Below are 57,671 nucleotides of genomic sequence, written 5' to 3'. Positions count from 1 at the left end.
GCGTCGGCGGCGTCCCGGTCGAGGTTGAAGTTGACGTTGACCTGGCTGCGCTCCTGGCGGCTGGTCGACGTCATGAAGTCGATGCCTTCGATGCCGGCGAGCGAGTCCTCGATCACCTTCGTGACCTTGGTCTCGACGATTTCCGCGCTGGCGCCGGGGTAGCGCGTATCGACGCTGACGACCGGCGGATCGATATTGGGGTACTCGCGCACCGAAAGCCGCTCGTAGGACACGAACCCGACGAGCACCACGACAAGGCTCAGCACCGTCGCGAAGACCGGGCGGCGGATGCAGATTTCCGAGAGCGACATGGCCGGCCCGGGTTCCGCTCAGGAGGCCGACGGGCCGGTGGAGGCCATCGGCGAGGGGCGCATCGTCGGCGCCACCTCGACGCCGTCGCGCAGCTTCATCTGGCCGGCCACGACGATGGAATCCCCGACCTCCAGTCCCTCCAGTATCTCCACCTTGCCGTACCGCCGCTGGCCGAGCTTGACCGGCGTGAGCACGGCCTTGTCGTCGACGATGCGGTACACGAAGCTGCCGCCCGCCTGGGCCACGATGGCATCCTCGGCGATGACGATGGCATCGTCGCGTTCCGCCGTCTGCAGGCTGACCCGGACAAACAGTCCCGGGCGGAGAACGTTGTCCGGATTGGGAACCTCGGCGCGCAGCGCGATCGAGCGGCCGGCCGGGTCGATCTGCGGATTGATCGCGAAGACCTTGCCGGTGAACGCCTGCCCGTTGAGCGCGTCCACGGTGATCTTCACTTCCGCTCCGTTCTTGACGTGCGGCAGGTAGCGTTCGGCGATCGAGAAGTCGACCTTGATCGGGTCGATCTTCTCCAGGTTGACGAGCTTGTCGCCGGGCTCGACGTATTCGCCCTTGCTGACCATGCGCAGCCCGACGATGCCGTCGAACGGCGCCACCATCTTGGTCTTCTGGAGGCGGACCTCGGCCATCGTCAGCAGCGCCTTGCCGACCTGCATCTCAGACAGCGCCTCGTCGCGGGCGCGCACGGTGCCGACCTTGTTCTGCAGCAGTCCGTCGGCGCGCTCGAAGTTGCGCTGTCTCAGCTCGTAGTTGGACTGCGCCTCGGCGAGCTGGGCCTCGTAGACGGAGGTGTCGAGCTGGAACAGCAGCTGCCCCTCGTCGACCGGCATGCCCTCGTCGAAGGCGATGGTGGCGATTCGGCCGGCGATCTCGGGGCTGATGTTCACCGACTCCGCCGACAGCAGCGTGCCCACCGAAGTCGCCTCCTCGACGACGCGCTCCGCCGACACCACTTCGGCCTCCACGGCGATCGGACCGCCCTGGGCCAGCGCCGCCGGCGCGAATGCCGGCAGGGCGAGCAGCGCCAGCGTCAACGCCGGGACGATCGCGCGGACCGCTGGAGGAGCCGCCCGTCCGGGCCGCAGGATCTGCCTCGCCAAGTGGTGGTCCTTCCCGATTGTGCCCGGCACCGCAGGGCTGCGCCCCCCGGACGCGAAGATCAGAATGTCTGATTGCGCGATAAGGATGGCAGCAAGACGGCCGGGGTCAAGAGAAATGGCGATCAACATCCCGCGCGTTCGCGGCGATCGCAGCCGCCGGCTCACCGCGGGGCAGGCGTCCGCCCGCGGCGGGCGCCGAAGCGGGAGGTGGCTGGGGGACCTGGATTCGAACCAGGACTAGCGGAGTCAGAGTCCGCGGTTCTACCGTTAAACTATCCCCCACCCGGGGCTTGGGCCCTATATCATCGCCGCGAGTTCGATTACAATCCCCCGCAGCAATGTTTGCGAACTCGTACAGGCGTTTCGATGAGTTCCGGATGCCGACGGCGTCCAATCGGCAATGCAGTCGCCGCGGCCGCGGGCCCGTCGTTGCTGCGGGCCGATTGCGCTGCTCCTCCCGACCGCCGGCCCGTGCCATGCACCACATAGCGCGGCCGGGGGCGAACTTGCAAACTGACGCAACGTCGGGTAGTGAGGCGGCGGTTTGAACGATCTGCGCCGAGGATCGAGTTTGGGGGGAAACAAGCGCCAATCCGCCGGTGGGCCGCCCGACGGCGGGCGCCGGTGGTACGTGGTCCACTGCCTGCCTCATCGCGAGGCCGGGGCACAGGCGCAATTGCAGCGGCAGGGCTTCCATACCTTCCATCCCGTGCACGTGAAAACGGTGCGCCACGCCCGGCGCTTCCGTAGGGTCAAGGCATCGCTGTTCCCCCGCTACCTGTTCGTCGAGCTGGCCCTCGACCGCGACCGCTGGCGCAGCGTCAACGGCACCTTCGGAGTGACCTCCATGCTGATGGCCGGCGACTATCCGATGCCGGTGCCGCACGGCGTCGTCGAGGACCTCCAGGCGATGCTCGACGAGGAGGGCGCCCTGTCGATGGAACCGCGGCTGGTGCCGGGCGAATCGGTTAGGCTCCTGTCGGGGCCGTTCGCCGGATGCATCGGGCGGCTGATCAAGCTGGATCCGTCCGGCCGGGTGCGGATCCTGATGGAGATCATGGGGGGGCATGTCCCCCTCTTTGCAACACGCGAGACAGTCGTCCCTGCCGCCTGAAGGCTCGGATCTGGCGCGCGATCTCGCAGTCTGCGGCTTTGGGGGCGAGTCACCCGAAGTGCGGTAGCGCGGGAAAATTCCGAATTCGGTTGAACCGAACGCTGACCTGCACCCTTTGAACTACACCCTCCCCAACATACCTCGTCCGGTTCCCGCGATGCCAAGGCATCTGGGCTGGCGCGGCGCCTATCGGCTGCTGGCGCGCAATCGCTATCAGCTCGCCGGCGCCATCCTCGTCGCGGTGGTTCTGCCCGCCCTGATCGTTTCCGGGTTCGACGTTCCGCCCTGGCTGGGCAGCAACGGCAACACGACCGTCGGCACCTTCGCCGCCATCCTGTTCGGGGCCTACATCCTCAGGCGGATGACGACCTACCCGGGCGTGCCCGGGGTGACCTACGTGCTTCCGGTCTTCGCGGTGGTGTTTGCCGCGGTCATCATCGTCTTCTTCTTCCTCCGGTTCGATTATTCCCGGATGCAGATGATTGTCAGCTTCGGCCTGGCGCTGCTCTGGTTCTCCTTCGTCCAGATCGCCGAGCGCCGGCTGCGGCGGCCGCACCTGCTGCTGCTGCCGTTTGGCCGCACGGGCAAGCTGCTGGAGACCCCGCAGGCCGACTGGATGGTCGCGCGCGAGCCGGACCTGCCACCCGAATACATCAACGGCGTCGTCGCCGACCTGGGCGCCGACCTGCCGCGCGACTGGGAGCGTTTCCTCGCCAGCTGCGCCCTCGGCGGCCTTCCGGTCTACCATTCCAAGCAGGTGTCCGAGATGCTGAGCGGCACGGTGCAGATCGAGCACCTGTCGGAGAACACGCTCGGCTCGCTCCTGCCGTCCTCGATCTACCTGCGGTTCAAGCGGGCCCTGGATCTGCTGGCCGTTGCCGCCGTCGCCCCCCTCGCGCTGGCGATGGCCGGGGCCTGCGCCCTTGCCATCGTGCTCGAGGACGGCCGGCCGGTGCTGTTTCGGCAGCAGAGGATGGGCTTCCGCGGAGCGGTCTTCACGATCTTCAAGTTCCGCACCATGCGATGCGGCATTCCGGGCAAGGAGTACACCGAGGCCGACGACGAGCGGATCACCGGTGTCGGCCGTTTCCTGCGCCGCTACCGCTTCGACGAACTGCCGCAGATCGTCAACATCTTCAAGGGCGAGATGAGCTGGATCGGGCCGCGTCCGGAGGCGCTGGCGCTGTCGGAATGGTATGAGAGCCAGATTCCGTTCTACAGCTACCGCCACATCGTCCGGCCCGGCATCACAGGCTGGGCGCAAGTCCACCAGGGCAATGTCGCCGAGGTGATGGCGGCGACCGGCAAGCTTCACTACGACTTCTACTACATCAAGTATTTCTCGCCCTGGCTCGACCTGCTGATCGCCGCCAAGACGGTGCGCACCGTGCTGACGGGCTTCGGGGCGCGTTAGAGGCCGAACCCGTGACGCCGGAACCTGTTCGATGACCAGTCCGTCCAGCGCCAATGGTGGCCGCCGGCTCTACGACAGCCGCAAGCGCATCCTGGTGACTGGCGGGGCAGGGTTCCTCGGCTCGCACCTGGTCGACCGGCTGATCGACCAGGGCCACGAGATCGTCTGCGTCGACAACCTGTTCACCGGAACCAAGCGCAACATCGATCACCTGCGGACCCATCCGCGCTTCGAGTTCGTCCGGCATGACGTCACCTTCCCGCTCTACCTGGAGGTCGACGAGATCTACAATCTCGCCTGTCCCGCCTCCCCGGTGCACTATCAGCACGATCCGGTGCAGACGACGAAGACGTCGGTCCATGGCGCCATCAACATGCTCGGTCTGGCAAAGCGGCTGCGGTGCAGGATCCTCCAGGCCTCCACGAGCGAGGTCTATGGCGACCCCGAGGTGCACCCGCAGCAGGAGGGCTACTGGGGACGGGTCAATCCGATCGGTCCTCGCTCCTGCTACGATGAGGGCAAGCGTTGCGCCGAGACGCTGTTCTTCGACTACCACCGCCAGCATGGCCTCCCGATCAAGGTGGCCCGCATCTTCAACACCTACGGCCCGCGCATGCACCCGCGCGACGGGCGCGTGGTCTCGAACTTCATCATGCAGGCGCTGAACGCCGAGCAGATCACGATCTACGGCGACGGTCGTCAGACACGGTCGTTCTGTTATGTCGACGATCTGATCGATGGCCTGATCAGGTTGATGGAGAGCCCCGATACGTTCACCGGGCCCGTGAACCTGGGAAATCCGGCGGAGTTCACGATTCGCGAGCTGGCCGAAAAGGTGATGCGGCTCACCGGCAGCCGCGAAGATTGCCGGTACGCGCCTCTGCCGCAGGACGATCCCCGGCAGCGTTGCCCGGACATTGCCCTTGCCAGCGAGAGCCTTGGGTGGCAGCCGCGGGTGGCCCTGGACGAGGGGCTCAGGCCGACGATCGACTATTTTCGCGAACTCGTGCACGGGCAGGCAGAACGGCCGTCGGGCCAGGAGGATGCAGAGACGCGCCTGCCGGATGTCGAAGCGTCTCCCAAGAGCGTTCTCCCGATGAAAGGGCCGCTGGTCTGAGCACGCCCGTCCTGGTGGTCGGCGGCGCCGGCTACATCGGAGCCCACGCCTGCAAGGCGCTGGCGCGCGCCGGCTTCCAGCCGGTCGTTTATGACGACCTTTCGACCGGCCACGCGGATTTCGTCAAATGGGGTCCCCTGGTAACCGGCGACGTTCGCGACCGTGAGGGCGTGGAAAAGGCCTTGCGCCAATGGCGCCCTGCCGCCGTGATGCACTTCGCCGCTCTCGCTCTGGTCGGGGAGTCCATGCGCGATCCCGGCCGGTACTACGACGTGAACGTCGTCGGCACACTGCGGCTGCTGCAGGCGATGGTGGCATGCGGCGTTCGGGACCTCGTATTTTCCTCCTCCTGCGCGGTCTATGGCGATCCCGGCGTGGACCGCATCTCGGAGAACCTCGCGGAGCGGCCGGTGAACCCCTACGGCGCGACCAAGCTCGCCTGCGAGCGTATGATGGGGGACTTCGAGACGGCTCAACGGGTGCGTTCCGTGCGGCTGCGCTACTTCAACGCCGCGGGCGCCGATCCCGGCGGTGACATCGGCGAGAGGCACGATCCGGAGACCCATCTGGTCCCCATCGTCATAGCAGCGGCGCTGGATCGCAGCGCCGTCCCAGTCGAGATCTTCGGATCCGACTATCCGACCCCCGACGGCACCGCCATCCGCGACTACGTTCACGTTTGCGATCTCGCCGACGCCCATGTCGCGGCGGTCCGATATTTGCAGGAAGGGGGGGCTTCTCGGACCGTCAATCTGGGCACCGGAGCCGGTGCATCGGTATCCGAAGTCATTGCGGCCGTGGAGTCCGTGACCGGAGTGGACGTGCCCACCCGTCGGTCGCATCGGCGCGCCGGCGACCCGCCCCGTCTCGTTGCCGACCCGACCCGCGCGGAAACGCTGCTGGGCTGGCGCGCCCGGTCGACGCAGTTGCGCACGATGGTCGAGGACGCCTGCCGATGGCACCGGCGCGCCGGCCCCGCCATGGCAGTGACCGGGCCCGGCCCTCGCAGCGCTGCCGATGCGGACGGCCAAGGGGCCGGCCGCTCTGCGGTGGTCCGCGGTTAGGCCGCTGTGACCGCGAAGGTCGCCCTGATCACCGGGATTACCGGGCAGGATGGTGCCTATCTGGCCGAGCTTCTCCTGTCGAAGGGCTACATCGTCCATGGCGTGAAGCGCCGCTCGTCCTCCTTCAACACGGGCCGGATCGAACACCTCTACCAGGACCCGCACGAGCCGGACCCGCGGCTATTGCTGCACTTCGGCGACATGACCGATGCCACCAACCTGATCCGTATCGTGCAGGAGACCCAGCCCGACGAGATCTACAACCTCGCGGCGCAAAGCCATGTGCAGGTGAGCTTCGAAACCGCGGAATACACCGCCAACGCCGACGGTCTCGGCACGTTGCGGCTGCTCGAGGCTATCTGCCTTCTGGGGCTCGACAAGCGCACGAGGTTCTACCAGGCCTCCACCTCGGAACTCTACGGGAAGGCCCGGGAGGTGCCCCAGTCGGAGACGACGCCGTTCTACCCCCGCAGCCCCTACGGTGCGGCGAAGCTCTATGCGTACTGGATCACCGTGAACTACCGCGAGGCCTACGGCCTGCATGCCTCCAACGGCATCCTATTCAACCACGAGAGCCCGATCCGTGGCGAGACCTTCGTCAGCCGCAAGATCACCCGTGCGGTCGCCGCGATCCATTCGGGCCTGCAGGACAAGCTTTTTCTCGGCAACCTCGATGCCCGGCGCGACTGGGGGCACGCCCGAGACTATGTCGAGGGCATGTGGCGGATCATGCAGCAGGACGAGCCGGACGACTACGTCCTCGCCACCGGCGAAGCGCACACGGTACGGCATTTCACCGAGCGGGCGTTTGCCGAGGTCGGAATGCCTGTGGTCTGGGAGGGCACCGGGGAGGCCGAGGTCGGCCGGGACGGCCGCACGGGTCGTGTCCTGGTGGAGGTCGATCCCCGCTATTTCCGGCCGGCCGAGGTCGATGTGCTCGTTGGCGACCCTTCCAAGGCCCGGACACTGCTCGGCTGGCATCACACCGTCGGCCTGGATGATCTCATTGCCGAAATGGTGCGCGAGGACCTGGCGGCCGTATCGCTCCAGGCCCGGAATGCCGCGTCCGAGTCGAGTGTCGGGCGCCAGCGTGCCTGAGATGTCGTACGACCTTGCCGGCAAGCGGGTCTGGGTCGCCGGCCATCGCGGGATGGTCGGCTCCGCCCTCATGCGCCGGCTTGCCGACGAGGATTGCGAACTGCTGACGGTCGGCCGCGAAGAGGTCGACCTGCGGCGGCAGGCCGAGACCGAGGATTGGCTCGCCGAGGCGCGGCCGGAACTGGTCTTTCTCGCTGCTGCCAGGGTCGGCGGCATCCTTGCCAACCGCGATCATCCCGCGTCGTTTCTCTACGACAACCTGATGATCGAAGCCAACGTGATGGAGGCGGCTCGCCGCTGCGGGACGGAAAAGCTCGTCCTGCTCGGCTCCAGTTGCATCTATCCCAAATACGCGCCGCAGCCGATCCGGGAGGAGGCGCTGCTGACCGGCCCCCTCGAGCCGACCAACGAGGCCTATGCCATCGCGAAGATCGCCGGCATCAAGCTTGCGGAAAGCTACCGCGCGCAGCACGGGTGCCGCTTCATCTCGGCCCAGCCGAGCAATCTTTACGGTCCGGGCGACAATTTCGATCCCGCATCGAGCCACGTTCTGGCCGCGCTGCTGCGCAGGGCCCACGAGGCGAAGACGCGAGAAGAACCGGAGATGATCGTCTGGGGCACGGGCGCGCCGCTCAGGGAGTTCCTGCATGTCGACGACCTGGCCGACGCGCTGGTGTTTCTGGCCTGCCACTACGAGGAAAGCGTCCCGATCAATGTCGGCACCGGCGAGGAGATCACCATCCGCGGGCTGGCCGAGCTCATCGCCGAAGTGGTCGGCTATGGCGGGGCGCTGCGCTTCGATACCTCGAAGCCGGACGGGACGCCGCGGAAGGTGGTGGATGCCTCGCGCCTTGCCGGCCTCGGATGGCGGGCCTCGACGCCGCTGGCCGAAGGCATCCGGGGGACATATGCCTGGTTTGCCGCCCGTCAGGGCACGGCGCGCGGCATGGCCGCGATGATGGAGACCTGACCGGCGTGCGGCTTTCGGTGGTCACCGTGTGCCTGAATGCGGCGGGAAGCATTGCCCATACGCTCGACTCGTTCTTCGCCCAGCGCCACCCCGACAAGGAAATCGTCGTCGTCGACGGAGGCTCGAGCGACGGGACGCTGCAGATACTCGACCGCTATGCCTGCCCGGATCTCACCGTGGTCACCGGGCCGGACCGCGGCCTCTACGACGCGATGAACAAGGGCCTCGCTCGCTTCGACGGCGATGCCGTCGGCTTTCTCAACGCGGATGACCGGTTTCACGACGCGGAGGCGCTTGGCGTCCTCGCCGAGGGCCTGGCGAAGGCCGACATCGTGTTCGGCAATGTCGACTTCGTCGCCGGCCATGAGTCCGGGCGGGTCGTGCGGCAATGGCGGGGGTCGTCGTTCCGGCACGGTCACTTCGGTCGCGGCTGGATGCCGGCCCATCCGACCTTTCATGTCCGTCGCGCCGTGGCGGACGCTGTCGGCAGTTTCGATCTCGGCTACCCGATTGCCGCCGACTACGACTGGATGCTGCGGGCCTGCGAACTGCACGAGTTTTCCACTGCCTATCTCGACCGGGTGCTGGTCGACATGAGTATGGGAGGGCGCAGCACGCGCGATATCCGATCCTACGCGCAGCACAATCTCGAGGCGCTTCGCGCCCGCCGAGCCTGGCTCGGCTCCGGCGTCGTCGACGCCGCGCTGCTCGCCAAGCCATTGCGCAAGCTGTCGCAATTCATGGTCCGCTGACCCTCCATGTGCGGTCTGAACGGCATATTCGCCTATCATGACGCCGCGCCGCGGCCTTGCGAGACGGAGTTGCTTGCGACCCGCGAGCACATGCGCGCCCGCGGTCCGGACGGGGAAGGCCTGTGGTGGAATGCCGACCGGCGCGTCGGCCTCGGCCATCGCAGGCTCGCCATTCTCGACCTGTCCGATCGCGCTCTGCAGCCGATGGCGAGCGAGGACGGCCGCTTCGTCGTCGTATTCAACGGCGAGATCTACAACTACCCGGAGTTGCGCGCCGAACTGGAGGCGGACGGCGTCGCGTTCCGCACGACTTCGGATACCGAGGCCCTGCTGCACCTCTACGCGCGGCACGGAACCGCGATGGTGCGGCGGCTGCGCGGCATGTTTGCCTTCGCGGTATGGGATCAGGTCCGATCCGGCCTCTTCCTCGCCCGCGATCCGTATGGGATCAAGCCGCTCTACTTCGCAGACGACGGTCGCAGCTTCCGCTTCGCATCGCAGGTCAAGGCGCTGCTGGCCGGTGGGCAAGTGTCGCGCGATCCGGAGCCGGCCGGCCTGGTCGGCTTCTGCATGTTCGGCTATGTGCCGGAGCCGTTCACGCTCTACCGCGACATCCGCGCGCTTCCGGCCGGACATACGCTATGGGTCGACCGCGAGGGCGCGCAAGCGCCCCGGGCCTACGCGAACCTCGCCAAGGTGATGGCCGAGGAAGCCGGCGATCCGGTTCCCGCCGCCGACCTGCCGGAGCGCACGCGCGCCGGCGTCCTGGAGAGCGTGCGAGCGCACCTGCTGTCGGACGTCGAGGTCGGCGTGTTCCTGTCTGCCGGCGTCGACTCCGGCGCCCTGCTGGGCCTGATGCGCGATGCCGGTCAGGAGGATATACGGGCGATCACCCTGGCCTTCGAGGAGTTCTCCGGAACCGACGAGGACGAGGCGCCGCTGGCCGCGCGCGTCGCCCAACAGTACGGGGCGAGGCACTCCGTGCGTCGGGTCGGCGAAGGCGAGTTCCGGTCCGATCTTCCGGCGATCCTCGAGGCGATGGACCAGCCCTCCATCGACGGGGTCAATACCTGGTTCGTCGCCAAGGCGACCCGCGAGGCGGGCATCAAGGTGGCGATGTCGGGGCTCGGCGGCGACGAACTGCTCGCCGGCTACCCGAGCTTCGTCGATGTGCCGCGATGGCACAGGTATGGCACGGTGACGGCATCGCCATGGCTGGGTCGTGCCACACGCTCTGCCATCAGTGTCATGGCCCCCGGTCTCGCCGCTGCGCGGCCGAAGGCCTTGGGATTCCTCGAGTATTCCGGCAGCTGGGCGGGTACCTACCTGTTGCGCCGCGGCGTCTTCCTGCCACACGAACTCACCCGATTCCTGGACGAGAAGCTGGTTCGGGAGGGCTTGCGAAGACTGGACCCGTTGCGCCGGATCGAGGCGAGTCTGGCGCCGGATCCACGGTCCGACACGGCCCGCGTTTGTCTTCTGGAATCAACGCAGTACATGCGCGACCAACTGCTCCGGGATGCCGACTGGGCCGGCATGGCCCACGGCCTCGAGATCCGCGTTCCGCTGGTCGATGTCGGGCTTTTCCGGAGAATGGCCCCCGTAATCCGGAACCTTCGGGTCGGCGCCGGAAAGGCAGCGCTCGCGGGCGCTCCATCGGTGCCGCTGCCGGCCGATATCGTCGATCGCGGCAAGACGGGCTTCTTCGTCCCGACCGGTGCCTGGATGAATTCGGCGGCCCAAACCCCTGCGGGCGTTCGGGAAATCAAGCCACGCCGGAAGGGGCTGGCGTCGCGGCAGTGGTCCAGTCTGGTGCTCGAGGCAGCCGGAGCCTGGTGAGTGCGGCGCACGCTGAACAGTTGCGACGTATACGGGTGCTGCAGTCGGAGTCCGGACGACGAGCGGGCTGGAATATCGAATTCAATCAAAGCCGTAGATGACAAAGACGGTTCATGTCGCTGCACAGTTCCTGTCGCCCGGGTCCGGAGGGATCGCCCGGTGCGCGCGGCTCACGCTGCTGGCGCTGCGGAAGGATACCAGCGTTGCCGGCGCTTTTGCCGTGCAGGACACGGAAGCCACGACGATCGCCGGAGTGGAGACGAGGCCCTTCTCCGGAAGGCGTTTGCCGTTCCTCGCCGCCCATACGGCCCATGCCATGGGTTCCGATCTCGTTTTCTACGACTTCCCGGGAACCGCGCGTGCCCACCGGCTCCTGGCACTGGCGAAGAAACCCTACGCCCTGTGGGTACACGGCTGGGAAGTCTGGCGCGAAAATTTGAGACCTGACTATGCCGACGCCATCCGGCGAGCCGACGCCGTGTTCGTGAACAGCAATCACACGCTGTCCAGACTGAACGAAAGCATTCCCGGCTTGCATAATCTGCAGGTGTGCTGGCTGGGGACGGAACGCGACATCGATGGCGCCGGCCGCATGCCTCCGACTTCGGGAAACGAGAAGATCGTCCTCTTCGTCGGCCGCAATGACGAGTTGTTCGACAAGGGCCAGGACGTCCTGATCGATGTGTGGCCGAAGGTCGTCGGCCGGGTCCCCGAGGCCAAGCTCTGCTTTGTCGGGGGTGGGAGCGAGCTGGAAAGGCTCCGGTCGCTCGTCTCTGCCTCACCGGTCAGGGACACGATCCGGGTATTGGGTTATCTGCCAGACGGGGCGGTGAGCGAACTCTACATGCGGGCGCGGCTGTTCGCCATGATCAGCCGGGTCGAGGGCTTCGGGCTGGTCTTTGCCGAGGCCATGAGCTACGGCGTACCTGTTCTGACTTCGCTTGAAGATGCTTCGCAGGAAGTCAACAGAGACGGCGTGACCGGTTATTCCGTGAGCCGTTCGGATCCGGATCTCCTGGTCGAACAGATCGTTGACATTCTTGCAGACGACGGACTCCATGATCGGCTGTCACGCGGGGCGTTCCAGCACTGGGCGGACAATTTCTCATTCACCGCGTTTGCCGATCGATTTCGTCAGGCGGCCGGCCGTGCGCGCCTGCTCTGACAACCTTCGGCGGCGGTGTTTGGCGATGGAGCGGGCGCAATCGTGAAGGCGGCTGAGCGAGGGACCGGGAAGGCGCGAGCGGAGATGCTCGTCGGTGCGCCGGCTCAGGCCCAGCAGGGCAACAAGACATGGTGGACCGAGAACACCATGTCCTACGATTGGACCGACAAGGTGGAAAAGGAGCAGTTTTCCCCCGAGTGGTTCGCCGAGATCGATCAGCGCTTCATTGCCTCGGCACGGCATTTCGCACATGACAAGCAGCCCTTCGACAGGATCATTCCGTTCGAGGAGTTGTCGGGCAAGAAAGTCCTGGAAGTAGGCTGCGGAATGGGGCTCCACACCGAGCTGATGGCCCGGGCCGGTGCTGATGTGACCGCTCTCGACATTTCGCCGAAGTCGGTCGAGGCAACCCGCACCAGACTCCGCCAGAAGGGGCTGGACGCCGAGGTCAGCGAACTGGACGCTGAACATCTGCAGGCGATCGACGAATTTGACTTCATCTGGTCGTGGGGCGTCATACATCATTCGGCCCGCACCGGCGTCGTGCTGCGAAACCTGATCGGCGCGCTGAAGCCGGGCGGGGAGCTCCGGTTCATGGTCTACAATCTGGAGGGGATGCAGGCGTATACGGTGATCGCGACCCGGTACCTGGCGGGATTCTGGTTCGGGAAATCCCTGGACGAGCAGTTGTGGAGGAGTACCGACGGCTTTCTGGCGAGATATTTCACCAGGGATTCGATCTCGAACCTCTGTCGTACGTTCACCGACGATGTCGAGGTTTCGCTATGCGGGCTGGAAGCCGACGCGGTTCCGTTGCCGAGGCGATTGAGAGCGCTGGTCCTGCCGCTGCTGAGCGACAGCTACATAGCCCGCAAGGTCCACGAGCGCGGCACCTTCCTGTTTGTGAAGGTCAGGAAGCCCCGTGTTTAGTGCGTTGATCGCAGAGCCTTCGAGCCTCCGCCGGGAAACTGGGGGCTTGCGGACGGCAGGCGGACCCGTCACACCGGCTGAATGACGATCGACAAACACATCAGGTCGTATGCCGACCGGCTTGCGAAGGCGCTGCAGTTCGATGCGATGGACCAGATATCTCCCTTGGCGGAAGCCCTGAGAGATACGTGGACGTCGCAGCGCTGCGTGTACCTGTGCGGAAACGGCGGCAGCGCTGCCAACGCGATCCATCTCGCCAATGACCTGATCTACGGCGCCGGTATCGCCAACGGCAAGGGTCTCAGGGTCGAAGCGCTCAGCGCCAATTCCGCGGTACTCACATGCCTGGGTAACGACACCGGCTACGAGAACGTCTTCTCGGAACAGATCCGGGTGAAGGGCGATCCCGGCGATATTCTGATCGTCCTGTCGGGGAGCGGGAACTCGCCGAACGTCGTGAAGGCGCTGCAGACGGCGAATTCGATGGGGCTGAAGACCTTCGCCGTGCTCGGCTTTTCCGGAGGCCGCTGCAAGGCGCTGGCGCAGCACGCGATCCACTTTCCGGTAGACGACATGCAAATCGTTGAGGATCTGCAACTCGTGGTCGGCCACATCTGCATGCAATGGCTGCACGCGAATCCGGTCGGCGCCGCCGACAAGACCGACGCCGCCTGATCGGACGGGTTGGGTAGGGTGCATCATTTCATTAGCGGCATGGCCGGCTTCATCGGCAGTCACCTCGCGGACAGCCTTCTGCGTGCGGGCCACAAGGTCAGCGGGGCCGACGATCTGTCGCTGGGACGACTAGAGCATCTCGAGAATGCGCACCGGAATCCCGGATTTCGCTTCTTTGAGGCCGATTGCAGTCAGCGCGAGGCCGCGATCCAGACGCTCCGGGCCGCAGCAGAGTGGGGCGGTCGCCCCCACATGATCTGGCACATGGCCGCCAACAGCGATATTGCCGCCGGAGTGAGCGATCCGACGGTCGACTTCAGCCGGACCCTGATGACCACGTTCAGTGTGCTGGAGGCCGCCCGTGACCTTGGCGTCCGGTGCGTGGCCTTCGCATCGACGTCAGCCGTCTACGGCGAAAGAGCCGGGCAATTGGAGGAAGATTCCGGCCCATTGCTGCCGATCTCCAACTACGGAGCCGCGAAACTTGCTGGCGAAGCACTGCTCAGCGCCGCCGCAGAAGCGTGGCTGGACCGGATATGGATCTGTCGTTTCCCCAACGTCGTTGGACATCGGGCAACGCACGGCGCAATTTTCGACTTCATATCGCGTCTGAAGATGTCTCCGGTGGAGCTCAGGGTCCTGGGCGACGGGACGCAGACGAAGCCCTATCTCCATGTATCGGATCTGATATCCGCGATGGAATTCGTGGTGGCCAACGCGCAGGGACGTCGGAATGTCTTCAACATCGCCCCGGAGGGGGAGGGGACGAGCGTAGCCTTCATTGCAAAACAGACAGTCGCGCGCGTCGCGCCCGGCGCAGCCATTCGATATGAAGGCGGCGATCGCGGTTGGATCGGCGACGTTCCGAAATTCCGGTTCTCCACTGCGCGTCTGGCCGGGCTTGGTTGGCGGCCTTCGCTCAGTTCGGACGCCGCAGTGCTGCGGGCAATCGACGAACTGTCTGCCGCCGCTCTCGGACAGCAGCGCTCCGATGTCCTTGTCTGAAGCGCCTCTAAGCGCCCCTGTCCGTCATCTCGCCATCGTGGCCGGCGGCAGGGGCACGCGGATGGCCGGGGTCGCTGACGATCTGCCCAAGGCCCTCGTGGCCGTTGGAGGAAAGCCCGTCCTGCAGCATCAACTGGAATGTGCAGCGGCATCGGGAATTGAAGCGGTGACGATCTTTGCCGGCCATCTGGCACACCGGATCGCAGCGTTTGTCGGTGATGGCTCCCGTTTCGGTCTCCGCGTGAAGGTCGAGGTCGAGACAACTCCCCTCGGCACTGCCGGCGCGGTGCTGCAGGCTCTCGACACACTGCCGGAGCATTTCTTCATCGTCTATGGGGACGTGATGCTCGCGGTGGACCTGGCCGCGATGGGGCGGCGGCACGTGGAACGGACAGCCGATTTCACGACGTTTGTCCATCCCAACGATCATCCCCACGATTCCGATCTGCTGGAAATCGACGAGCAGGGATGGGTGGTGGCCGTCTACCGCTACCCACATCCGGAAGGGGTGTTTCTTCCCAACCTGGTCAACGCTGCACTTTACGTCGCCCGGCGCGACGCGTTGCGGTCGATTGGGCGGGGCGGAAATCGCGACTTCATGCAGCACGTGCTCGCCCCGTTGGGGGTTTCGGGACGGAGGGTTCTGGCCTACCGGTCGCGGGAATACGTCAAGGACATGGGAACGCCGGACCGGCTGGAACAGGTGACGCGGGACTTGAGGGACGGCAAGCTGGACCGCGGCGCGGCGCACCTGCCGGCGCCCACCGTCTTCCTAGATCGGGACGGGACAATCAACGAGGAGCGAGGATTCCTCGCCTCCCACGACGAACTGGAACTGGTGCCGGGGGCCGGACGGGCTCTTCGCAGGCTGAGGGACGGCGGCTTTCGCCTTCTGATGGTCACCAATCAGCCGGTAATCGCCAGAGGCGACGCCTGCGAGGAAGAGGTGGACACCATCCATCGAAGGCTCGCGTGGGAGCTCGGCAAGCACGGTGCCTACCTCGACGACATCTATCTGTGCCCGCACCATCCGGACAGTGGCTTTCCCGGCGAGCGGCCGGAACTGAAGGGCCCATGCGATTGCCGCAAGCCGGGAACGGGGATGTTCGAGCGGGCGCGGCGCGATCATCCGCTCGATGTCGGCCGCTCGTGGATGGTCGGGGACCGGACGGCCGACATCGAATTTGCGCGGCGGACAGGACTGAGATCCATCCTGGTGAGAACCGGAGCTGCCGGAAAAGACGGAAAGTACGCTGCGGTCCCGAACCATGTGGCCGCAGACCTCGGCGAGGCCGCCGAGATAGTCCTGGCAAGCACACCCCCGTGATCATTTCGCGCACGCCCCTAAGGGTGAGCTTCCTCGGCGGCGGATCCGATCTGCCGCCCTACTACCGCCGGCACGGCGGCGCGGTGCTGTCCACAACCATCGACCACGCGGTCTACGTTACGGTCAGCCGCAAGTTCGACGACGCCGTTCGGGTCAGCTACTCGCGCACGGAGGAAGTCCCTAGCGCTGCCGAAGTGGCGCATCCCCTTGTGCGCGAGGCGCTCAAGCATGCCGGGATCGAAGGCGGGATAGAAATCACCTCGGTTGCCGACATTCCGGCCAAGGGGACCGGGCTCGGCTCGTCCAGTTCGTTCACGGTCGGACTGCTGAACGCATTGCACGCCTATCTCGGACGGCACGCCAGCGCCGAGAGCCTTGCAAGGGAGAGCTGCGTCATCGAGATCGATCGGTGCGGAGAGCCGATCGGCAAGCAGGACCAGTATGCCGCGGCCTTCGGCGGATTCAACTTCATCCGATTCAATGCCGACGATACGGTGGACGTCCAGAAAGTGATCTGCGCGACGGACCTGTTGTCCGCTCTGCAGGATCGGCTTCTGTTCTTCTACACCGGGCAGACGCGCTCGGCCTCGCCGCTCCTGAAGGAGCAGTCAGACGAGGTCTCGCGGCCGGGCGCTCGAACCAACGCGACCGGTCAACTCGTGCATCTGGCCGAGGCCGCTTACGACGAGATCTGCAGAGGCGAAATCGACAATCTCGGCCCGTTCCTGCACGAGGCCTGGCACATCAAGCGGACGATCAATAGCGGCGTGACCAACAAGATCATCGACGAGGCCTATGATGCAGCGATCGCCGCCGGCGCACAGGGCGGAAAGGTTCTCGGTGCGGGCGGCGGCGGTTTTCTGATGTTTCTGGTTCCGAAGGCGCACCAGGAGGCGGTTCGGCGGGTCTTGGGCCGCCTTCGCGAAACGCCGTTCCGCTTTGCCTCTCAGGGCAGCAAGATCATTTTCGTTCACTAGGTACGGCGTGTGAAAGAAGTCGTTATCGAAGCCGGCCGTACCGAGCGGAACTACTGGCGCGATCTGTGGCGATATCGGGAGCTGTTTCAGGTCCTCGCCTGGCGCGACTTTGCGGTACGCTACCGCCAGACCGCTGTCGGCGTGGCTTGGGCGGTTCTGCGTCCGGTCCTGACGGTGTCCATCCTGACCGTGATCTTCCACCGGGTGGCCGGGCTTGCCAGCGTGGGAGACGCGCCGTATGCGCTGATGGTGCTGGCCGGAATGTTGCCGTGGATGTTCTTCTCCACGGCGATGTCCGATGCGGCAAGCAGCCTGGTCAGCAATACGTCGCTTGTCAGCAAGATCTACTTCCCGCGGATGATCGTGCCGACGGCCACGGTGATCGTCTCGATCGTCGACCTGCTGATCGGCCTGGTCATCCTGGCGGTACTGATGGTCGCCTACCGTTACGCGCCGGACTGGCGCATCCTCACCTTGCCGGCGCTCGTCCTCATGGCCTTCCTGGCCGCGCTCGGGCCCGGGCTATGGATCACGGCAGTGAATGTGCGCTACCGTGACTTCCGCTACGTGACCCCGTTCATCGTCCAGTTCGGGCTCTATATCTCCCCCGTCGGGTTCGCCTTCGACAACATCCCCGAATCCTGGCGGCTGCTCTATTCGATCAATCCCATGGTGGGAGTCATCAACGGCTTCCGCTGGGCCGTCCTGGGAGGCGAAGCGCCGCTCTATCCGCAGAGCCTGATCATCAGCGCGGTGATGATCGCCGCGTTATTGTGGGTTGGGGTCTGGCAGTTCCGCAAGCTGGAACGCTCGTTCGCCGATGTGATCTGAACCATACCGGACGACATCTCCATAAGCGTCGAGAATCTCTCCAAGCGCTATCTGATCGGTCATCAGGCAAGCGCTGCGGAGACCTTCCGCGAGATGCTGGGTCGCAAGGCCCGGCGCGCGGCGCGCCACGTGATCGACATGAGCCGGGGGCGCCAGCTCGTGAGCGGCGACCAGATCGAGGAGTTCTGGGCGCTGCGCGACGTCGCGTTCGACGTCCGGCGAGGCGAGGTGGTGGGCGTGATCGGCCGCAACGGCGCAGGCAAGAGCACCTTGCTGAAGATCCTGTCGCGCATCACCGAGCCGACCACCGGCCGGGCGGTCATTCGGGGCCGTGTGGCCAGCCTTCTGGAGGTGGGCACCGGCTTCCACCCGGAATTGACCGGCCGCGAAAACATCTTCCTCAACGGCGCGATCCTGGGTCTGAGCCGGGCGGAAATCAGGGGCCGGTTCGACGAGATTGTCGATTTCGCGGAGATAGAGCGCTTTCTCGACACACCGGTGAAGCGCTATTCATCAGGCATGTACGTACGCTTGGCCTTTGCCGTCGCCGCCCATCTGAATCCCGAAATCCTGATCATCGACGAGGTCCTCGCGGTCGGCGACGTGGCCTTCCAGAAGAAGTGCCTTGGCAAGATGCAGGACGTGGCCGACGAGGGCCGGACGGTGCTGTTTGTAAGCCACAACTTGCCTTCCGTGGTTGCCCTGACCAGCCGCGCCATACTCCTCGTCGAGGGCCGACTGAACGCGGAAGGGCTGAGTCGCGATATCGTCGGGCAGTTCCTGAAGATGACGCACCAGCCGGCAACGGCCGGCGGTGATCCCGCCGCCTACCGCCGTCCGCATCGCAACGAAGGACATGCCGACATTGCCGGCGTACGGGTTTGCGGCGCGCCATTCGGGGCGGGGACGGCAGCCTTCGGCGAAGACATCGTCATCGAGGTGGACCTCGATCTGAAGCGGCGGGTCGAGGAAGGCATCGTCAACATCAACGTTTTCAACGAGCAGCTCGAAGCGATCACCACACTGGCCTCGGGTGACTCCGGCTTCGCCTTCACCGGCGGGCCGGGCCGGCGCACAGTGCGCTGCAACGCCGGTCCCCTGCCGCTAATCCCGGGAGAATACCGCCTGACGGTCGGCGCAGCCCAGAAGGGGGGCGGACTGGCGTGGGACGTGCTGGAGACTATGCCGGGCTTCCGGATCGATGGTCACGAAAACGCCGCCTGGATGAATTGGCCAAGGCGGCCGGGATTGGTGTTGTTCGATCAATGCAGATGGAGCGAGAGTTGAGGCGTCCGAGGTGAATCCGATCAAGGCAGCGAAAGCCGGCATATTCAAAGGTGCGTGGGCCTTGGGCTACGAGGTGCGCCGGAGGCAGGACCCGCCGCCGCACCGGTTGGAAGTCGATCCTTCATATGCAGCCACGATCGCCTCGGTGCGCAATTACACGATGACACCCGTCGAGAAGATCGCAGCCTTGGTCGATGCGACGCGCTACATCGCCCGAGAGAAGGTACCCGGCGCATTCGTAGAGTGCGGTGTGTGGCGAGGCGGCTCGATGATGGCGGCTGCGCGGACCTTGCTGGAGATGGGCGAAATCCGCGACCTCTACCTCTTCGACACCTATGCCGGCATGACCGAGCCGGAAGAGGTCGACGTAGACCTGCGAGGGCGAACGGCAAAGGACCGTTACCTGGCCTCAGCTGCGAACGGCTATAATGAATGGTGCTACGCGAGCCTGGAGGATGTACGCCAGAACCTGCTGTCCACCGGCTATCCCAAGGAGCGCTGCCATTTCATACAAGGAGACGTGGTGCAGACCCTGCCTCACAAGGGGATCGGGGAGATCGCCATGCTGCGGCTCGACACCGACTGGTACGAATCGACCCTGCATGAGTTGAACACGCTCTATCCCGACATCTCGGTCGGGGGCGTCCTGATCATCGATGATTACGGGTACTGGGAGGGCTGCAAGAAGGCGGTGGATGAGTATTTCGCGGAGGGTGGCCCCTTGCTGGTGGCGATCGATGCGATCGCCAAGATCGCCGTGAAGACCGAGAGCCACAAGCGGTGACCGGCGGCCGAGCCGACTGCGGATCCTGCGGCCGACAGCCTGTGAACGCCACCCCGCGGCGATCTTCAACGACTGCGAAAGCCGTATCTGCTTAATATGATAGGGGTAGCCAAATACAAATGTTTGACAGATTGCTAGTATATATACCGTCGTGATCGACTATACGTTACCAAAATGCAGGCCTTCGACGTTAGATTCTTATACGAATGTCAGACTGATATTGTCTGCTGTCGAGCGGGCGGTGCCTATATTACATGGGCACGTGCTGGACGTGGGTTGCGGGCGCATGCCCTACAAGGAATACGTGATGGAGCGATCGGGCCGCGTAGCGCAGTGGACCGGCTTGGACCTGGAAGAGCGAAAGCACAGCGAAGCGCCGCCGGACATGACATGGGACGGCGAGACAATAGATTTGCCAGACGCCAGTGTGGATTGTGCAATGCTGACCGAGGTTCTCGAGCATTGCCCCAAACCGGACCATGTCGTTCGGGAGGTATTCCGGGTTCTTCGCCCCGGCGGTTTCATCTTTCTCACGGTGCCGTTTATCTGGCCGATCCATACCGTCCCATACGATGAATTCCGCTATACGCCTTTCTCCCTGAAGCGGATCCTCCTCCAGGCTGGATTTTCCGATCTGTCGATCGAGGCGACGGGCGGACGCCACGCGATGCTGGCGGTTGCGCTCGGGCTCTGGGTACGTCGCAGGCCCCTGACGTCGCGCGTCCACGTCGTGACCAAGGCCGTGGGGTCGGTGCTGCTTTGGCCGGTCATACGCCTCCTCACCGCAATGGACGAACGCCCTGAGGAACTCGGGGAAAGTACCTTGCTGGTGGGACTGGCGGCGATGGCGCGGAAACGGATTGCGGTATGCTCATAGGTAGGCCTGCAACTGGGCGAACTCCCGGGCGTGGCTGACAAATGGCCCTTCCGGGCAGTGAGTGAGACGCTCGCGGTGTTCACGACTGAGCTCGGTGCTCCATTCATTGATCGGCATGTATTGGATCTTAGACCTCACAATACTGTCGCTATTGCCCGTTCCGGTCGCCACCCATTGCAAATGGATGCTTCGGTTGCGGTGCCCGTGTTTCGACTCGACCGGTGGGAATTGCGTCTTTCAGTCCGGCTTGCCAGGCGTTCGGGCGGAGCGGTAGATCGGATGCGTGAAAGGGCGATCGCGAAGTTCTTGAGACACCACCGCGTCGGCGTAGTGCTCGGAGAATACCTGGACAACTTTATCGATTTCATCCCTCTGCTGGACCACCTGGATATTCCTTACATTGCCCAGGCTCACGGCATGGATGTGAGCAGGGAATTGCGGCAACCCGGCATGGCGCAGCGCTATTTGTCCTATCGTTCGGCCAGGGCGGTGCTGACGCGAAACGAATTCCATCGGCAACGGCTCATCCGCATCGGACTTCCCGCCGAAAAGGTCCACGTCAATCCCGGTGGCGTGGATATTCCCACGGAACTGCCCGAGAAATCGGCCGATTCCTGCAGACGCCTGTTGGCCGTGGGCCTGATGGTTCCCAAGAAGGCGCCAATATTTCTGCTGGAGGCGTTCCGGCGTGCAGCGGCGGAAAACCCGGAGCTCAGCCTCGACTATGTCGGAGGCGGTGCGCTCTTCCCCGCGGCGCAGCAGTTTGTTCAGGCGTGCGGTTTGAACGACCGGGTGCGCTTGCACGGCTTTGCCTCAGAGGAGACCAAATTGCGGCTTCTGGGGGAGTGCGGGGTCTTCGTGCAGCACAGCATGACCACGCCCGACGGCGACGAGGAGGGGCTGCCGGCGGCAATTCAGGAGGCGATGGCCCATGGGCTGGCGGTGGTAAGCACGCGACACTCCGGAATTTCGGAAGCGGTCATCGAAGGTGAGACGGGGATTCTGGTCGACGAGGGTGACGTTGAAGGAATGGCGGCCGCTCTGGTGGTCATCGGACCGTCCGCCCGCTCACTCGGTGAGGCCGGTTATCGTCGGGCGGCTGCGCTCTATGCATGGGACCACGAACGAAGCCGGTTGGACGGCTGGCTGTCGGCAGCCTGACGGATCGCGGGGTATGAACCGGCTGGTCGAATTGAGGCGGCGCGCCTCGCGAACCTATCGGCGCTATCGGAATCCGCTAAGACCGGACGAGTTTCGGCGAGCGCTGGATGAGCTCGGACTGCGCCAGAGCGATATCCTGTTCGTACATTCGTCGCTGTCCGCCATGGGTCGGTTTACCGCCGGGTTGGAGGACATTGTGGATGCCTTGGGAGACGTCTGTGGGACATTGGGTCTGCCGACCCACACCTACAGCTATCCGGAGGCGTCCGGCGCCCCGGCGGCAGTGTTCGATCCCGCGACGACACCGTCCCGCAACGGACTCTTTACGGAATATTTCCGCCGACGGCCGGAAGCGGTCCGCAGTGTTCACTCGACCCATTCACTGGCCATGCAGGGGCCGGAAGCCGGCGAGATGACGATGGACCACTATCAATCCGACACGCCTTGCGGCGCCGGCACGCCATACGCTCGGATGATCGAAGCCCGGGCGAGTGCTCTGCTGCTCGGCGTGAGTTTTCACTCCTATACGTTCTTCCACACCGCCGAAGATGCCGCGGACAGCCCCTTTGCATACGAAGACGGCATTCTCGACATACTGCGCGTGCTGGATGAGGCGGGGGAGGTCAGGCAGTGCGTGTCTCGCCGCCAGACACGCAACGCGCGCCGCTTTGCCTCGTGCGGCGATCTCATCGAGCGGGCGGGGCTCGCCCGGCGGGGGGCGTTGGGGGCAGGGACCATCACCTTCGTTCCCGACTGTGCCAAGGTCCACGATTTTCTCGTGGAACGGCTGCGCGTGACGCCTGATTTCCTCTACGCCGAATGCGCTGCTCCACTGAACTGAATCCCATTAAAACCTGACATGCTGAAGATTGGCATCATCGGTACGGGCGTGATTGCGCACGAACATGCAGCCGCGATTGGCATGATTCCTGGTCTGGAGCTGGTCGGCGCGTCGGATATCTCGGCGGGCCGCCTCACGGCCTTCGCCGACGCCTTCGGCCTGTCCCGACGCTACGAGGGCGCCGATGAACTGATCGCCGACAGCGATCTCCAACTGGTCGTTGTGGCGACGCCGCCATCGACGCACGAGGCACTGACGGTTGCCGCTCTTGAGGCCGGCAAATCCGTCCTCTGCGAGAAGCCGCTGGCGCACAATCTCGAAAGCGCGTCCCGCATCGCAGCCGCTGCTGCGCGCCATCCCGGACGGCTGTCGATCGGCTACCAGTTGCGGTACGCGCCGCAATACCGGCGGATGCTCTGGCTGATCCGCAATGGCTGGATCGGCGAGGTGACGGAGGCCGTGGTGGAGCGCCACGGCTACATCCCGCACGCGCTGGCCGAAGCAAGCTGGTGGGGCAGATGGGACATCGCCGGCGGGGGGGTCCTCATGACCCAGATGATCCACGAGATCGACCTGATGATCGAGGCGATGGGCGCGCCCCGGTCGGTCGATGCGAAGTTCGACACCCGCTATACGAAGATCGAGTCCGAGGATTGGTTCGAGGTCGAGGTCGCGTTCTCCGGAGACCGCCGCGCCCGGTGTGCCGGATCGGTCAACTCCGGCCGAATGGGCGGTCGGTTCGTCATCAAGGGTGACAAGGGCTGGATCTCGCCATCGGAGATTTCGCTGCACGATCCGTCCATGAACCGGCAGGCGCAAAGGGCGGTCGATGCCGCTCTGTCGGACACGAGGGTCCAAACCCGTTCGATGCCCGCGCGGGCGTATCGGAAGGCACGGCGGACCCTGGGTCTATCGGAGCCTGCGGCGGTTACGCCGCATGCGCTGCTATACAGTGATATTGCTGCGGCAATCGCGGCAGACAAGCCGCTTCCGATCCCACCGTCCGAGGCCCTCGGAAGCCTGGAATTCTGCGCCGCCACGTACGAATCCGGGCTGCGCGGCGAGCCGGTTCGCCTGCCGCTCGCGCCGGACGCGGGAGGCTATCCTGAAGTCACCAGGACCACATATGCGGCGAAGCGCACACGGTTTCCCGAGGCACCGCCGGCAAGACCGGTGCCGAAACGGAATGGAGCCGTGCGCATCGGCCTGATCGGCCTCGACACCACCCATGCCGTCACCTTCACGGACCTTCTGCACAATCCGTACAATCCCGATCATATTCCAGGCGCACGCGTCGTCGCGGCATTCCCCGGGGGGTCTCCCGACATGGAGGTCAGCGCATCACGCGTCGATGGGTTCACATCCGAGTTGCGAGACCGGTACGACATCGCCATCGTCGAGACGCCCGAAGACGTCGTCGACGAGGCGGAAATCGTCTTTATCCTGTCCTGCGACGGGCGTACCCACGCGGGATTGTTCCGTGCGGTTGCCGGGCGTGGGCGGCCGGTCTTCATAGACAAGCCGTTGGCTACCTCGCTCGCCGATGCCGAAAAGATTCAGTTCCTGGCGCGGGAGACCGGCACTCGGGTCTTCGGGGCATCTGCCTTCCGCTATGCCGACAGGCTCGTGGCGGCCCTCAATGACATCAGAGCGTCCGGCGAAGCGATCGAGACGTGCACGATCCGCTACTGGGGTCAGATCCAGCCTACCCAGGGCCGATACTTCTGGTACGGCGTCCATGGCGCCGAAATGCTGAATGCGGTGATGGGTACCGGCCTGTCTTCAGTACAGGCCAGAATGGACGGCCAGTGCGATGTCATCGAAGTCGAACACAGCGACGGGCGCCGATCGACATTGCTCGGATCACATGTCGACGGCACGTTCCACGTCCAGATCAGGACCGACCATCGTGTCCTGGAAATTCCCATCGGGGGTCCCGTCTCCGCGCGGATGCTGGCGGTGGTTCTGGATCTCCTGACACCGCGCGGCTATCCGCAACTGTGGCGCGCCTCCACGGCCGGGTCGGTCTGCGCGCGCCCATCCCGGTCCATCGACCCCGGCGAAGCCGATACGCTCGATGTGATCCGGCTGCTGGATGGCGCGCAAAAGAGCTACGCCTCGGGAAAGCGGGTCACGTTTTAGGACATGAACACGACGATGCTGCGTTCGCTGCTGGGGCCGGTGAAGCCGATTGCCCGGAAATCACTGGAAGCGGTCAACATTGACCCGCGGGTCGCGAAGGCCGTTCTCGTGCCGCCAAAGCATATGCACGGCGGCCCGCCGACGCGCCGCATGCCGTGGCCGCGCCGTCGTCACTTCGGACGAGATGAGCGGCAGGCCGTGCTTCGTCTGATGGATCGGGAAATCAAGCACGGCGGTGCAATCGTCTACAACGGGCCCGAGAAGCTCGCATATTGCAGCCAGTTTTCCGATTTCATGGGAGGCGGTTATACGGAGGCGGTCAGCTCGGGCACGGTGTCCGTCTATGTTGCCCTGCGGGCCCTGGATCTCGAGCCGGGCAGCGAGGTGATCGTGCCGCCGATCACCGATGCGGGCGGGACCATGCCTGTGGTCATGTGTGGCTGCGTTCCCGTGCCGGCCGACAGCCTGCCGGGAACTTTCAACACCGGAGTCGACCAGATTCGCGCCGTGCTTAGCGATCGCACGAGGGCGATCGTGATCGCACACATTGCCGGCCACGCTGTCGACATGGATCCGATTCTCGAACTCGCCCGCGAGCGCGACATTCCGATCCTGGAGGACTGCGCGCAGGCACACGGGGCATCTTACAAGGGCCGCAAGGTCGGGACGTTCGGCTCTGTCGCCGCTTTTTCCACGATGTTCGGCAAGCACCATTCCACCGGCGCCCAGGGAGGAACTGTCTACACCCGAGATACGATGATCTTCGCACGCGCACGACAAGTCACGGATCGGGGAAAGCCGTACGGCGCGGTGATGCCGGACGGCAATGTCGTCGCCTCGCTTAACTTCAACCAGGACGAAATCAGCCTAGCGATCGGCCGCGTCCAGCTCGGCAAGCTGCCCGGCTTCCTCGATCGCCGCAGGAATTTCGCCCAAGTCGTGCGCGTCGGCTTGGCGGACTGCGAGAGCGTCGAGTTCGTCGCCGCGCCAGCGGAGACCGAGAGTGCTTACTGGTTCCTCATGCTGCGTGTGAGGCCAGAAAGATTGTCCTGCACCGTCGCGGAGTTTGCTGCCGCCCTGGCACTCGAAGGTATCGGCGGCGTGAATGCCGGCTATCCGTTCTATCCCACGGATTCGCCATGGCATCGCGATGCAAATGTGTTCGGAGAGAGCGGTTTCCCCTGGTCGCTGCATCAGGAAAAGCCTCGGCACTACCAGCTGCCAAATGCCCATGCCGCAAACGCCCGCATCCTGCGCGTGGAGGTTCACGAAGACCTCGGCGCGAAGGAGGCAGGGCAACTCGTGGCGGCCGTGAAGAAGCTCGTCAGATACTTTGCAAAAACCTAGAGATGCCTTTGTGCCTGTTTGTCGCCTCTATCAGTGACCGTTTCCGTTCGTCATTTCGACGGTTCCATCGGTGAGCTTCAGGTGAGGCAATTCCCCGTCAATCGAGTTTGTCCGCTCGCAGAGCAACCCGCAGTGCAGACCCTGGGTTGGGCATCCGCAGCCAGCATTGCGGCGCAGAATCCCACCTATCGCGACGACTACGCACAGATCCTGGGAATATCTCCTGATGACGAATTCCCGTTCGTGGTGGGCCCAACCGGGTTCGTTTATGCGGGATGGCTGCCTCCAGATGACTTTCTAGCCCGGGTCTATGAAGATGTGATTGACCATTCAAGAACAATAACGACAACTATGGCGTACCGTCAGGCTTTGCTCGAACTGGCGTCTTCATTTTTTCGGCTCGTGGCTGAGCGCAGAACCGGCAGCACTCAGCTCCGCCTGCTGGACTTCGGATGCGGCTACGGGGCGCTACTAGACATAATGGCTAGCAAAGAAATCATCTCAACTGGCTATGAACCGAGTCTTCAGCGTAGCATTCGTGCAGTAAAGGATGGAAGCTTTTCTGTATTAGCGAGCCTGGATGAAGTGAGGTTGGCGGCGCCATTCGATCTGATCGTCTGCACAGAGGTTCTCGAGCATGTGCCGGATCCGAGAGAGATTCTAAAGTTGTTGAAGGATATTGCTGAGCCCTCCGCACTTCTTGCTCTCACGGTTCCGCAAGTCGAGGAACGTGAGGTGTTAGATATGATGGTGAAACTCGGTTCCGGTAAAGAGCTTCCCAAGGTTTTTAACCCTTGGGAGCATCTGAACTACTTTTCTGCGGAGAAGCTGAGAAACCTTTTGGAGGATTGTGGTTTCAAAGTGGTGCGCGACTACGGAAGCGGGTTGCCAACTGCGGCAGAAGCCTCATTTATCGGCAAAGAATCAGGTTTCAGACAACAAATTAAAACTTCGGCACGTCTGTTTAAGCGGTCACTATTCAGAAAGCCATCTACTCAACTTTTCTGCCAGTGCTGATTCCTTAGATCCGACCCAAACTGTTGCCACCGATACGTTGATGTTACCGCGCGTTACCATCGTCACCCCGACGAAGAACCGGCGGGCACTTCTTAGCGAGACGATCGGGTCAGTGCGTGCGCAGACCTTCCACCGCTGGGAACACGTCATCGTTGACGACGGCTCGGACGACGGTACCGACGAGATGGCAGAGGAACTCGCCCGAATCGATCCCCGCATCCGGTTCCTGCGTCGGGAGGGGGAGCGCGGCGGAGCGAACGTTTGCCGCAACATCGGCATCCGGGCAGGCAGGGGCGACTACGTTCTGTTTCTGGATTCCGATGATCTCCTCGAACCTGGCTGCCTCGAGCGCCGGGTTGCGATCTTGGATCGAAATCCGGATCTGGATTTCATAACGTTTCAGACGGCGTTCTTCATCCGGGAGATCGGCGACCAAGGCTACGACCGCTGTCCCGATCTCTTCGGCGACGACCTGACGCGATTTCTGAGTTTCGAAACGCCTTGGATCATTTCGGCGCCCCTCTGGCGGCGGACCACGCTCGAGCGCGTCGGACCATTCGACGAAACCCTTCTGAGCTGGCAGGACCTCGAACTTCATGTGCGCGCGCTCACGATGGGCGTCCACTATCTGCGGTTTCCCGAAATCGACCATCATGTGCGCTGGCTGAACGAGGTCGGCCGTATCAGTGCCGACCAGCGCAAGTCTCCGGCGCACCTGAATGGCGCGCTCGCGATACTGGAGAAGTTCGAGCACATGGTGCGGGATGGCCCGGGAATGAACTGGGTTCGGCAGCGGGCATTGTGCAGCCTGTACTTCTTCGTCGCCGAGCGTTGGGCCGAGGCCGGCAACGCCGGAGAGGCGCTGGACGTCTGGCGTCGCATCCGCGTGCGCTCTCTTGGAACACGATCTCTGTACGGATCGGGCGCCGTATTGTTGGTGGCGCAGGCCCGCAATATTCCGTGCAGTCGTCTGACCAACAAATGGAAGGGTTGGATGCGTCTGCGGACCAACGCGGAGCTGGTGCCGTCGGGTCGGGCTGGCGCTACACCTCGACCCACGGGCCGATCGCCGGGCGATGCCCGGCCGGTCCGGCCAGCAGGTAGCGCGGCGGTTCGTAGTGATTGATCGCGGTGCAGGGCCTGCAGAAGTGGTCGCCGAGGAGATCGTCGCGAACAAAGAAAGCGTTCACCCCGGCCGGGCTGCAGCCGACCAGCGCATAGCCCTTTGTCTCCGCGAGAGCCGCGAGCGCCCCGAGCGACGCGCCGAAATAGTTGCCGCCGTCCCAGGTGTTTCTTGGGTCGTACGCCATCGTCTTGCGGACGTGCGGGGGAAGAGTGGCATTGTATTCTATCACCACCAGCCGTGGCCTGACCGACGTGATCGCCTTCCAGACCCAGTAGTCGTTGGAGTCGATGTCTATCGACAACAGGTCGGGTTCTGCCTCGTCGGCGAGGCGGCTGATCAGCTCGTCGGCATTTTCGGCAGTGACGAAGTCGTTGTGAATTTCCACGGGAAAGGAGGCGAAGGCCGTTCGAGCCTCCCTAGCACTTGCAGCCGAGCCCTCGATCCACGCGCCGCTCCAGCCCTGGACGAGAAGGAAGGTGGTATTGCATTCAAGCCCGCTCTGGACGCCGAATTCGATGAAACGCCGGCTGGTCGTCCCGATCCGGCGGAACACCTCGGCGATCATACCGTCCTCGTAACCTTCGGAGTACACCTTGTAGCCGCTGGACAGGAGACGCAGTGGGTCGTTGAAGCGCGGGGTGGCGGCAAGAGAGGAGAGAAGCTGGCTCTGGTGGATGCGCCGGAGCAGCTGCTCCGATCTCACCGACGCGTCGGCCCCCCGGCGCACGGCTCGCAAGTACTCACGAATTCGCCACAGCATGACACCCCCCGGCTTGTCGCGGCCAAGGGAGCACGGAGATGCCGGAGGAGGTCAAGCGAATTTCGCCGATGCCACCTTGCGGCGGCGGAGCCGCAATCGCGGCCTGCGGCCATGCGCGCGTCGGCATGACCGCTGCGGGAGCGCACGTCGCGCCGGCGGGCGAGTACCGCGACGCCGTCGACGTCATCTATCTGGCCGCCTGTGCGCGCGATGCTCGGCTGACGCGCATCTGCGTCGCCAGCATCCGCTACTTCTATCCGGATGTGCCGATAAGGATACTCGCCGGCGACATACTGCAGCCGGGGCTTGCGGAGGAGCTGAATCGATACTGGGACGTCGGGGTCGCAGACCTGCCGACAGGCGACTATGGCTGGGGCCTGGTGAAGCTGGAGCCGCTGTTCGGGCCCGCCGGCCAGCGTTTCATGGTCTGCGACGTCGATACCGTCTTCACCGGGCGGGTCCTGGACCGCCGTGCCGAAAGCCGCGCCCCGTTCTACGTGGACAACGAAGCGCTGTCCGACGCGGATTTCAAGCGACTTTACTACGATTGGGAGGCGCTGGCGGAGATTGATGCGGATGTCCAGTCAGCCCGCAAGGCCTTCAATGCGGGTGAGTGGTTCGGCACGGCCGGCCTCGTCGCGCGCGACGATTTCGACGACTGGGTGGAGTGGACCCTGCCGCGCCGGCTCTATTATCAGGAGCACTTCATGGGCGGCGATCAGGGCGTCATGAACTTCGTCGTCCTCAAGAAGGAAGCGTTCGACGGCTTGCGCATCGACCGCGTCGAACTGATGCGCTGGCCGGGCCACGGCCTGGAGGATCTGGAAGTCGAGCGCGTCAAGACGGGAACCGCGCCCGCGCTGGTGATCCATTGGGCGGGCATGAAGTCGATCTTCCTGCACGATATGGTCGGCGGCGACCTGCTGCAGTTCTTCGAGGACTACTACTACACGCGGTTACCGGCCGGACGCCTGCGGCGCCGGCTCGCCTTGTGCCGGCACATTTGGATCCACTGGTCGTACAGAGCGAGCGTCCCGATCAGGCTGCGGTGGCGGCGCATCCGGGATCGTATTGCGCCAAAGAAAGCCACGCCGGTGTTGGTCAAGCAGTCGATCGGTTCGTGAAGGAGGTTATCCGATCGGTGCTGTCGGCCTTGGGCTACAGAGTGGAGGGGATACGGTACACGCCTCGCCAGTTGCTGGATCCGAACCGGAGGCGGGAACTTCGATTCGATGATGTTATCTGCCGGCACATGTTTGAACACGGGCAGGAGTGCATTTTCATCCAGGTCGGAGCCTATGACGGCATCTCGACCGACCCGCTATACAAGTATGTCGGTCGCTGCGGCTGGAGAGGCGTGCTGCTCGAGCCACAGCCCCGGTCGGCCGCCAGCCTGCGACAACTCTACCAGGACAACGATAAAATTGCGGTTCTGGAGGCGGCGCTGGATCGCCAGCGTGGCAGGCGTATCCTCTATACCGTCGCGACAGACGACCTTCCCGACTGGGCGGGGGGCATGGCGTCCTTCTACCGCGAGCACCTCCTCAAGCACGAGTACCTCTTGCCCGGCGTGGGGGAAAGGGTACGCGAGGTGCCGGTGGATTGCGTCACTTTCGACGATGTCCTGGAGCGCCTGCCGGGAGATAAACTGGACCTTCTGCAGATCGACGCAGAAGGCGCCGACGGGGAGATAATCGCGCTTTTCCCGTTTGATCGGGTGATGCCTTCGATCGTTCACTGGGAAATCAAGAATCTCAGCCGGACCGAGCAGGAGTCGGTGCTGGAACTGCTCGGCGGCCACGGTTATCTGGTCGCCCGATCCGGTTGCGAGGATATGCTGGCAGTTCTCCCCCCGTCCGCCAACTGACGCCATCGGCGTAAGAGTGTTGGACATGGTCCCGACCGCAGCCGAGCTTGTTGAGCGTCTGCCGCGCCCGCTACGCCGCCACCGGCTGATGACGGCCTGGATGCGCCTGACCGGCGAACCGCCGATCCAGCTGGTACGCATCCGCGACGACAGCCACGGCTATGCGGACATGAGCGACGGATTTCTGCGCCTGATCCCGATCGAGGGTGGTTTCGAGGCCGATTTCTTCCACGTTGCCGACTCCTTCCTTCAAGACCAAGGCGGCGTCTTCATGGATGTGGGCGCAAATTTCGGGCTCCTGAGCTTCGGCCTTGCCGGCCGACACGGGGACCGGATCGATTTTCATCTCTTCGAGCCGAATCCGGCGCTGGTCGACACGATCCGGCGCACGCACGCACTGTTCCCCGAGATGCGGCTGAACCTGGTCGCAGCCGCTGTTTCCGATCGGGACGGAACGGTTCGGCTCGAGATCAACAAGGAGCAGACCGGGGCCTCCCACATCAGCAAGACGGGCGGGCTCGAAGTGCCCGCGATCACGCTGGATGGCTATATCGGGGAGCACGGGGTCGAACGCGTCGGCCTGCTGAAGCTGGATGTGGAGGGGTTCGAGCTTGCGGCCTTGCGCGGCGCCGAAGAAAGCCTTCGCAACCGGGTGATCCAGGCGGTCTATTTCGAATACTTCGAGAAAAACCTCATTCGGTTTGGCCCCCCCGGCGAGTTGATCAGCTTTCTGGATGAAGCCGGATTCACGACCTGCTTCTGCCGTCCCTGCGACTACGATCCGCGCGGCGGGGCGACCCGCACCCTCGCCGAAGGGCTGCCCGGGCACGGCCTGGATCTGCTTCCCGCGCAGGGCCACACGCTACCCGCCATGACGGATCTGCTGGCCGTGCCGCGGGAAGCATTGGTTCGGCTGCCTGCCCGGCGGGATGCATGAGCAACGTCCCCATCTCCGTGATCACCTGCACGCACAATCCGCGACCCGACTATATTGGCCGCACGCTGGCAGGTTTGAATGCACAGACGCTGCCGACGGGACAATGGGAATTGGTCGTCGTCGACAACTGCAGCGATCCCCCGTTGCGGGACAGGCTCGCGCTCGGCTGGCATCAAGCTGCGCGGACTGTGCGCGAGGAGACACTTGGCCTCACCCCCGCTCGGCTGCGCGGTATTCGCGAGGCGCGGGGCGAACTGCTGATCTTCGTCGACGACGACAACGTCCTGGACCCGGATTTCCTGGAGCAGGCGGTCCGCACGGCAAACGAGCGACCGTGGCTCGGCGCGTGGAGCGGTCAGTGCCGGCCCGAATTCGAGGTGGACCCGCCTGACTGGACCCGGCGCTATTGGGGCAACCTCGTGATCCGCGAGTTCGATCACGACGTCTGGTCGAACCTGCCGCGCCTGCCGGCAACGATGCCGTGCGGGGCGGGATTGTGCGTGCGTCGCGATGCAGCGCTAGAATATATGCGGCTGCACGACACGGGACGGCGCCCGATTCAGATGGACCGGACGGGGACCTCGCTAGTCTCCGGCGGCGACAACGATCTCGCCGCATGCGCCTGCGACATCGGCCTGGGGCAGGGCCTCATCGCCAGTCTGAAACTGACGCACCTGATCGCGAAAGGCCGCCTCACCGAGGCCTATCTGGAGCGGCTGTCGGAGGGGATCTACCTCTCCGGTGTCGTGCTGGCGCACATGCGGGCCAACTTCGACGAACTGGAGTCCTACAAAGTCCGCCTGCGGGACAGACTGCGGGTCCTGACCCTGCCTGAACCGCATCGGCGAATTGCCCGGGCCGCGCTCAGGGGGCGCGCACGGGGCCTGGAACTCATATCCCGACTGTCCTGCAGCGCCGGCAGTCAACACGAACACCCATGACGGATCCCGGCACCTCGGCGGCATCAGCCTGCTGATCGATCGCTCCAGACACCGGTTCGTCTTCGCCATGAAGAAGCTGCTCTACGGGCGGCGGGGCGAGCCCTACGAGATTGCCGGCACGACGTTGCGTTTCGTCCCGGGAACGAGGCCGATCAAGCAGAAGTACAGGACCTCGCCCAATTCGGTGGCGCGCTACGATGCACTGCAGATCGAATTCATGGCTGACGCGCTGAAGTCTGGCGACACGGCGCTCGATGTCGGTGCACATGTCGGTCAGTGTACTCTCGTGATGGCCGCGCGCTGCGGTCCGGCCGGTCATGTCGTCGCTTTCGAGCCAGACCCCAAATCGCGCCAACTGCTGTTGAGGAACATCGCCCTCAATCCCTCCGTATCGGCGATCCGGGTAGAGGAGTTGGCTTTGTATGACCGGGAAGGTTCGGCGGTACTGTTCAGCCGAGGCGGAGATGCGAATTCCTCGTTGTCCAAATCTGCCTTCCCGGGCAGTCCGGCCGGTGTGCTTCAGGAGGTGCAGGTCACCGTCACTACTCTGGACTCCTACCTCGATCGTACCGGGGAGCCGGTGCCGAAGGTCGTGAAGATCGATGCCGAAGGGGCCGAGATCAGGATACTGGGCGGGGCGGAAAAACTGCTCGCCGGGGACAGCCTGGTGCTGTGCGAACTTCACCCCTACGCGTGGCCCGGCTTCGACGTGAGCCTTCAGAACCTCAAGACCTGTGCAGCGCGCGCAGATCGTCGCATTCGATATCTCGATCAGGCCGGCGACCTGCGGGGAGAGGCAGTCTACGGAACGGTCCTGCTCGAGAAGCGCTAGATCTGGCGCCTTTGCGCGGATTCCGGGGGAGACCGTCGACCACGCCGCCGGAGTCCCGAGCGATGACGCGGTCGAGCCCCGGCGGACGCCGGTACTGCACCACGCGATGCGAACGCGACGCGCGCTGCCCGACACCGCCCATCAGTCGTGAACGCCATGCGCAGGCTGGTGCTGTTCCTGTTCTCCCACCGCTTCCTCGCACTGGCACGGTGGGATATCCATTTCCTGGCGGTCAGGCTGCGAAATGTCCTGACCGGACAGGACGGCCGAATCCGCCGGTTCCTGGACACCCGGCAGCGCCCGACATTCCTCAACCTGGGGTCCGGCCCGCGCGGTCTGGAAGAGGGCAACTGGGTCAATATCGACGGATACCGTGATCACAACGTCCATTTTTGCATCGATTTTTCCCGCCGCCTGCCTTTTGCTGACGCAACGTTCGATGGAATTTTCTGCGAGCATGTGGTGGAGCACTTCTCGCTAGAGCAGGGCCGGGAGTTGCTGCGCGAGATCCATCGCATTCTGCGGCCGGGCGGATGGGCGCGCATCATCGTTCCGGACGGGGCGGTGGTCATGCGCGCCTATTTCGACGATCCCGAGCGCCTGATCGCCCACCGCGGACAGCGAGACAGGACTGCCATGCAGGTCGTGAACGACTACTTCCGGCAGCGATACGAGCACCAGTTCCTCTACGACTGGGAAACGATGGAGCGGATGCTGTCCGAGGCCGGGTTTGACCGCGTCTGCCGATGCTCCTTCGGGGAGGGACGGGGCCCTGCCGCCCTGCGCATCGACGATCGGAAATACGCGTGGGAAAGTCTGTATGCGGAAGCCCGGACACCCCTGCAGCCTGCTGCTCCCGGACAGCCCGGGCATGAACCGGCTCCGCTTCACAAGCGGTAGACCTTGGGGAGCTTTGCGGGGATTTCCGCGCCGAAGGTCATCCATGTCGTCGGAGACCTGAACAACGGCGCCGTCGAGAATTGGCTCGTGCGGATGCTGCGCCATGCAAAGCGCGCGGGAGACCCGCTGGACTGGACGTTCTACTGCGCATTCGGGCACGAGGGTGCGCTCGATGCTGAGGCCCGGTCGCTAGGTGCGCATGTGGTTCTGTCGCCGGTGCCGCTCGACGCCCACTGGCAGTTCGCGCGCAGTCTGCGCGGCGAACTCGTCAGGGGCGGGTATGACGTCCTGCATTGCCACCATGATCTGGTCAGCGGCCTCTACCTGGCGTCCTCCGTGAATCTGCCGATCCGGCGGCGCATCGTGCACGTTCACAATGCCGACGAAGCCGTGCTTACGCCAAGACGCTGGAAGCAGCGCATATATCGTCCTTCGCTCCGACACCTGTGTCTCGGCATGGCCGACCGCATCGTCGGCATATCCAATCACACGCTGGATACTTTTCTGGCGGGACGGCCGCGCCGGCCCGGGCGCGATGTCGTGCATTACTATGGCGTGGATCCGGAGCCGTTCGAGGGCGAAGAACCGGATCGTGCCGCATTCCGCCATGAGATCGGCGTTGCGGCGAGCAGCGTGATCCTGTTGTTCGGCGGGCGCATCGTTCCGGAAAAGAACCCGGTCTTCGCGGTTGACGTCTTCGCCGAACTGACGCGTCGGGAACCGCGGGCGGTCGCCGTCTTCGCGGGGGCGGGATCGGAAGAGGGCGCGGTGCTGGCCCGGGCGAAAGCGCTGGGAGTGGCAGACAGGCTGCGCATGCTGGGCTGGCGCGGCGATCTCGCGCGGATCATGCGCTGCAGCGATCTCTTCATCCTGCCGCGGCCGGAGCACCCGATGGAGGGCTTCGGGCTGGCGGTCGTCGAGGCCCAGCTCGCCGGGCTGCGGATGCTGCTGTCGGCAGGGGTGCCGGACGATTGCCTTCTTGCAGCGTCTTGCTTCCGGCGGATGGCTCTCTGCGCCGGAGCGGGCGCCTGGGCGGGTGCAGCGGTGGACCTCATGCGCGGACCGATCCCCTCCACAGATGCGGCATTGCGCGATCTGAAAAACTCTCCGATGGACCTGGAATTTGCGCTGACGGATCTGATGAGGCTGCACGCATGAGTGACAGGCCGGATTCCGTTGTGCGAGAACTCGAGTCAGGGCGCTTCGAGTTCGCCCTCTCGCCGCTTCAGACGACCTATTATTCATTCGAGCGGGCTCTCGGACACATCCTCTGGCGCCCGCCACCGCCAAAATTGCCAGCGCCGATTTTCCTCAATCTCGGTTGCGGACCGCACATACATCCGGGCTGGGTGAACGCAGACGACTACGCCCCCAAGCGAAGGCTTCGCGAGAAGGCGTTCCGCCCGAACTGGAGTCTCGATATCACCCGGCCCTGGAACTGTTCCGAAGACACTTGGGACGGGGTCTTTACCGAACATGTCCTGGAACATGTAACCTATTCGCAAGCCATGCATGTCCTGAAGGAGTGTCTGCGGACCATGAAACCCGGCGCCTGGTTGAGAATTACCGTGCCGGATCTCGACAAATACGTCGCCTGCTACAGCAAAGGCGGTGCCGACGGCGCGCTCGGAAACTTTCCGCATCCGGCCGTCGCCATCTCGTTTCTCACCCAGATGCACCTGCACCGGTCCGCCTGGAACGGCGACCTGTTCGTCCGGGTGCTAACCGAACTCGGCTTTTCAGATGCTAGAGTTGTTGCATATCGCCAGGGAACGGATCCGCGGCTGATCAGGGACGACGCCGACAAGTCGCATGAGAGCCTGTATGTCGAGGCCCGCAAGCCGCCGCGGTGATATCGGTGAAGGTCCTGCAGATTGTCGACAACCTCGGTATGGGCGGCGCCGAAGTCTGGCTGGTCGCACTCCTGCGCCACTGGCAGGACCAAGATGACGGACCGCAAGTTCATTTTCTTGCGACGGGAGGCCAAGAGGGCGTTCTCGACGACGCGGCCCGCTCGCTTGGCGCGAAGATCCACTATCTGCGCTACAGCCAGGCAAGGCTTCCGGTGTTCGCGCGGGCGTTCCGGCGGCTACTCGAGGAAGGCCGTTACGATGCGATCCATGATCATCAGGACTATGCCTCCGGCTGGCATTTCGCGCTGGGAACGGGCCTTCTGCCGCCGGTTCGAATTACCCACGTTCATAATCCCGTTTATCAGGTGCAGGAGAACTACGGCAACGGCTTGCGCAAGCGCCTGACGGGTGCGGTCGGCAAGCGGTTCGTGGCACACTACGCCACATATATCGCCGGCACGTCGCGGCAGGCGATCTCGGAACACGGCTTTGACGCGCCCGCCTTCGATCGCGTTCCGAAGGGGCCGGTGTATTGCGGCTTCGATACAGGGCAGTTTTCCGGTCACCGGCCTGCAGCCAGAGCCTCGGTGCGACAGGAGTTCGGCTGGCAACAGCGCACCCGGATCGTCCTGTTCGCCGGGCGCATCGACGTGTCCCCGCGCCAGGACCATCCACGCGCGCACAAGAACTCCGGCTTTGCTGCCTCCATCGCAATCGAGGCATGTCGGCGCGATCCCGACCTTCACGTCCTGTTTGCCGGATCGCCCAGCGCAGGAACTCCGATCCTCGAGGGCCGGATTGCGGAAGCAAGCCTGTCGGGCCGGATACGGCTGCTCGGCGTCCGCGCCGATGTCCCCAGGCTCATGCTGGCGAGCGAGGTGCTCCTGTTTCCCTCGAGAGGTGAGGGGCTCGGCATGGTCGCCGTCGAGGCACAGGCGGCCGGAACGCCGGTGCTGGCCTCCACCGCGGTGCCGCGCGAATGCGTCGTGGTCCCCGAGTTGGTGACGTTTCTCGACCTGGACGCCGGTGTCGATCGCTGGGCGACCGACCTGCTGAGGCTCGCCCGTAGCGAAGCGTGCCGCGGCGGCGCCAACGCGGCAGTTTCGGAATCGGCCTTCGCGATCTCGAATTCCGCGCGGACGCTGGTCGCTCTATATGCCGGTCACCGATGATCAACTTCGTATCCCACCTGCCGCGCGATCTCGTGTCGGGCGGCTTTTCGGCGATGAACGTCGCTGCATTGACTGCGTTGGAGAAGGCTGAAGAGGTTCATTATGCGGGCCCTGTAGAACTGCGTTCGAACCCAGTCGAGAAGGCGGTCTCCAAGGTGCTGCGCACGATTGGCCGGCCTGGCGCATTTGCCCAATATTCCCGCAGCCGCATGGCCGCCGTCGCGCTCGAAGTGGCGAAAATGTCGGTGCCGGAGGCGCGTCTCGACTTTTTCCACGGATTCACCCCCTGGGTGTTGTCGCGGCCGTCGCGGCCGTACGTCGCCTGGAGCGACTGTACCTTTCCCGACTATATTGAAGTGTTTCACGATAGGCGGCAGTTCTCAGAAGGCGATCTCGATCGGATCGAGCGAGCGGAAGGCGCCTGGCTGCGCTCGGCCGCTAAGGTCCTGTTCACGAGCGAGTGGGCCGCTGACCGCGCTGCGAGCCGGTATGGACTCGACCGGTCGCGACTCGGTTCCGTCGGCATCTTTGGCGAGATTGACGCGCCGAGGGAGGACGTCTTCCACGGGGGCGCGGCGTTTCTGTTCATTTCCACCAACTTCAACGCCAAGGGAGGGCAAACGGTACTTGCCGCCTTCCGTGCATTGAAGCAGGAGTGTCCGGAAGCGACGCTGACCGTCGTCGGCGACTGTCCGGCTGGCCTGGCCCGGGAGCCGGGCATTGTCTTCGAAGGCTTTCTCCGCAAGGAAAATCCCGCCCAGAATGCACGGCTGCGGCAGACTCTGGCGAACGCTCGGGCCATCGTGCATCCGACCCTGAGCGACATCGCGCCGCTGTCCATCGTCGAAGCTGCCTATTTCGGCTGCCCCGCCATCGCCTCCCGGCGGTATGCCATTCCCGAACTCGTCGAACACGGACGGTCCGGGATTTTGCTTGATGACCCAACCGATGCCAGCGAACTGGTAACCGCCATGCGATGGATGCTCCAAGACGGGGAGGCCTATGCACTCCAGCGCCGGGGTGCCTGGTCGCGATCGCGTGAGCATTTCAGCAAGCGGCGCTTTGAAGAGCGCCTAACAGGATTTGTTCGGGCCGCAGCTTCGTGAAGATTCTCTTTCTTGGCGAGATTTCGCCCGGGCAGACGTCGCGCATGCGGATGCGGGCGCTGGGGAGGCTCGGCCACACGGTTCACGGCACGGATACCGGCGTTCCGTGGAGGCAGGCGTCGTGGCTGCGCCGGCAAATCGGTCGGCGGCTTCAGTCGGGGTCAATCGTCGAGGCGATCAACCATGCGGCGCTCGCCGCCGCCGCGGACTTCCAGCCGGATCTGGTGTGGGCGGAAAAGCAGGAGTACCTGCGCCGCGAGACGCTCGAAGAGATGCGGCGGCTCGGGGCGCGTCTCGTCCACTTCACGCCTGACCCGTATTTCAGCCTGCAGTGGAAGCGTACCCCATTGATGGACCAGGCAATGGGCGCCTTCGACGTACTGGTCTATTGCAAGACGTACGAACTTGCTGACTACTCGGTTCTCGGCAAGCCGCTGATCTACATGCCGCTCGGCTATTGCGACGAAGTACACCGGCCTCTGCCGTCAGGCGATTCAAGATGGGCCTGCGAGGTCGGTTTCCTGGGCGGCTGGGAGCCTCGGCGGGAGTCGGCACTGCATTCCGTCGCCAGGACGGGAGCCGACCTGAAGATCTGGGGCGGATACTGGGATTTCCTGGCCGACGGCCGGTGGACGCCTCGTCGTCGGATCATTCTCGGCCAGTTGGCCGGGAGCGCCCCCTTTCGAATTCGGAGGGACGACGTGCTGGCGCCGGTACTGCAGGGTGGTGAGGTGTATGGGGACGATTATGCACGCGCCCTGACAGGATCGCAAATTGGATTGGGTTTCCTGCGCTCCACCTGGCCAGACCAGCACACCACGCGCACCTTCGAGATCCCGGCGTGCGGAAGCATGCTGCTGGCGGACCGCTCGGACGAGCACCGGGACTTCTTCGAGGAAGGCAAGGAAGCCGAGTTCTTTTCAAGCACCGAGGAACTGGTCGACAAGGTCCGATACTACGTGCGGAACGAGACGGAGCGGCAGCGTATCGCACAAGCCGGTCTGAAACGATGCGCTGCAAGTGGCTATAGTTATCTCAGGAGGCTCGAAGTTGCATTGGGGACCCTGAAACGTGTCGGCATCTGACCCCTCCGCCATTCAATCGATGAGCCATGTCAGGGGTTTGGACAGCTTGCGCTTCGTGGCGGCGGCTATCGTCGCCTTGAGCCACGGCGCGACATTTCCAGCACGGCAATATTTCGATTCTGGATCAGGCATCGAAAGAGCGATTGGCGCTGCTAACGAACTCGCTTTCAACGGGTCTGCGGCAGTGCTCGTGTTCTTCGTAGTTTCGGGGTTTTGCATCCATTATCCCGTTACGCAGGGAATGGACTTGCGAGCCGGCCCGTTCTGGGTGCGCCGGACGATCAGAGTCGGTGTGCCTCTGATTGTGATGATAGCAATCGCGGAACTGATCGGTCCGACAGCTGCGGCAGCGCTTACGGTTATACTTTGGACCCTGTATTGCGAGCTTATCTACTACGCCCTCTACCCGGTGTTGAGGAAAATAATAGATCGGGTTGGGCTGTCGTTGGTTCTTGTTGTATCCACCGTGATATCGTTTTCGATTATCTTGTCAGATTGGGAAACATTGTTCTATTGGGAGTATTCGATCTGGCTGACTTGGTTGGTCGCTTTGCCGGTTTGGCTGCTCGGGTGTCTGGTGGCGGAGCGAATGGCAACTGTCAGGCGACCCGATCCGGGAGCTACCATTTGGCACTGGCGAGCCGCAGTGTGGATGTATTCGGTCGCGAGCCTGGCATTTTTTCACCATGGTGGGATTCAGATCGGCAACCCGGCGCTGCTGTTGCCGTTTGGATTTCTTGCAGCCGCATGGGTGGAACGGGAAATTGCTTGTTTTCAGTATCGACAGCCCTTTGCCATTCTCGAATGGGCGGGCCGTTGGAGCTTTTCGCTTTATCTCGTTCACAACGTGGTGATCGCTCTCCTTCCCCTCGGAGACACGCATTTAGTCGCAGACTGGCTGGTGCGAGTGGTGGCAATCGTGGTCGCATCCCTAGCGTTCTATTGGGTTGTCGAACGGCCATCCCACGAGTTTGCACGGTCCGCCTCCCGTCGCCTCGCTGGGCGTCAAGCGCTCGCGGCCGCCATGTCGAACCCTCCCTCAACGCGATAACCGGATGCGAAGCTCGTCCGCCCATATCCGATAACCAAACCTACTGAGGTGCACTCCATCAGTCGTGTACGCAGGAAGGAGCACGCGGTCATCGGATATGGCCGAGTTCAGATCGACGATCTCCGCCCCATGTTCAATTGCAACCTCGGTTATGGCGGCGTTGGCGTTGGAGATGCTTTCGCTGTATTTGGGATAGGACGTATAGGGGATTAGGGTGACCACCACATTCCACTCCCGTTCTGTCTGAGAGAGCAGGAAATCGTAGTCATTGCGGATTTCGTCAGTCGTGCGGCCGAAGAGGACTATGTCGTTTGTTCCCGCCAGTATCAGGATATTTCGGGGAGCATAGCTCTTGGCGGCGGCGACTTGCGTGGCTACCTGTGCGATCGTCAGACCACCCTCGGCTAGGTTGACGAGCGCAAGGGGATTCTTCACAAGGTCCTGGTGCCAAAATCCCTCTGCCGTCAAGCTGTCTCCAGCGAGAACGATGAGCGGCGGAACCATATACGCAATGTAGCGCTGCACCGTCTGCACGTAGTGTTGCCGGAGGGGTTTGCTGTAGACAACCGGAACGAGTGCAAGCAGGCATACAATAAGCGCGCCGGCAACGGAAACACGTGCAATTTTCATTTCGGTCGTCTCGGCACAGACCTTTGGGCCCTAATTGGGCCAACTGCTTCTCGAGGAAGTCTACAGGCCCATTTACCCACCGCAATCTCCGGACGCCGCATTCTTTGGACCTGTAGTCGCAAATGACCCTATCCGTCGCCACCTGTTTCGGTGCTCTCCTTTGGCTTCTGTGGCTGTTGCGGCGGGACCGGGTCTCGTTGGGACTGCCGGTCGCCTACATGATCCTGCTGCTGCTCATTCACGTACCGGGCGCCACCGCCCATATCGTCGGGGACGGATACCTCGGGGATCCTGAGCCGACGCGGATCGGGATCCGCTTTACCGCGATCGGTGCGATCAGCTTCGTCGTCGGCGTGATCGTTGCCCGCCTCGTGGTGCCTGGAACGACGATGGTGCGGCCCAGGGACAACCGGCCGTTCTTCATCTTCTGCATCGGTGGAGGATGGTTCTTCAACTACGGCCTCGGTTTCCTGGCGCGAATACCAAGTCTCGGCGCGGCGATCGTCTATGGCGGCGCCGTCTGGATGCTCGGCGTCATGCTGGGTCTGCGGGCCGCGATCTTCCGCGGCGACGCCAAGTGGCTGGCGATCTGGTTCGGCGCGCTTGCCGTCTATCCAGTGCTGAGCCTGCTGCTTGGCGGCTTCTTGAGCTACGGCACCGCCGCCACCGTGATCTCGTGCTGCATACTCACGATTTCGACCAGGAGCCCTTTCCGGGCTGTGATCGGGCTTGCGCTCGCGCTCGTCCTCGGATTCAACCTGTTCCTCAGCTACTTCCAGAACCGCACCGAGATTCGAGGCACCGTGTGGGGCGGCGCGGCTATCGAGCAACGCGTCGACGCCACCTTCGACATGTTCAGGGATTTCGAGTTCTTCGATCCGTCGAACCCGCTCCACCTGATCGCGATCGATCAACGGCTCAACCAGAACTACTTCGCGGGACTCGCGGCAATCCGCATCAGCGAGGGGTCCGTCGACTACCTGCACGGTCGATCGGTATGGGAAGGGTTGATGTCGCTTGTTCCGCGCGCGCTGTGGCCGAGCAAGCCGGTCTTCGGGGGCAGTCCGGAAATCGTCGCCGACATGACCGGCCTGGTGCTTTCGCCGACGAGTTCCTTCGGCGTCGGAAACGTGATGGAGTTCCAGATCAACTTCGGCGTGCCGGGCCTTGTGATCGGATTCGTGGCGCTCGGTCTGCTGATCGGATTGCTGGACCGGAAGGCCGCCGTGGCGGAGAATGAAGGCAATCTGCCCGCGACGTTCCTTTACTTCCTGCCTGCAGTGGCACTGATTCAGCCTGGGGGGTCGATGGTCGAGATGCTCGGCGGGGCCGCAGCCGCTCTTGTCGCCGCATTCGGCTGGAAGTGGCTTTGGGTCCACTGGGGCGCCCGGAAATTCGCCCAGCGACAGCCGCAGGCGAACTACGGGTCGAGGCGGTTCGGGCGCGGCTCCTACCGTCTCTAGCGACAAGTCACTGAAACTCCTCCTCACAGGAACCAGTTTCCTGCCGAGCTATGGCGGGCCGGCCCATTCGGTTTCGCGGCTCGCGGTGGCCCTGGCCGATGCGGGGATGGAGGTCGGGCTGTGGGCGCCGGACGGGTCGGCGGCCACATCCGGGCTGCTGCCGAGCGGCGCCCGGGTGCGACGGCTGGAGGGAGTGGAAGCGGCGGCGCTGGAGGCGTTCGCCGATGTCGATCTTCTGCACGACAACGGCATCTGGTTGCCGCACAATCACCGCCTCGCCCGACTGGCCCGCAATCGTGGTGTTCCACGCGTGGTCAGTCCGAGGGGCATGCTCGAGCCCTGGGCACTGAGACACAAACGATGGAAGAAGTCGCTGGCGTGGGTGCTCTATCAGCGGCGCGATCTGGCGTCGGCGGACTGCCTCCACGCGACGTCGGAGCGGGAGGCCGGAAACCTGATGCGGAGCCAGCCGCGGGCGCAGGTCCGCCTGGTTCCCAATGGCGTAGATGTCCCGCCGCCCATCGAGTTCGAGCGGCCCGGTATCGCCGGGACCAGGGACACGCAGCCAACGAGGACGGCGCTCTTCCTCGGCAGGATCCATCCCGTCAAGGGGCTTTCGATGCTCGTCGAGGCCTGGGCCCGGGTCGCTCCGCGAAACTGGGTGCTGAGGATCGCCGGGCCGGATGAAGCCGGGCACCGGGCCGAAGTCGAGAGCGCTGTTGCCGATGCCGGACTGTCCGAGGCCGTTTCGTTTGCAGGACCGCTCGATGCCAAGGCAAAGCGGCGGGCGTTCCTGCAAGCCGACCTCTTCGTGCTGCCGACGCACACGGAAAGCTTCGGAATGGCGATCGGGGAAGCGCTGGCGCACGGTCTGCCGGTGCTCACGACCACGGGGGCGCCATGGCCGCAACTGACCGAACGGCGATGCGGCTGGCGGGTCGACCCGACGGCCGAAGCGATCGCCGATGCCCTGCGGCAGGCGACGTCGTGCGACCTGGCCACGTTGCGCGGCATGGGGGAAAAGGGGCGGGCCCTGGTCGCAGCCGAGTTCGGTTGGGATCGGGTCGCCAGCCGGTTCATCGGGATCTATGCGGAACTGACGGGCAAATGAGCCCCCGTCCCTCTGATGTCGCGGGTGGACGATGATCATCCTCGGGCTGAACGTCTTCCATGCGGATGCCGCAGCCTGCCTGGTGCGCGACGGCGTGCTGGTGGCGGCCGCCGAAGAGGAGCGGTTCTGCCGCGTCAAGCACTGGAGCGGCTTCCCGGCACAGGCGATCGCCTGGTGCCTGGCCGAAGCCCGCGTCGACCTGGCCGACGTCGACGTCATCGCCCTCAACCAGGATTCCCGTGCCAACCTGGGCAGGAAGCTCCGCTACCTCCTGACCGGGCGGCCGGGCGTGCGGCTGGTCGCACAACGGCTGCGGACCCGAAGGGCCCGGGCGGGCCTTCCCGAATTGCTGGAGGAGGCGTTTCCTGACTCGACGTTCCGCGGCCGCATCGTGCCGGTGGAACATCACCTGGCGCATCTGTCTTCCGCCTTCCACGTTTCTCCGTTCGGCGACGCCGTCGCCGTCTCGGTGGACGGGTTCGGAGACTTTGCGAGCACTGCCTGGGGGACCGGCTCGGGGACGTCGCTGGAGGTCGAGGGACGCGTCTTCTTCCCGCACTCGCTCGGGGTGTTCTACCAGGCGGTGACGCAGTTCCTCGGCTTTCCGCACTACGGCGACGAGTACAAGGTGATGGGGCTGGCGCCGTACGGCGAACCGAAATACCTCGACGAGATGCGGCAGATCGTCGGGTTGAAGAACGACGGTGGCTTCTTCCTCGATGTCGCCTTCTTCCGCCATCACCGCGACGAGCTCCCGTTTCAGTGGGAGAGCGGCGCGCCGGAGTTCGCGGATCTGTTCTCCTCCGAGCTGATGGATCTCCTCGGGCCGCGACGACGCCCCGGCGAAGACCTGGGCCAGCGCCACAAGGATATCGCCGCGTCGGCGCAGGCGATGTACGAGGAGGCCTTCTTCCATCTCCTCGAGCGCCTCCGGGAGCGGAGCGGTCTGTCGGACGTCGCGCTTGCCGGCGGCTGCGCCAACAATTCCGCCGCCAATGGCAAGGTACGGCGCAGGACCGGATTTGAGCGTGTCTATGTCCATGCCGCTCCCGGCGATGCGGGCGGGGCGATCGGTGCAGCCTTCGCGCATTGGCACCGAAGCGGCGGCGACCGCCGCTTCGTGATGCGCCATGCGTTCTGGGGACCCGATTTCGGTGACGCCGAGATCGCTGCCCTGCTCGAAGACCGTTCCGAGGAACTTTCGGGGGCGGGATGCAGCGTCGAGCGTATCGGGGACGAGGCGGCGCTGTGCCGGCAGGCCGCCGAGCGCGTCGCCGCTGGCGATGTGGTCGGCTGGTTCCAGGGTCGCATGGAGTGGGGTCCCCGGGCGCTCGGCAACCGGTCGATCCTCGGGGACCCGCGTCGCGACGACATGAAGGCGATCCTCAATTCCAAGATCAAGCGTCGCGAATCCTTCCGTCCGTTCGCCCCCTCGGTTCTCGAGGAGTTCGAAACCGACTGGTTCGAGGAGGACGGCGACGTTCCCTTCATGGCCCAGGTCTTCCAGATACGCGAGCACAAGCGTCCCCTCGTTCCCGCCGTCGCGCATGTCGACGGCTCCGGCCGCCTGCAAACGGTGCACCAGGATGCCAATCCTCGATATCACCGGTTGATCTCGGAATTCCGGGAGCTCACCGGGGTACCGATGGTGCTGAACACCTCGTTCAACGAGAACGAACCGGTGGTGTGCCGTCCGCAGGAGGCATTGGACTGCTTCCTGCGCACAGAAATGGACATGCTGGTTCTAGGTGACCGGGTTGTCCGGCGATCCTAGCCGGAGAAGTCCCGCCCGCGCGTCGGCTTCGTCACCGAAGAGCGCCGCCCCTGAGGCGAGGATTCGACCCGTTTACGTGGCCCGGCCGGAGATCGCCGGCATTTTCCTCGGTCTCCTCCTGTCGGTCGCCCTACTGGAGATTGCTCGGGACACGATCCTCTTCCGGCTGGAGGACGCAGCGCTCGGCACGGAAACCGTCAGCATTTTCGGCACGGCGCCGGAAGGGCGGGTCCATTGCCAGGACGCGCGCGACGGGCATCTTTGTGAAGAGGCCTACTTGCGTGATCCCGGTCCGGGTGTCCTTTGGCTGGGAAATTCGCAGCTTCACGCCATAAACAGGTATCGTCCCGGAGATCGCCTGGCTACGGAGATCCTGCACGACTGGTTCAGATCCTGCGGTGCATATCTCGTCGCCTACAGCCAGCCGAATGCGAACCTGCTGGAGCACGCGATCGCCTTTCATGCCCTGGCGGACACCTATGACGTCCGGCTGCTCATTCTGCCCGTCGTTCTCGACGACTTCCGGGAACAGGGCGTCAGGCAGTCTGTAAGCGCGCTTCTTGGCGATGCCGCACTGCCACTCCGCGGGTCGTCATTCGGGCCGTTCCTGGACGAAAACCGCGACGCGACGACGGACCGCTCGGACAGTAAGGAGGAGACGCTGCAGGCGCTCACCGAGGCCTGGCTGGATAGGGAGGTCGCAACCTACTGGCCTGCGTGGGCTGCCCGAGACCAACTGCGAGGTGTCGCCTCATATGCGCTTTACCTGCTGCGAAACCGCATCTTCGGCATCAATGCCCAGACACAGCGAGTTGTTGCCGAAAACGCCTATCGCGAGAAACTGGCCGTCCTCGAGTCGCTCCTCAGGGATGCACGGGCCATGGGCGTCGACGTCTTTCTCTACATCCCGCCTTACCGCGCGGATATCGCCGGTCCCTACCATCCGGAGCAGTATGCGCGGCTGAAGGCCGATGCCGCCAGACTGGCGTCGGAATATGAGGCGCAGTTCGCGCAACTCGATACAGTGGTCGCGGGACCGGAATGGGGAATGGTGCGCGACAGCGTTTTCGGCTTCGAAGACTACGACTTCATGCATTTCACGGCGGAGGGTCAGCGGCGCCTTGCCGAAGCACTGGAGATGGCGTTGGCGAACAGTGACCATGGATGCTTTTCAACTCACTGACATTCATCCTGTTTCTGGCCATTGTCGTGGTCGTCTACTGGCTTCTCCCCATCCGGGCGCGGCTTTACATTATCCTCGCTTCCAGCCTGCTGTTCTACGGCTTCTGGCGCTTCGACTTCATTCCGCTGCTGCTCTTCAGCGCCATGGCGGACTACCTGCTTGCCCTGGCCCTGGATCGTCGATCCGGGTCGAGCAGGCGGGCTCTGCTGGTCGTCAGCATATGCATCAATCTCGGCGTACTCGCCGTATTCAAGTACCTGCTCTTCTTCGCGGACTCAGCGGGATCGATCGCGAGCCTGATCGGCTACGAATTCTCGTCTCTCGATCTCAACATCATCCTGCCGCTGGGGATCAGCTTCTATATCTTCCAGACGATGAGCTACACGATCGATGTTTATCGTGGGAGCTACCCCGTCGAACGCGATCTGCTCAGGTATCTGTGCTTCGTCACGTTCTTCCCGCAGCTTGTCGCCGGGCCGATTTTGCGGGCAGGCGACCTCATCCCTCAGTTCTCCGAGCCTCGTCGTTGCAACTTGCAGTTCCTCTCCGACGGCATCCGCCGCATACTGATGGGACTGTTCCTGAAGGTGGTCCTGGCGGATCAAATCGCCGGAATTGTCGACACCGGCTATTCCAGGGACCCCGGCGGTCTGACCGGCTTCGACGTCTGGACTCTAGCCTTCCTGTTCGGCTTCCAGATCTACTTCGATTTCGCGGGCTACTCCCACATCGCGATCGGCGCCGCCAGCCTGCTGGGAATCCGATTGCCCGAGAACTTCAACTATCCCTATACGGCGACCTCGCCGCGAGAATTCTGGCAGCGGTGGCACATCTCGCTTTCGACATGGATACGCGACTATGTCTATCTGCCCATTTTACGAGGCTCCCGGACATCGAGCGCCGGCGGCTGGGACGTCGCCGAAAACCAGAACGGGACGGGACGTTCCGCGCGGACTTTCTCGCTCTATGGCACGTGGGCGCTCATGGGCCTCTGGCACGGGGCGGCTTGGACATTCGTCGTCTGGGGGCTCTATCACGCCGTGCTCGTGCACGCATATCGCTTGATATCGGCAGTCCTGCCGAATTCCTCCGCACGCCTCGTGGGAGTTCTCGGTTGGGCGGTCACGACCGCTCTGGTGATGGCGGCATGGATACCATTCCGGGCCCAAGGTGGCGCCCATGCCATGGCGATGTGGGTCAAGCTGGTTGATCCGCGAGCATATGGGGGCCTCACCCTGGCGCCAGACAGCTATCTCGTGGCTGCGCTCATGCTTGGTGCGGTGTTGCTTGCGCGCCCAATCCGCTACGGACTCGTTACCCGGCTCGGTCACCACCCCGTCGTCGCGACAGTCGTTTACACGGGCTTCTACACTGTGGTTATTGCGGGCTGCCTGCTGTTTCTCCGCCAGACGCATCAGTTCGTCTACTTCCAGTTCTGAACCCGTGAGATCCCTTCTTCCATGGCCGCAGTGACCACACAGGAAGGCAATTCCATCGTCAGGCGGATCGCCGACCGAACCGCGGTCGCCGGGGTGATCGGGCTTGGCTATGTCGGGCTGCCGCTGGCGGTCGCCGTCGGGCGGGCCGGCTTCCGGACCATCGGATTCGACGTCGATGCGGAGAAGCCGCCACGGCTCGCCCGGGGCGAATCCTACATCGACGCGGTATCCGGACCCGATTTGAAGGCGTTGGTCGAGTCCGGACGGCTACGGGCCACCGACGACTTTGCCGGGCTCGCGGAGTGCGACGTGATCGTGATCTGCGTGCCGACGCCATTGACGCGGTACCGCGAACCCGACCTGTCGTTCGTCGAGGCTTCGACCCGGACGATTGCCCGCCACCTGCGGGACGGGCAACTCGTCGTCCTCGAATCGACGACCTATCCGGGAACGACCCGCGAAGTGCTGAAACCGATCCTGGAGGAGACCGGATTGCGCTCGGGCGTCGATTTCTTTCTCGGCTTTTCTCCCGAACGCGAGGATCCAGGCAATCGCGACTTTGCCACTGCGAGCATCCCCAAGATCGTCGCGGGCGATGGGCCCGGGGCAGCGGAAGCCATGGAAGCCTTCTATGGGGCGGTGGTCGACAAGGTCGTGCCGGTTTCCACCCTCGACGTCGCCGAAGCGGTGAAGATCACCGAGAACGTGTTCCGGGCGGTCAACATTGCGCTCGTCAACGAGCTGAAGATGGTATTCGAGCGCATGGGCATCGACGTGTGGGAGGTCATCGAGGCCGCCAAGACCAAACCGTTCGGCTACATGCCCTTCTATCCCGGGCCGGGCCTGGGCGGACACTGCATCCCCATAGACCCGTTCTACCTCACATGGAAATCACGCGAATTCGAGATCTCGACGCGATTCATCGAACTTGCCGGCGAGATCAACATCGCCATGCCGCGCTACGTCGTGGGACGTCTCGAGGAGGCGCTCGATCGCCGTCTTTCAAAATCGCTGAGTTCGTCCCGTATCCTTCTGCTCGGCCTGTCCTACAAGAAGAACGTTGCCGACGTCCGGGAGAGCCCGTCCTTCAAGCTGCTCGAAATTCTCGAATCGCGAGGCGCGAGCATCGGCTATCACGACCCCCATGTACCGGTCGTCCCGCCAACCCGCGAACATGGCCGTTACGCCGGCATGCCGTCGGTTCCGCTTACCGCCGATGAACTGTCGGGTTACGACGCGGTGCTGCTGGCAACCGACCACGATGACGTGGACTACAACCTGATCGCGCGAACGTCGCGGCTGATCGTGGACACGCGCAATATCTTCGCACGGCTCGGGATCCGGTCGGACCGTGTCGTCAAGGCCTGACGGTCGACGCCTCGCAGGCGAGGGGCGATGATCCGGCGCAGCGATGGCAGGCCGCCGCAATCGCCTTGATTGTACGGGCCTGTCGTTGCGCGTCGTGGTCAAAACGTGTAATGTCCTTCCCCATGGGGAGACACCTGATGCATCGCAAGATCTTCATCGCCCTGCTGGCATGGGCCGGTGCGGCGGGCGGGGCTGCAGCGCAACAATGCGCTCCCGTTGCCGAACAGAACCTGACCTGCGGTGTTCCCTACGATCCCGCGGCCGGCGTTCCCGTTGCGACCCTCAGCCAGATTTCCGGCGACGTGATGACGTCGGTGGACAGCGGCTTCACACTTGTCAGTGAGGATCAGGTCAGCTTGTTGCCGGGCGATCGCGTCATCGTCGCCGACGATGGCAAGGCGACCGTCACGATGGGAGCCACCTGCTCCAGCGAACTTCCTGCGCGCACGTCACTTACGATCCTCGCCGAAGGCGGCTGCGTCTACTATTCGACAACGCCCATGACTGCGGCTGCGGTCGAGGAAGTGCTCACCAGCGGGTCCGCATCTGGCTCGGCTGCTGCCGGCACTGCGGCAGGAGGAGTGGCCGGCGGGATCGGGGCAGGAACTGTTGCTGCCGTCGGCATAGGCGTCGTTGCGGTCGCCGCCGCCGTAGCGGCCATTGCCGAATCACAAAGCAGTAGCGATACGCCGGTCGTACCTATCAGCCCGTGAGGGCTCCCGTCTGGAGCAATATCCGGTAACGTGAGTGGTCTTGCGGCACCTGCAGGGCGCAAGGCGCCACACGGCGGCCGAAAGGCACTCCTGTATCTCGGATCGTGGCCGTCTCCACTGTGGATTCCGACCGCGACGCTTCTGGCTCTGTCGCTCGTGCTCGGCGGGGGGACACGGCAGGGCCTCTGGTCCGACGCCCTAGTGCAACTCGCCAGCCTGCCACTTATCGGCGTTGCCGTATGGCGGATATCGCACCGCAGCCTCCCTGTGCAGACGCGCTGGCCGCTGGGCATCCTGGCGGCCGTTCTTCTCCTTCCCCTCGTTCAACTGGTGCCGCTTCCGCCCGACCTCTGGTCGGCGCTTCCGGGGCGCGAGCAATTCGCCGCGGCATATCGGGTGGCCGGCATGGAGCCGCCCTGGCTGCCGCTCAGCCTCGATGGCGCGGCGACGTGGCGTGCCGAGCTGTCACTGTTGCCTGCGGTTGCGATCTTCCTTGCGACGCTCTCCCTGAACTACGATGCCCGTCGGCGGCTCAGCGTCCTCGTGATTGCCGTCGGATTCGTGGCGGTGGTGCTCGGCCTCGCGCAGATCGCGGGCGGGTCCGGGAGCCCGCTGCGTTTCTATCCCATCACCAATCCGACCGACAGCGTCGGCTTCTTCGCCAACCGCAATCACCATGCCGCTTTCCTCTATTCGCTGATCGCCTTCGTCGCCGCCTGGATGTTTGCCGTGTTGCACGAAGGCCGGTCCGAGCGCACGCCGGCGGTGATCGCCTGCGTGCTGATCCTTGTCGTCCTCCTGATCGGCCTTGGCATGGCCCGCTCCCGCGCCGGCCTGGTACTCGCGTTGGCGGCGATCGTGGCGAGCGCGCTCCTGGCCGGTTCCGGACGAGACGGCTCTACCCGTCGGGGATGGCTGACGATCCTGGTCGGCGCGTTGCTGGGGACGATCCTGATCGTGCAGTTCGCCCTGGAGCGGATCCTGTCGCGGTTCGACGTCGGCGCGGGGATGGGCGAACTTCGCCTCCGGATGACCGAGATCACATTGCAGGCGGGGCGTGCCTTCGCACCATTCGGTACCGGCTTCGGTACCTTCGAGGCCGTCTACCAGATGTTCGACAGGCCAGAGGTGGTGTTGAGCGCCTATGTCAATCACGCGCACAACGACTGGGCTGAGCTGTGGCTGGAGGGCGGCGTGCCCGCTATGCTCGTCGCGGTCGCATTTCTGGCCTGGTATTCTGTTGCCGCGATCGGGGTGTGGCGGGGACGGTCCGGGACGATGGCCCCGGTGGACAGGGCTCTCGCGCGGGCCGCTTCGATCGCGATCCTGCTTCTGCTCGCCCATTCCGCGGCGGACTACCCCCTTCGCACGACGGCGATGACGACGTTTCTTGCCTTTGCCTGCGGGTTGCTCGTGGCACCGGTTAGACGCTCGGCGCAAGATCCGGCGGCAGACACGGGGCAACGACGCGTGCGAAATGCCGGATCGGCCCGTCCACTCGGCTAAAGCGAGTAGGTGGGCTGCGGGCTATCCCGCGGGCTGAGTTGCGGTTGATGTCGGCCCGGCCCGCGAGATTCGCATCGCGTCGTACCACACCGTTCCGGATATCTCCCGTTCGGGCGCAATTCGCGCCGCAATATCCAGCCGCAGGCGCTGAACAGGGCAACCTGTCTTCGGGACCTCGAATGTATCCTGGAAGCCGGACCACGGACGGGTCCCGGAGATGCGTTCCGTTTCCAGCAGATCCGCTCGGTCGCCACCTGCGCAGGATATTTGCCACGACAGGCCGCGTTCGTTGCGCAGGTCCTGCGCTCTGACCCGACCGGACAGGCGGTATCTGCCGGGAGGCAGCATCAATACCTTCCGCACGTGCTCATAGGGCACACGAGTCCCGGCATACTCGATACGCAGCGCCTGGCCCTTGCCGTCGTCCTGAACGGCAACTACGGAGGTTTCTGTTCCCCTTATCGGCATGACCGTCCAATCGAACGGCGATCCGTCGAACTGGAACTCGAAATCGCCATTGTACAGATAGTCGAGCGGTCGGCGTCGGTCGGGAGGGATCAACCGCAGCCAGTCGAAATACGCTTGCTCGTACTGGCCGGCGTTCACCAGCCGGTCGAAGTAGAGCCGGATTTCGTCCGTGGATGGCGGTCGCGGCCCCTGCGCCAGTCCGTGTAGGATGGCCCATGCCGCACCGGGGTCCGGCGATCCGCGGGCAAACTCCTGGAGGAAGCTTGAACGCCATGGCGGGTTCTCCCCCAGGAGCGCGACAATGGGATCCCGAGCCGAGGGTTGGGAGGCGAGGTAAAAGAGTGCAGGTTTGACCTCGTCCCACAGCTCCGGATTGGCGCGCAGCAATACGTCCATGTGGAAGATGGCGGCGTCCAGGTTCCCGTCCGCCATGCTCGCATCGAAAAGTGTCGCATGGGCCAGAGCATCGCGCAGGGTCCGCTCCCCGACGATATCCATCAGTTCCACGCCGCGCCCGTTCTCGCTCCGCGCCTGGGCGACGAGCGCCAACTGGCGAAGGGCAGCGGCCTGCAGCGGGGTCTCCCTCAGAGCGCGCCGCGCCAGCGATTCGACGCCATCAAGATGCGCATCGTCCGCGCCGGCTGCGGGCGAGCGCGTTTCGGCGAGCCTGACCATGGCTTCGGCATTGCGCGGGTTCCATTCTAGCGCTCGATCGGGCGCAGAGCGGGTCAGCGACGCGCTCATGGTGGTGGCGATGACCTGCCGGGCCGTCCACGCCAGCGTGATGATCAGCAAGGTTGGCAAGATCAACGGCCGGATTTGCCACTTCGATCCGCCGTCGTTGTCGCTGGTCCCGCGGCGGTGGCGATGTCGCCGCCGTTCAGGGCCGAGTCCCAGCGATGCCCGCAGGTCGGAAGCCCGCGAAAGGCTCATTTCGGCGGACGCCCGGCGGTGCTCACCGTCTGGATGTCGCCGGGAGAGGTGGGTGCGCGCCCGACGTTCGTCTGCGGATCACGGGCGCCGGGCTGCCGGTTGCCAACCTGCTCCGCCATCACGGTCGCGGTCGGCTCCGGGTTGGGAGAAGGCAGCAGCAGTACTGCTGCGACGGTCGCGGCCGCGGCGGCAGTGAGCAGGATGCGCCGGTACCAGGGACGTGAGGTATCGGCCCGAACCACCGGTTCGATGCGCCAAGGAAGACGCAGGGGCACCGGCCGGCTCTTTACCCGGCGCGCCGGCTTTGGCCTTGGAGCAAGCTGAAGCGATCGGTCGTAGGCGGCCCGCCGCTCCGGCGATTTCAGATCCTGCCACGCGGCAATAACGCGTTCCGCGAAGACCACTTCCCAATCGCTGCGATTGCGGTCTGGATGCAACCACTTCATCAGCCATCGCATGTGCTCCCGCAGTGTCTCCTGGGAGGCGTCAGGCTCTACCCCCAGCGTGCGATAGCTGTCTGAGTTGCCGGCAAGCAATACCTGCTCCAGGTAGAGCGCGGCGGCTTCCCTTATCCGCCCCGGGGATTCGCCTGTCGAGCAGACGGCATCTTCCAATGCTTCCTGCGAGCCGGCACCGATCTTGATGAGCATCAGGATGCCGGGCGGGAGCGGCTGTTCCCTGATCAGACCGGCGAGGGTCGGTACCCTGGCCAGATCCAGCGCGACATAGAGGGCTCGGGCCGCAGCCATCGCTCAGGATTCCCGGGCGTCCGGCAGAGTGCCCTGGGGATCGACGCCGTATCCGTAATAGGCGGTATCCCCATATCCGTAGCCGTATCCGTAGGTGTAGCCGGCCTGCTTTATGTCGAACTTGTTGAGCAGGACGCCGAGCATCTGAGCACGGGCGAAATACAGCCGCTTCAGCGCTGACTTCGCGACACTGCGCCGCGTGCCGTTGGCTTCGACCACCAGCAATGTGCCTTCCGCAATGCTCGCCAGCAGCGGGGCGTCGGCAAGGCCCGCAACCGGAGGGCCGTCGATTACCACAAGTTCGTACTTCTCGCATGCCACTGACAGCAGCGAAAGCATCTTCGGGCTTGCCAGGAGTTCGGCAGGATTCGGCGGCAACGGCCCGCATGGCATGAAGGTCAGCGTCGGCAGGTCGGTCTCGAGCAACACGTCCGGCGGCCGCATGGACCCCGCCAGGCAGTTCGTCAGGCCGGCGGTCTCTTCGCTCTCCATGTGCCGATGCAGTGTCGGCTTGCGCAGGTCGGCGTCGATAAGAAGCACACGCATTCCAAGGTGCGCGAAGTACCGGGCCAGCACGAAGGCCGTGGTGCTCTTTCCTTCCGATGCGCGCGAGCTGGTGACGAGGAGACTCCGAGGCACGCCCGACGCCGTGGAGAACTGCAACGCGGTTCGCAGCGAGCGGAACGCCTCGGAGACGGCCGACCGCGGGTCCTCCAGAAGATCGATGGGCGTGTCGCGCCTGCCGGTGGCGGGCACGACCCCGAGCAGCGGCAGGGCGAGGTTGTCTTCGACGTCTTCGGGAGACTTGAAGGTATCGTCGAGATACTCGCGGGCGAACGCAGCCATTCCGCCGAAGAGCAGTCCTAACATCAGAGCCCTGATCAGGTTCGATCGCATGTTCGGCGTGTACGGCGCGCCAGGCAACTGCGCGTAGTCGACAACCGAAATATTGTTTGTGCCGACACCGCCTGCGACGCCAATCTCCTTGTAGCGCTGCAGGAGTGCGTCATAGAGGGCGCGATTCGTATCCACCTCCCGCTGGAGGATCGTGTACTGGATGCTGCGGTCGCGGAAATCCAGCACTTCCGACTTCAGGGCATCGACCTGTTGTTGCAGGGCCTGTTCCTGCTCCACAGAGGCTTCGTAGCGGGCCTTTGCGGATTCCTTGATCAGGCTCACTTCGGTGTCGATCTGGCGTGCGAGTTCGTCGATCTGCGCTTGCAGCTTGAGCATCTCGGGGAAAGCCGGCTTGTAGACGCTCAGCTTGTTCTGATACTCGGCGACGAGCGCGGCTCTTTCGAGCCGCATTTCTTCGAGCGACTCGCTCTCGAGTATCGGCGAGAGCCCCAGATCCGTCTTGGATTGCAGCTGCCGCCACGTGAGTTCGTTGCGTAGCCGTTCGCGGCTTATCTCGGTGAGCGCATCGTTTGCCGCGGACAGATTGGTCATCGCCAGCGTCTGGCTTTCGCTGGTATTTACGATCTGTTCCTTCCCGGCATAGCGAACAAGCTCCTTTTCCGACTCCTCCAGCTTCAGTTTTGTCTCTTTCAGGCGGTCCTCCAGGAATTTCCGCGCATAGGTCGACGCCTCGTACCGCCGATCGAGATTCGCCGCGATGTAGCCGTCGGCGATTGCATTCACGACGCGCTGCGCGACAGCGGGATCCGGGCTATCGAAGCTCAACCGGACGAGGCTCGACGAACGTATGGGATCTATGCGCATCCCCGCGATGACCCGCCAGGTGGCCATGTTTTTGCGCGCCTCCAGGGACGGCATCGGAGAGTCGTCGGCGCCTCCGAACACAATCTGCAACAGTTTCGCCCAGGGCGACGGGGTCTCGGTCTTCAGGAAGGCAGTGTCGTCGGCGAGATTGCCCTCGGCGACCACGCGCTCCGCCATCGACCGGCTTCTCAGGATTTCGAACTGGGTCTGGTAAAAGTCGAGGTCGCGGGCCCCGTCGATGGCCTGCACTCCCTCGACATTCATGATCTTGGGCAGTTCACGGCTGATCTGGATGGTCGTGCTCGCCCGGTAGATCGGAGTCACAAGGAGGGTGTAGATCAGCCCCCCGGTCACGACGACGAACACTACGCCGATTATCAGCAGGCGATGTTTTAGCAGGATCCCCAGGTACTTGCGGAACTCGGCGGCGATGTCGCTGCCGGGCTGTTCGAAGTAGGCCGATTGCGGTGCGTAGGCGTCCGGGAGAGTTTCCCTGCGAACCAGCGCCTTCTTGCCAACCGGCGAGGGAAGGGCGGGCTCCTCCGTCTGACGGGCGTCGCGAGGTGCGCCGTTTCCACCGTTGCGGCGGGCGGGACCCTCGGTCCAGTCGTCCTGCTGCCCGTTGCCCCTGCCACTGCTCCCATGTTCTGGGCCTGCAGTCGCGTCGTGGTCCCAGGCGGCATGCTCTTCCGCCTCACCGGACCGGCGGATCCCGGCTTCGCCCGGAGGCGATGAGTGCCCGTCGCATTCCGAAGCGCCGGGCTCAGACTTGCCGGGAGAGCGCGCGCCGCTTGCCGGATCCGGCGGGCTGCCGCCGACTTCGGGCCGTTTTTCGCCTTCGCTGTCGCTGCCGTTCATCGCCGCAAGACATTCTAAATCAGGAGAATTCCCTGATGCAGCTTACAACAACCACGTGAACACCCCAACTACGGGAATAACTTCCTTCACACCTCCCCAAATCGTGCGTATGCCCGAGGTGTCGACGACGATCACATCGCCGCCCTGAAGTGTCGGGTCGGGTGCCTTGCCGTCTCGTATGGCGGAAAGATCGAATTTCGCGGCGCTGCGCTGATCACCGACAGTGCGGAATACCAGGATGCTCTGCGGATCTGCCACACTGTTCAGGCCACCCGCCACGGCGACCGTCTGCAACAGGGTCGTGGGCCCTGACAGCGGGTAGACCCCGGGCTTGATCACCGCCCCGTCAACGGTCACCCGCTGGCTATTGTACTCGGTGATGAACACCGTGACCTGAGGCGACTGCAGATATTTCTCCGACAGTTTCGAGGCGATATGGGCCTCAAGCTCCGGTACCGTCTTGCCACCGGCCTCCACGGCGCCGATCAACGGCATGGAGATCTGGCCGGTCGCGCTGACCTGCGCAGTCTTGCTGAGGTCCGGCACCTGAAACACGGAGACCTCCAGTTCGTCCAGAGGGCCTATCCGATATTCCCCGGCGCCAGGGTTCTCTTTTTTCAACTGGGCGCTGAGATTGTCCGGAAGCTTCACGCTGGATTGCGGAAGCTGCTGATCCACTGCCATTTCCCGTCGTCCGCCCGAGTTGCCGGCGGGCTGTGTCGACTCAAGGCCGAGTTGCGGCGGTTGCTGGTCGGACGTCGTGCACCCCGGGAGCAGGAATATCCCGAGCATCAATCCTAACCAGCATCTTGAAAACATCTGCCACTCTGCCGTTGGGCCAAGCCCTGTAGCCTCAATTGAATGTCGGAAACCATTTGCGCGAGGCGGGACGAGGCATGTTCTCCCTGGGCGTGTTCCGGGGCAAGCCCGAAGGCATCACGTTGGCAATCACACACTGCG

At 64.0% G+C, this 57,671-nt stretch carries 53 protein-coding genes and 1 tRNA gene (2 of these 54 running past the window's edge); 44 read left to right on the top strand and 10 right to left on the bottom strand.

Features of this window, described 5'->3' with window-relative positions; translation table 11 throughout:
• The 3 genes from V3328_RS15310 to V3328_RS15300 all read right to left on the bottom strand — a co-directional run.
• A protein-coding gene (locus V3328_RS15310) for an efflux RND transporter permease subunit (protein WP_340330555.1) crosses the window boundary here: on the bottom strand, positions 1-311 show its 5' portion. The gene continues 2,791 nt to the left of window position 1, outside the view; 311 of the gene's 3,102 nt are visible here — the first part of the coding sequence; its start codon is at positions 309-311; its stop codon lies beyond the left edge, outside the window.
• A gap of 18 nt (positions 312-329) precedes the next feature.
• Positions 330-1,430 carry an efflux RND transporter periplasmic adaptor subunit gene (locus V3328_RS15305; protein ID WP_340330554.1) on the bottom strand — a complete coding sequence of 367 codons (1,101 nt, stop codon included), beginning with the start codon at positions 1,428-1,430 and terminating at the stop codon, positions 330-332.
• 208 nt (positions 1,431-1,638) lie between these two features.
• Positions 1,639-1,712, bottom strand: a tRNA-Gln gene (locus V3328_RS15300).
• A gap of 289 nt (positions 1,713-2,001) precedes the next feature.
• Between V3328_RS15300 and nusG the strand changes: the two genes are divergently transcribed.
• From nusG to V3328_RS15180, 24 genes are all read left to right on the top strand, one after another.
• Positions 2,002-2,544, top strand: a complete 543-nt coding sequence (gene nusG / locus V3328_RS15295) for a transcription termination/antitermination protein NusG (RefSeq protein WP_340330553.1) — start codon at positions 2,002-2,004, stop codon at positions 2,542-2,544.
• 157 nt (positions 2,545-2,701) lie between these two features.
• A complete protein-coding gene (locus tag V3328_RS15290) occupies positions 2,702-3,958 on the top strand; it encodes a sugar transferase (RefSeq protein WP_340330552.1) in 1,257 nt (418 codons plus the stop codon).
• Positions 3,959-3,989: 31 nt separating this feature from the next.
• Positions 3,990-5,075 carry a UDP-glucuronic acid decarboxylase family protein gene (locus tag V3328_RS15285; protein ID WP_340330551.1) on the top strand — a complete coding sequence of 362 codons (1,086 nt, stop codon included), beginning with the start codon at positions 3,990-3,992 and terminating at the stop codon, positions 5,073-5,075.
• Positions 5,072-6,139, top strand: a complete 1,068-nt coding sequence (gene galE, locus V3328_RS15280; RefSeq protein WP_340330831.1) for a UDP-glucose 4-epimerase GalE — start codon at positions 5,072-5,074, stop codon at positions 6,137-6,139. The genes V3328_RS15285 and galE overlap by 4 nt, the downstream gene beginning before the upstream one ends.
• A gap of 6 nt (positions 6,140-6,145) precedes the next feature.
• Positions 6,146-7,237, top strand: coding sequence for a GDP-mannose 4,6-dehydratase (gmd, locus tag V3328_RS15275; RefSeq protein WP_340330550.1), 1,092 nt, complete (start codon positions 6,146-6,148; stop codon positions 7,235-7,237).
• 1 nt (position 7,238) lies between these two features.
• Entirely contained in the window at positions 7,239-8,207 is a 969-nt protein-coding gene (locus V3328_RS15270) for a GDP-L-fucose synthase family protein (RefSeq protein ID WP_340330830.1), read from the top strand.
• 5 nt (positions 8,208-8,212) lie between these two features.
• On the top strand, positions 8,213-8,959 hold the full coding sequence (locus V3328_RS15265; protein WP_340330549.1) for a glycosyltransferase family 2 protein: 747 nt from the start codon (positions 8,213-8,215) through the stop codon (positions 8,957-8,959).
• 6 nt (positions 8,960-8,965) lie between these two features.
• Positions 8,966-10,798: an asparagine synthase (glutamine-hydrolyzing) gene (gene asnB, locus V3328_RS15260; protein WP_340330548.1), complete on the top strand. Its 1,833-nt coding sequence runs from the start codon at positions 8,966-8,968 to the stop codon at positions 10,796-10,798.
• Between the two features lie 97 nt (positions 10,799-10,895).
• Entirely contained in the window at positions 10,896-11,963 is a 1,068-nt protein-coding gene (locus tag V3328_RS15255; RefSeq protein ID WP_340330547.1) for a glycosyltransferase family 4 protein, read from the top strand.
• 84 nt (positions 11,964-12,047) lie between these two features.
• Entirely contained in the window at positions 12,048-12,893 is an 846-nt protein-coding gene (locus V3328_RS15250) for a class I SAM-dependent methyltransferase (RefSeq protein ID WP_340330546.1), read from the top strand.
• Positions 12,894-12,974: 81 nt separating this feature from the next.
• Positions 12,975-13,568 carry an SIS domain-containing protein gene (locus V3328_RS15245; RefSeq protein ID WP_340330545.1) on the top strand — a complete coding sequence of 198 codons (594 nt, stop codon included), beginning with the start codon at positions 12,975-12,977 and terminating at the stop codon, positions 13,566-13,568.
• 18 nt (positions 13,569-13,586) lie between these two features.
• Positions 13,587-14,573 carry an NAD-dependent epimerase/dehydratase family protein gene (locus tag V3328_RS15240; protein WP_340330544.1) on the top strand — a complete coding sequence of 329 codons (987 nt, stop codon included), beginning with the start codon at positions 13,587-13,589 and terminating at the stop codon, positions 14,571-14,573.
• Entirely contained in the window at positions 14,560-15,900 is a 1,341-nt protein-coding gene (locus tag V3328_RS15235; RefSeq protein ID WP_340330829.1) for an HAD-IIIA family hydrolase, read from the top strand. The genes V3328_RS15240 and V3328_RS15235 overlap by 14 nt, the downstream gene beginning before the upstream one ends.
• The gene (locus V3328_RS15230; protein ID WP_340330543.1) at positions 15,897-16,877 is read left to right on the top strand and encodes a GHMP family kinase ATP-binding protein; all 981 of its coding nucleotides are present in this window, start codon (positions 15,897-15,899) and stop codon (positions 16,875-16,877) included. The genes V3328_RS15235 and V3328_RS15230 overlap by 4 nt, the downstream gene beginning before the upstream one ends.
• A 9-nt stretch (positions 16,878-16,886) precedes the next feature.
• A complete protein-coding gene (locus V3328_RS15225) occupies positions 16,887-17,708 on the top strand; it encodes an ABC transporter permease (protein ID WP_340330542.1) in 822 nt (273 codons plus the stop codon).
• Between the two features lie 93 nt (positions 17,709-17,801).
• The gene (locus tag V3328_RS15220) at positions 17,802-18,995 is read left to right on the top strand and encodes an ABC transporter ATP-binding protein (RefSeq protein WP_340330541.1); all 1,194 of its coding nucleotides are present in this window, start codon (positions 17,802-17,804) and stop codon (positions 18,993-18,995) included.
• Positions 18,996-19,005: 10 nt separating this feature from the next.
• Entirely contained in the window at positions 19,006-19,779 is a 774-nt protein-coding gene (locus tag V3328_RS15215) for a TylF/MycF/NovP-related O-methyltransferase (protein WP_340330540.1), read from the top strand.
• A gap of 151 nt (positions 19,780-19,930) precedes the next feature.
• Positions 19,931-20,656, top strand: coding sequence for a class I SAM-dependent methyltransferase (locus V3328_RS15210; protein ID WP_340330539.1), 726 nt, complete (start codon positions 19,931-19,933; stop codon positions 20,654-20,656).
• 180 nt (positions 20,657-20,836) lie between these two features.
• Entirely contained in the window at positions 20,837-21,817 is a 981-nt protein-coding gene (locus V3328_RS15205) for a glycosyltransferase (RefSeq protein WP_340330828.1), read from the top strand.
• Between the two features lie 13 nt (positions 21,818-21,830).
• Entirely contained in the window at positions 21,831-22,658 is an 828-nt protein-coding gene (locus V3328_RS15200) for an AAC(3) family N-acetyltransferase (RefSeq protein WP_340330538.1), read from the top strand.
• Between the two features lie 18 nt (positions 22,659-22,676).
• Positions 22,677-24,800, top strand: a complete 2,124-nt coding sequence (locus V3328_RS15195) for a Gfo/Idh/MocA family protein (protein WP_340330537.1) — start codon at positions 22,677-22,679, stop codon at positions 24,798-24,800.
• A 3-nt stretch (positions 24,801-24,803) separates the two neighbouring features.
• Positions 24,804-26,147, top strand: a complete 1,344-nt coding sequence (locus V3328_RS15190; protein ID WP_340330536.1) for a DegT/DnrJ/EryC1/StrS family aminotransferase — start codon at positions 24,804-24,806, stop codon at positions 26,145-26,147.
• A 33-nt stretch (positions 26,148-26,180) separates the two neighbouring features.
• Positions 26,181-27,164 carry a class I SAM-dependent methyltransferase gene (locus V3328_RS15185; protein ID WP_340330535.1) on the top strand — a complete coding sequence of 328 codons (984 nt, stop codon included), beginning with the start codon at positions 26,181-26,183 and terminating at the stop codon, positions 27,162-27,164.
• Positions 27,165-27,204: 40 nt separating this feature from the next.
• Positions 27,205-28,290, top strand: a complete 1,086-nt coding sequence (locus tag V3328_RS15180; protein ID WP_340330534.1) for a glycosyltransferase family 2 protein — start codon at positions 27,205-27,207, stop codon at positions 28,288-28,290.
• On the opposite strand, the gene V3328_RS15175 is transcribed toward V3328_RS15180, so the two are convergent.
• Positions 28,208-28,993 carry a hypothetical protein gene (locus V3328_RS15175; RefSeq protein ID WP_340330533.1) on the bottom strand — a complete coding sequence of 262 codons (786 nt, stop codon included), beginning with the start codon at positions 28,991-28,993 and terminating at the stop codon, positions 28,208-28,210. The two genes, V3328_RS15180 and V3328_RS15175, sit on opposite strands and share 83 nt — an antisense overlap.
• A 95-nt stretch (positions 28,994-29,088) precedes the next feature.
• Here V3328_RS15175 and V3328_RS15170 point away from each other — a divergent pair, with 95 nt between their 5' ends.
• The 12 genes from V3328_RS15170 (at position 29,089) to V3328_RS15115 (ending at position 40,794) form a co-directional block, all read left to right on the top strand.
• Entirely contained in the window at positions 29,089-30,174 is a 1,086-nt protein-coding gene (locus tag V3328_RS15170) for a hypothetical protein (RefSeq protein ID WP_340330532.1), read from the top strand.
• A complete protein-coding gene (locus V3328_RS15165) occupies positions 30,171-30,917 on the top strand; it encodes an FkbM family methyltransferase (RefSeq protein ID WP_340330531.1) in 747 nt (248 codons plus the stop codon). Before V3328_RS15170 ends, V3328_RS15165 begins: the two co-directional genes overlap by 4 nt.
• Before the next feature lie 25 nt (positions 30,918-30,942).
• Complete coding sequence (locus tag V3328_RS15160) at positions 30,943-31,854, top strand: FkbM family methyltransferase (protein WP_340330530.1); 912 nt, start codon at positions 30,943-30,945, stop codon at positions 31,852-31,854.
• The gene (locus tag V3328_RS15155) at positions 31,851-32,795 is read left to right on the top strand and encodes a glycosyltransferase (protein ID WP_340330529.1); all 945 of its coding nucleotides are present in this window, start codon (positions 31,851-31,853) and stop codon (positions 32,793-32,795) included. The genes V3328_RS15160 and V3328_RS15155 overlap by 4 nt, the downstream gene beginning before the upstream one ends.
• Positions 32,796-32,862: 67 nt before the next feature.
• Positions 32,863-33,627, top strand: coding sequence for an FkbM family methyltransferase (locus tag V3328_RS15150; RefSeq protein ID WP_340330528.1), 765 nt, complete (start codon positions 32,863-32,865; stop codon positions 33,625-33,627).
• 168 nt (positions 33,628-33,795) lie between these two features.
• Positions 33,796-34,527 (top strand): class I SAM-dependent methyltransferase, encoded by a 732-nt coding sequence (locus V3328_RS15145; protein WP_340330527.1) that lies wholly within the window; start codon positions 33,796-33,798, stop codon positions 34,525-34,527.
• Between the two features lie 3 nt (positions 34,528-34,530).
• Positions 34,531-35,685 carry a glycosyltransferase gene (locus V3328_RS15140; RefSeq protein WP_340330526.1) on the top strand — a complete coding sequence of 385 codons (1,155 nt, stop codon included), beginning with the start codon at positions 34,531-34,533 and terminating at the stop codon, positions 35,683-35,685.
• A gap of 191 nt (positions 35,686-35,876) precedes the next feature.
• Positions 35,877-36,380 carry a class I SAM-dependent methyltransferase gene (locus V3328_RS15135; protein WP_340330525.1) on the top strand — a complete coding sequence of 168 codons (504 nt, stop codon included), beginning with the start codon at positions 35,877-35,879 and terminating at the stop codon, positions 36,378-36,380.
• Between the two features lie 5 nt (positions 36,381-36,385).
• On the top strand, positions 36,386-37,552 hold the full coding sequence (locus V3328_RS15130) for a glycosyltransferase (protein ID WP_340330524.1): 1,167 nt from the start codon (positions 36,386-36,388) through the stop codon (positions 37,550-37,552).
• Positions 37,549-38,658 carry a glycosyltransferase family 4 protein gene (locus V3328_RS15125; RefSeq protein ID WP_340330523.1) on the top strand — a complete coding sequence of 370 codons (1,110 nt, stop codon included), beginning with the start codon at positions 37,549-37,551 and terminating at the stop codon, positions 38,656-38,658. The genes V3328_RS15130 and V3328_RS15125 overlap by 4 nt, the downstream gene beginning before the upstream one ends.
• A 44-nt stretch (positions 38,659-38,702) precedes the next feature.
• Positions 38,703-39,743 (top strand): CgeB family protein, encoded by a 1,041-nt coding sequence (locus V3328_RS15120; protein WP_340330522.1) that lies wholly within the window; start codon positions 38,703-38,705, stop codon positions 39,741-39,743.
• Positions 39,730-40,794, top strand: coding sequence for an acyltransferase family protein (locus tag V3328_RS15115; RefSeq protein ID WP_340330521.1), 1,065 nt, complete (start codon positions 39,730-39,732; stop codon positions 40,792-40,794). The genes V3328_RS15120 and V3328_RS15115 overlap by 14 nt, the downstream gene beginning before the upstream one ends.
• Here the strand turns inward: V3328_RS15115 and V3328_RS15110 are convergent.
• Complete coding sequence (locus V3328_RS15110; protein WP_340330520.1) at positions 40,783-41,424, bottom strand: SGNH/GDSL hydrolase family protein; 642 nt, start codon at positions 41,422-41,424, stop codon at positions 40,783-40,785. The genes V3328_RS15115 and V3328_RS15110 overlap by 12 nt on opposite strands.
• Before the next feature lie 122 nt (positions 41,425-41,546).
• Between V3328_RS15110 and V3328_RS15105 the strand changes: the two genes are divergently transcribed.
• The 8 genes from V3328_RS15105 (at position 41,547) to V3328_RS15070 (ending at position 51,981) form a co-directional block, all read left to right on the top strand.
• Positions 41,547-42,887 (top strand): hypothetical protein, encoded by a 1,341-nt coding sequence (locus V3328_RS15105; protein WP_340330519.1) that lies wholly within the window; start codon positions 41,547-41,549, stop codon positions 42,885-42,887.
• Positions 42,888-42,897: 10 nt separating this feature from the next.
• Positions 42,898-43,998, top strand: coding sequence for a glycosyltransferase (locus V3328_RS15100; RefSeq protein WP_340330827.1), 1,101 nt, complete (start codon positions 42,898-42,900; stop codon positions 43,996-43,998).
• 31 nt (positions 43,999-44,029) lie between these two features.
• Complete coding sequence (locus tag V3328_RS15095) at positions 44,030-45,772, top strand: carbamoyltransferase family protein (protein WP_340330518.1); 1,743 nt, start codon at positions 44,030-44,032, stop codon at positions 45,770-45,772.
• A 76-nt stretch (positions 45,773-45,848) separates the two neighbouring features.
• Complete coding sequence (locus tag V3328_RS15090) at positions 45,849-46,955, top strand: hypothetical protein (protein WP_340330517.1); 1,107 nt, start codon at positions 45,849-45,851, stop codon at positions 46,953-46,955.
• Complete coding sequence (locus V3328_RS15085; protein WP_340330516.1) at positions 46,937-48,394, top strand: MBOAT family O-acyltransferase; 1,458 nt, start codon at positions 46,937-46,939, stop codon at positions 48,392-48,394. Before V3328_RS15090 ends, V3328_RS15085 begins: the two co-directional genes overlap by 19 nt.
• A 21-nt stretch (positions 48,395-48,415) precedes the next feature.
• Positions 48,416-49,762 (top strand): nucleotide sugar dehydrogenase, encoded by a 1,347-nt coding sequence (locus tag V3328_RS15080; protein ID WP_340330515.1) that lies wholly within the window; start codon positions 48,416-48,418, stop codon positions 49,760-49,762.
• Positions 49,763-49,899: 137 nt separating this feature from the next.
• A complete protein-coding gene (locus V3328_RS15075; protein WP_340330514.1) occupies positions 49,900-50,475 on the top strand; it encodes a hypothetical protein in 576 nt (191 codons plus the stop codon).
• Positions 50,476-50,676: 201 nt separating this feature from the next.
• Positions 50,677-51,981, top strand: coding sequence for an O-antigen ligase family protein (locus tag V3328_RS15070; RefSeq protein ID WP_340330513.1), 1,305 nt, complete (start codon positions 50,677-50,679; stop codon positions 51,979-51,981).
• A 21-nt stretch (positions 51,982-52,002) separates the two neighbouring features.
• Here the strand turns inward: V3328_RS15070 and V3328_RS15065 are convergent, their stop codons facing one another.
• From V3328_RS15065 to V3328_RS15045, 5 genes are all read right to left on the bottom strand, one after another.
• Complete coding sequence (locus tag V3328_RS15065) at positions 52,003-53,382, bottom strand: tetratricopeptide repeat protein (protein WP_340330512.1); 1,380 nt, start codon at positions 53,380-53,382, stop codon at positions 52,003-52,005.
• Entirely contained in the window at positions 53,379-54,131 is a 753-nt protein-coding gene (locus V3328_RS15060; RefSeq protein WP_340330511.1) for a J domain-containing protein, read from the bottom strand. Before V3328_RS15060 ends, V3328_RS15065 begins: the two co-directional genes overlap by 4 nt.
• 3 nt (positions 54,132-54,134) lie before the next feature.
• Positions 54,135-56,711, bottom strand: coding sequence for a polysaccharide biosynthesis tyrosine autokinase (locus V3328_RS15055; protein ID WP_340330510.1), 2,577 nt, complete (start codon positions 56,709-56,711; stop codon positions 54,135-54,137).
• Positions 56,712-56,753: 42 nt separating this feature from the next.
• Positions 56,754-57,395, bottom strand: a complete 642-nt coding sequence (locus V3328_RS15050; RefSeq protein WP_340330509.1) for a polysaccharide biosynthesis/export family protein — start codon at positions 57,393-57,395, stop codon at positions 56,754-56,756.
• A 169-nt stretch (positions 57,396-57,564) separates the two neighbouring features.
• Positions 57,565-57,671 carry the final stretch of a tyrosine-protein phosphatase gene (locus V3328_RS15045; protein ID WP_340330508.1) on the bottom strand. The gene runs 685 nt beyond the window's last position, so only the last 107 of its 792 coding nucleotides appear in the window; its start codon lies off the right edge, out of view; it ends in the stop codon at positions 57,565-57,567.

Source organism: Microbaculum marinum (genome assembly GCF_037855135.1).
Classification (GTDB): domain Bacteria; phylum Pseudomonadota; class Alphaproteobacteria; order Rhizobiales; family Tepidamorphaceae; genus Microbaculum; species Microbaculum marinum.
This window is presented reverse-complemented; position numbering and strand designations above follow the sequence as displayed.

Excerpts from the sequence above, each read along its gene's own strand:
- V3328_RS15290 (WP_340330552.1), top strand. The coding sequence starts at position 2,702 with ATGCCAAGGCATCTGGGCTGGCGCGGCGCCTATCGGCTGCTGGCGCGC.
- V3328_RS15285 (WP_340330551.1), top strand. The coding sequence starts at position 3,990 with ATGACCAGTCCGTCCAGCGCCAATGGTGGCCGCCGGCTCTACGACAGC.
- V3328_RS15270 (WP_340330830.1), top strand. The coding sequence starts at position 7,239 with ATGTCGTACGACCTTGCCGGCAAGCGGGTCTGGGTCGCCGGCCATCGC.
- asnB (WP_340330548.1), top strand. The coding sequence starts at position 8,966 with ATGTGCGGTCTGAACGGCATATTCGCCTATCATGACGCCGCGCCGCGG.
- V3328_RS15255 (WP_340330547.1), top strand. The coding sequence starts at position 10,896 with ATGACAAAGACGGTTCATGTCGCTGCACAGTTCCTGTCGCCCGGGTCC.
- V3328_RS15250 (WP_340330546.1), top strand. The coding sequence starts at position 12,048 with ATGCTCGTCGGTGCGCCGGCTCAGGCCCAGCAGGGCAACAAGACATGG.
- V3328_RS15245 (WP_340330545.1), top strand. The coding sequence starts at position 12,975 with ATGACGATCGACAAACACATCAGGTCGTATGCCGACCGGCTTGCGAAG.
- V3328_RS15235 (WP_340330829.1), top strand. The coding sequence starts at position 14,560 with ATGTCCTTGTCTGAAGCGCCTCTAAGCGCCCCTGTCCGTCATCTCGCC.
- V3328_RS15220 (WP_340330541.1), top strand. The coding sequence starts at position 17,802 with ATGCTGGGTCGCAAGGCCCGGCGCGCGGCGCGCCACGTGATCGACATG.
- V3328_RS15205 (WP_340330828.1), top strand. The coding sequence starts at position 20,837 with ATGGATGCTTCGGTTGCGGTGCCCGTGTTTCGACTCGACCGGTGGGAA.
- V3328_RS15200 (WP_340330538.1), top strand. The coding sequence starts at position 21,831 with ATGAACCGGCTGGTCGAATTGAGGCGGCGCGCCTCGCGAACCTATCGG.
- V3328_RS15195 (WP_340330537.1), top strand. The coding sequence starts at position 22,677 with ATGCTGAAGATTGGCATCATCGGTACGGGCGTGATTGCGCACGAACAT.
- V3328_RS15190 (WP_340330536.1), top strand. The coding sequence starts at position 24,804 with ATGAACACGACGATGCTGCGTTCGCTGCTGGGGCCGGTGAAGCCGATT.
- V3328_RS15180 (WP_340330534.1), top strand. The coding sequence starts at position 27,205 with ATGTTACCGCGCGTTACCATCGTCACCCCGACGAAGAACCGGCGGGCA.
- V3328_RS15170 (WP_340330532.1), top strand. The coding sequence starts at position 29,089 with ATGCCGGAGGAGGTCAAGCGAATTTCGCCGATGCCACCTTGCGGCGGC.
- V3328_RS15160 (WP_340330530.1), top strand. The coding sequence starts at position 30,943 with ATGGTCCCGACCGCAGCCGAGCTTGTTGAGCGTCTGCCGCGCCCGCTA.
- V3328_RS15155 (WP_340330529.1), top strand. The coding sequence starts at position 31,851 with ATGAGCAACGTCCCCATCTCCGTGATCACCTGCACGCACAATCCGCGA.
- V3328_RS15150 (WP_340330528.1), top strand. The coding sequence starts at position 32,863 with ATGAAGAAGCTGCTCTACGGGCGGCGGGGCGAGCCCTACGAGATTGCC.
- V3328_RS15125 (WP_340330523.1), top strand. The coding sequence starts at position 37,549 with ATGATCAACTTCGTATCCCACCTGCCGCGCGATCTCGTGTCGGGCGGC.
- V3328_RS15120 (WP_340330522.1), top strand. The coding sequence starts at position 38,703 with ATGCGGATGCGGGCGCTGGGGAGGCTCGGCCACACGGTTCACGGCACG.
- V3328_RS15110 (WP_340330520.1), bottom strand. The coding sequence starts at position 41,424 with ATGAAAATTGCACGTGTTTCCGTTGCCGGCGCGCTTATTGTATGCCTG.
- V3328_RS15105 (WP_340330519.1), top strand. The coding sequence starts at position 41,547 with ATGACCCTATCCGTCGCCACCTGTTTCGGTGCTCTCCTTTGGCTTCTG.
- V3328_RS15095 (WP_340330518.1), top strand. The coding sequence starts at position 44,030 with ATGATCATCCTCGGGCTGAACGTCTTCCATGCGGATGCCGCAGCCTGC.
- V3328_RS15085 (WP_340330516.1), top strand. The coding sequence starts at position 46,937 with ATGCTTTTCAACTCACTGACATTCATCCTGTTTCTGGCCATTGTCGTG.
- V3328_RS15080 (WP_340330515.1), top strand. The coding sequence starts at position 48,416 with ATGGCCGCAGTGACCACACAGGAAGGCAATTCCATCGTCAGGCGGATC.
- V3328_RS15075 (WP_340330514.1), top strand. The coding sequence starts at position 49,900 with ATGCATCGCAAGATCTTCATCGCCCTGCTGGCATGGGCCGGTGCGGCG.
- V3328_RS15065 (WP_340330512.1), bottom strand. The coding sequence starts at position 53,382 with ATGAGCCTTTCGCGGGCTTCCGACCTGCGGGCATCGCTGGGACTCGGC.
- V3328_RS15060 (WP_340330511.1), bottom strand. The coding sequence starts at position 54,131 with ATGGCTGCGGCCCGAGCCCTCTATGTCGCGCTGGATCTGGCCAGGGTA.
- V3328_RS15055 (WP_340330510.1), bottom strand. The coding sequence starts at position 56,711 with ATGAACGGCAGCGACAGCGAAGGCGAAAAACGGCCCGAAGTCGGCGGC.
- V3328_RS15050 (WP_340330509.1), bottom strand. The coding sequence starts at position 57,395 with ATGGCAGTGGATCAGCAGCTTCCGCAATCCAGCGTGAAGCTTCCGGAC.